This window comes from Pseudoalteromonas rhizosphaerae, from assembly GCF_902498845.1.
In the GTDB taxonomy this organism is placed as follows: Bacteria; Pseudomonadota; Gammaproteobacteria; order Enterobacterales; family Alteromonadaceae; genus Pseudoalteromonas; species Pseudoalteromonas rhizosphaerae.
In genome coordinates, this window is record NZ_CABVLM010000001.1 from 57,672 (window position 1) to 115,342 (window position 57,671).

Consider the following 57,671-nt stretch of genomic DNA (forward strand, 5'->3'; position numbering starts at 1 on the left):
GCAGGGAATGGCGCATTATTTAGAACACATGCTATTTTTAGGCACAGATCGTTACCCAGATACCAAGGGTTACTCTGATTTTATGACTAAAAACGGCGGCGCCCACAATGCTTATACATGGTTAGATATTACTAATTACATGTTTGAAGTAAATAACGATGCTTACGATGAAGCATTGGATCGTTTTGCTGACTTTTTTAAATCCCCTAAGCTTTACCCAGAATACACCGATAAAGAAAAAAACGCAGTAAACGCCGAATGGTCAATGCGTCGCGAGATGGATTTTTTTGGTCAGTTTAAGCTTGCCCGACAAATGATGGGCGATCATCCTGCTAATCGTTTTTTAATCGGTAATCTTGAAACATTAGGTGATAAAGAAGGTAGCTCTCTACATAAAGAAACCGTTGATTTTTATAACAAATACTACTCTTCTAACATTATGAAAGTAGCAATGATTTCCAATCTACCACTTGCGGAAATGGAAGCGAAAGCACAAAAATACTTCGCTGATATTGAAGATAAAAAGATCGACAAACCAACTGTTACCACAAAGCTAGATTTTGATAACGTAGGTGGAAAACGCGTTCACTACGCGCCAAATGAAGACGTAAAAGAGTTACAACTTGATTTTACTATTACCGATAACAGCAATGAGTTTGCCGTTAAACCTAACCGTTTTGTAGCATACTTATTAAGCAATGAAATGCAAGGTAGCCCGGCGCAAATTTTGCGTGATAAAGGCTGGGTTTCACAACTTTCAGCCGGGGCAGCACCAACCCAATATGGTAATTACGGTGCGCTGACGGTTAATGTGCAATTAACCGATGAAGGCATGAAAAACCGTGAAACGATCGTTGCAACAATAATGCAATATATTGATTTGATCAAAAAAGAAGGTGTAGATAGTAAATACTTTAATGAAATTCGCACTTCACTTAATAATGAATTTCAATTTTTAGAAAAAGGCGATGAATTTGGCTATGTCAGTAATTTAACTGGTAGCATGCAAGATTATCCACTAAACCACGTTATTAATGCGCCTTTTTATTATGCTAAGTTTGATGCCGCTGCGATCAACAACGTACTTGCGCAACTCAATGCTGATACTCTACGTATTTGGTATACCTCACAGCAAGAAGAAACCGATTCACAATTGCATTTTTACGATGGTAAATACCGCATTGAAGATATCAGTGATGCTGAAATTGCCAGCTGGAGTAAGCCTAGTCAGTTTGCCTTAGCATTACCTACGGTAAATCGTTTATTACCTGAGAGTTTTGCGATTAAAACAGCACAATTTGCAGAGCAAAAACACCCTAAGCTGGTATATGATAAAAATGGCGTAAAAGTATGGCGTCAAGCGAGTCAAAACTTTGCCGAGCAACCGAAAGGTTTGGTCGAAGTTTACTTAAATACCCCAGATGCTCTGACGGATATCAAAGCTAAAGTACTTTATTCAGTATGGTCTGACTTATTTAACTTACAACAAAGCAAGCTAAGTACCGAAGCTGCCGTGGCAGGTATGAGTGTTGGCCTTGAAGCAAGTAACGGACTTATCCTTTCAATGAGTGGTTTTACCGATAAACAAAATGTTTTACTCGCGCAAGCACTGACAAATATTGATGTGCAAGTAACTGAGCAAGGTTTTGCTCAAGCGCTTGATCGTTACCAACGTGATTTATTAAACGCCCAAAAACAATTCCCTTATTATCAAGCGTTTGGTGAGTATTCTAAATTAATACGAACTGGCAGCTTTGACACCGATGCACTGATCAATACGGCAAAAGCATTAAGCATTGCAGATTTTGAGCAGCTTAAACAGCATACCTTTGCTAATAACGAAATGCGGGTGTTCACTTATGGTAACTATAACCAATCAGATGTTGAAGCGATAGCTAAAGAGTTAACGGCAGTTTTACCAGCGGCGCATAAAAGCACTGAATTTGCGCGCAGTAAAGCGTGGTTACCGCAACCAGGCGAAACGATTGTATTGCAAAAAGATATTGATGTGGCTGATGTAGCTATCATTGATATGACCGTACACCCGATTGCAGGCTATAAGCAAAAAGCGCAAGCGCAAGTCTTACAAGGTCACTTTAGCACCGTCGCGTTTGACAAGTTACGTACTGAAGAGCAATTAGCATATGCGGTTGGTGGTTTAGCACGGCCTATTGAAGATTACTCAGCGATTGGCTTGTTTATTCAAACCCCAGTAAAAGATGTAAAAACCATGCAAGCGCGTTTTGAAGAGTTCAAAATGCAATATGCAGTAGAGCTTGATAACATGAGTGAAGAAACCTTCGAGCAGCTTAAAAATGCCGTATTAGTGTCGCTTAAACAGCAGCCTAAAAATCTTAGCGATGAAATGGGCCCACTGATTGGCGATTGGTATCGTGAAAACTTTGATTTTGATTCAAAGGATAAGTTAATCGCTGAAGTTGAAAAAGTCACGCTTGCAGATATTAAAGACTACTACCAGCAAACTATGTTAAACCCACAAGCTGCGCGTTTAAACGTACAGCTTCGTGGTAGCAAATTTGCCGACAAACCGTTTGCAGATTTACCAAAACAAACATTGGTAACAGACTTACAAGCGCACTTTAATGGCATTAAATTGCAAAAGTAATTTAGCACATTGAAGCGTTGAAAAAGATTAAAGCCCAAGCGATTTGCTTGGGCTTTTTTATGAATCATTATCTTTTAAATAATTTACAAAATGTACGTACAGTGTAACTATATAAAAAAGGAACAGCTCAAACCGCTAGGATTTTGATGAATAAAATAGTGTGCATATTGCTACTGCTAAGCCCTTTTTATAGCTTAGCCAACTCATTTGCTGTTGATTTTGTAAACGCTGCAAATGATAGAACAACACAAAGCGTGCGCTATGACGGCGCTTATCACCGCATTGCCTATCCAAATGGCGATGTACCTGCCAATATTGGCGTATGCACAGATGTGATTATTCGCAGCTACCGAGCACTGGGTATCGATTTACAAAAGTTAGTTCATGAAGATATGCGCGATAATTTTTCAGTCTATCCATCAACAAGAATATGGGGGCTAACTAAACCCGATAGTAATATTGATCATCGTCGCGTGCCTAATTTACAGGCTTTTTTTAAACGCCACGCTACAGTACTGCCCATAACTAATAATGCTCAGACCTATAAAGCAGGCGATATTGTCACGTGGATGCTGCCGGGCAATTTGCCGCATATCGGTATCGTGGTAGATACATACACTGCAGATAACAAAACCCCATTAATAGTGCATAACATAGGCGCAGGGCCGCAACTTGAGGATGTACTGTTTCGTTATAAGATCACCGGCCATTATCGGTATGAGCCAGCCGTTAATTGATTGCGGGTATCTGGAAACATTCAGAAAAGCCGGCATGGTTAGCTAAAAAGCCGAAGTGGCAGGGCAAAATTTACTCAGCACAGATAAACAAAGTAAAAATACTTGAGTTAACGAAATAGCCTAATTTTACGACTCTTTAAGGAGCGTTAAATGCATCAGAGTGTTAAACAAAAATTTACGACGTACCCTGAAAATATCGCGGTTGTATTACATGAGATCAGAAGTCTGATTTTGCAGGTAGCTGTGCAGGATGGCATCACTGAACTTGAAGAAACACTCAAGTGGGGAGAGCCGAGTTATATTTCAAAAATAGGCACTACCATTCGTTTTGATCACAAACCAAAATCAGCTGAGCAATTTTGTATTTACTTTAACTGTAAAACTAAACTTATTGAAACCTTCAAAGAGCTTTATGGTGATACGTTTAGCTATGAAGGTAACCGTGCTTTGGTGTTTAAGCTTAATCAAACCGTGCCAGTTAAAGAGCTAGCCCATTGTATATCGTTGGCTTTGCGCTATAAAAAAATAAAGCACCTGCCATTGCTAGGTGCTTAAATTTAAGAAGTTATTGTCCGGCAGAAAGAGCAACAGCGCGATATAAACTCCCGCCTCCGCAAATCTCGCGCTGACAATAGTTATTTGGCTCTTGCAGCGCGAGCACCATGCAGTTTTTTATAGCTGTCGATCAAACGCTGATGACGATCTAACCCTTCAAGTTGCATATTGGTTGGAGTTAAACCGTAGAACATCACATCACCATTGATAGAGCCGACGACTGCATCCATTACTTCTTGGCCAAACATGCGGGTGAAGCTGTGAATGTAGTCTTCAATTTCTAAGTCATCATTTAGCGCAACTTCTAAAGTCGCGTGCATTGCTTGGTAGAATAACCCGCGTTCAACAGTGTTATCGTTAAACTGTAAGAAGGTTTCAACCAGTTCCATGGTCGCTTCTAAATCGCCTAATGCTAAATAAATTAGCAGCTTAAGCTCAAGAATAGTTAACTGACCCCACACGGTGTTTTCGTCAAACTCAACGCCAATTAAGGTGATGATATCGATGTAATTATCAAGCTGGCTGTCTTCTAAGCGCTCAACTAAGTCGGCAAGTTGGTCTTCATCTAAACTGTGCAGATTTAAAATATCTTCACGGTATTTAAGGGCTTTATTGGTGTTATCCCAAATTAAGTCTTCGACAGGGTAAACTTCTGAATAATCAGGCACTAAAATACGGCATGCGATGCCAAGGTCTGAAAATTCAGCAATATAAGCTTCTTTACCTAAGGCTTTTAAAATACCAAATAAGCTAGCTGTTTCTTCTTCGTTAGTACCTGAAAAATCCCATTCCACAAAGTCATAATCGTGTTTAGCACTGAAAAAGCGCCATGAGATCTTACCGGTTGAATCAATAAAGTGTTCAACAAAGTTTTCAGGTTCAGATACTGCCATGCTGTTGAATGTTGGTTTAGGTACGTCGTTTAAACCTTCAAAGCTGCGACCTTGTAATAGCTCTGTTAAGCTACGTTCAAGGGCGACTTCAAAACTTGGGTGTGCACCAAATGAAGCAAATACGCCACCGGTTTTCGGGTTCATTAACGTTACGCACATGACAGGGAATTGCCCGCCTAGAGATGCGTCTTTTACAACAACCGGAAAGCCTTGCTCTTCTAAGCCTTTAATACCGGCAACAATACTAGGATATTTAGCAAGTATAGCTTCTGGTACGTCTGGCAATACCAGTTCTTGCTCGATGATTTGGCGTTTAACAGCACGTTCAAAAATCTCAGATAAACATTGTACTTTGGCTTCGGCAAAGTTATTACCCGCACTCATGCCGTTACTTAAAAACAAGTTTTCAATCAAGTTTGATGGAAAGTATACAGTTTCGCCGTCAGAGTGACGCACATATGGAATCGAGCAAATACCTCGCTCAACATTACCAGAGTTAGTGTCGATAAGGTGCGAGCCACACAGCTCATCTTCAGGGTTGTAAATGCTCAAGGTATAGTCGTCTAAAATACCTTCTGGTAGTGAGTCATCATCAGTGAGCTGAAACCATTTTTCGTTCGGGTAATGAACAAATTCGCTGTTGGCAATTTCTTCACCAAGGAACTGGTCATTGTAAAAAAAGTTACAGTTTAAACGTTCAATAAACTCGCCAAGGGCTGAACATAATGCGCTTTCTTTGCTGGCGCCTTTACCATTGGTAAAACACATCGGTGATGCAGCATCACGAATATGCAATGACCAGACGTTTGGTACAATATTACGCCATGATGAAATTTCAATCTTCATGCCTAAGTCAGCCAAAATCGCAGTCATATCAGCAATGGTTTGCTCAAGCGGTAAATCTTTACCTAAAATAAAGGTGTTTTCGCTGCCTGCTGATTTTGCCATTAACATGGCTTGCGCGTCGTTATCTAAGCTCTCTACGGCATCAATTTTAAATTCAGGTATGGTTTGAATTACACGCTTTACGGTACAACGATCAATAGAGCGTAAAATGCCGGTGCGGTCTTTTTCAGAAATACTTTCAGGGAGTTCAACCTGGATTTGGAAGATTTGGTTATAGCGATCTTCAGGATCAACAATGTTGTTTTGCGCAACACGAATACCGTCAGTCGAGATATCACGGGCATTACAATACACTTTAATAAAGTACGCAGCACATAAAGCCGAAGATGCTAAAAAGTAGTCAAACGGACTTGGCGCAGAGCCATCGCCTTTATAACGGATTGGTTGATCCGCAATGACTGAGAAATCGTCAAACTTAGCTTCTAATCTAAGATTATCGAGAAAATTAACTTTAATTTCCATTGAGTTGGTCCACCTTCGTGCGCACTAATAAGTAAGGCCAATAGGTGTTTGCGCCAGACTTTGTCAGTGTATTTTCATTTAGCTGCAATTATCCGCTTTTTAAGGGAGCACATACAAGTAATAGTCGAGGTTAATTAAAATAAATGCTATTTGCAGCGCATAAATTGGTAAAAGTCACGTGGTTCGCTGGTTTTGAACTCTTTATGAGGCTGTAAACTTTATACTCAGAGTAAGCCTAAAGTTTTTACAGTAAGAGGTAGAAAAGGTCGTGAACTCCAAATAATTTAGTACTAATTAATTAAATCGATTATCACTGATGTTTTAATTTTGTTGTTGTTTTGTAATTAATTTGGGGCGGAAGCTTAGGTGTAGTAGGCAAAATTTTCATCTGTGGTCTAACTTTAATAATGCATATTGCAAAAGACTAATATCATAAGGTAACGCAGATGATGAAAAAGCTGTATTGGTTATTAACTGTAAATTGCATCCTGTTTACAGGTGCTTCTTATGGCGAGATCAACTTATCAGGGTTTACTAGTATTAATGCTGGTAAAGTTTTATCTGGAAGTGGGGTCCCGCAGTACGATATACCACCTACTTTTTTGGCCGATTATCCAATAGTATCGTCTTACGACGAAGATGTTTCGTTTAAACCAGAGAGCTTATTTGGGCTACAAATTAGCGCTGATTTAGCTGATGGACTATCGGTGACAGGCCAACTAGTTGCTCGAGGCGCTAATGATTTTGATGCAAAAATTGAATGGGCTTATCTCTCATATGAGATTAATGAAAATTGGACTGTTCAAGCAGGTAAAAAACGATTGCCCCTGTTTTATTATTCGGATTTTTATGATGTAGGTTACGCCTATGTATGGATGCGTCCGCCTGCGGATAATTATACGTGGCAAATATTTAACTACAACGGCGTAAATGCACTATACAGCGGTGAAATTGGTGATTGGTCTGTAATGGGCAACCTTTATTATGGAGAAGAGGATGATACAGAAAATAAGCTCCTTAGTGAGTTTTTTTTCAAAGAGCCAACACGTGAAATTTGGCGTGATATGTTAGGTGGGGTATTGCAATTAAATAAAGAGTGGTTCGAAGTTAGATTAACCCATATGACTTACAAAAATGAGCGCTACCGTAGTGGTGAGCGAGTATTATTTGACGGTGAAACTAGCCGTACAGGTAAGTTTTATGGTGTTGCAGTTAACTTAGACTTTGAAAGTTTATTTATATTAACAGAGTTAAACCGGTTGGATTTGAATGGCAACCTTGACACTTCAATGATTACGCTAGGTTACCGTTTAGACACAATTACTCCTTATGTTTCTTACTCTCAATTTAAAGAAGATGCCGATGATGGTGAACAGCACAATACAACGTCAGTCGGAATACGCTGGGATTTTCATTCTTCAGCGGCTTTTAAAGTCCAGTTTGATAAAGTGAATGATAAATCATTTGATTTAGCTGTTGCAGGTGATAGTGAGTCGATCACACTTGGCATTGACTTGGTATTTTAAGGAATACGCTATGATGTTGTTAAAAAAGATACTTTTACCACTTTTATTGCTTAGTTGTTATTCAGTAAACGCGGAAGTAGTTGTTGTTGTTCATCCTACAAATAATAGTAGTTTTGATCAATCTGAGATTTCAAAGCTCTTTTTAGGCAAGGCCAAATCATTTTCTGATGGCAATCAAGCTGTTCCATTGAATCAAGAGGAAGCCTCTACAGCACGCCAAGAGTTTGATGCGAATGTTTTATCAAAATCAGGTAGCCAGTTAAAAGCATACTGGTCAAAGCTTATTTTTACAGGTAAAGGCTCGCCTCCTAAAGAAGTGACTAATGATGCAGAGGTAATTGATTTAGTAGGTAAAAATCCAAGTATGATTGGTTACATTAATGCTGCATCGCTAACCGATTCAGTGAAATCGGTTGGGAAGTTTTAGTAATAATTTAGATAAAAACGCAAAACGTTAAAATCGATTACAGAAAACTGTAATCGATTTTTTTTAGATTTATGCACCTTAAGCAATCACTAAAAACCCGACAAATGCACAGGCAGCTGCGATGAGTGTATAGGGCAATTGAGTAATTGCGTGACTCATTAAGTTACAGCCTGAACCTTGGGCTGCAAGGACAGTTGAATCTGAGTAAAAACATGCTTGGCTACCAAATGATGAGGCAGATAACAGCGCACCAATCACCAGCGGTATATTTGCATCAACCGCGACTGCCAGAGGCATCACAATAGGAATTGTTACCGCAAAAATACCCCAGCTTGAGCCTGTAGCAAACGCCAAAATTGCCATTGCTAAAAACACCACTGCAGGTAAATAGCCTGCGGTCATGAATGGGCTTAAGGAATCAATTACAAACTGTGGTAATAGTAGTTGGTCGCACACATCTTTAAAAATAAATGCGGCGATCACAGTTCCTATTGCTGGCAACATGCTTTTAAAACCATCGAGCATTTTTTCAATCATTTCGGCAAATGGCATTAGCTTTTGCAGCATATAAAATGGAAGCGTCACGGCGAATGTCGCTAATAACCCTTTGTATACATCAATGTCAAAATACACAGTGAACGCAACGAGCAATAAAATAGGCAGTAAAAAGTTGTACAGTTTGCCGTGGCTGTCTGCGCTTTCAAAGCTTTCTTCAACGGCTTTTACTGCGTATTCATCGGCAGTTTGCACTTCGTTGTACTGTGCAGGATCTACTTGCGGTTGTTCTTGAATTGCCTGTAATTGGGCTTTTTTCATCGGCCCAAATAAAGGGATAACACCAAGTACCACTAATGGCACAAGTAACACGGCAAACCATGCATACAGCATATAGGGGATTGCTTGAATATACACGGCAATACCTTGGCCTTCGACGGCGATGTTGTTATCAACCAATAAGCCACCAAAAAATACTGCCCATGTAGACAGTGGTACTAATACGCAAATTGGCGCTGCGGTAGAGTCAACTACGTAAGCAAGCATCTCACGGCTAATTTTGAATTTATCGGTAATGCGTTTCATGGTTTCACCCACGGTAAGCGCATTGAGGTAGTCATCAATAAAAATAACGATACCAAGTAAAAAGGTCATGAGTAAAGATGAGCGTGGGCCTTTACAAAAACGCAGCGCAAAACTACCAAATGCTGCTGCACCACCGGTTCGCACTAGTAATGCGATTAACGCACCAAAGCCACCACACACTAAAATAAGCCAGCCGATTGTTTCATCTACCATTACTTTTAACGATGCCGCAGCAAAGTTGCTAAGCATTTCAACAGGATTTAGCATAGCAAGGCCAACAAGGGCACCGATCAGCAAAGATAAAATAGGACGACGTAGCACGATCGCCAAAACCACCACTACAACTGGCGGCACAAGACTTAACGCAGAAGGTTCGAGCATTTAAGTATTCACAAAATAAAAAGCATTTGAGTAATTGGCTCAAACTGCTTAACAAAAACAAAGAATGTTAGCCCAACGGCTGATATTCCAAGTCACTGCTTTTGCACGCAGAAGTCACTGTTAGGTTTCGCGGTGGGTTTAGCACAATTGCGACACAGTAAAATGCGTTGGCTTGGCGCCAGACGGTGCAGGGGATGCATGCCGCTATTGTTATGCCGATAAAAACATCAGCGGGAAAATAATCTGCAATTGCGTTCGAGTCAATAAAAACTTTTAATTTAGTTAAAAATTCTTAATAGATGAATATTAATGCTTGCATTGTTTAGGTGAAACACCAAATTTTTGCTTAAACAAACGGCTAAAATGACTGGGGTTGGTAAAGCCAAGATCGTAGCAAACTTGACTTATTTGTTGTCCTGATTGTAGAAGTTGGCGAGATTTCTTTAATCTTAGCTGTTGTTGCCACATGGCCGGACTTTGCCCAAAGGCGAGCTTGAATTGCTGGTAAAATTTACTACGGCTCATGCAGGCTATTTTACATAGAGTATCGATATCTAAAGTTTGATTAAGATGTTCTTTAATAAAATGCAGGGCATCGGTTAATGGGCATGCAATAGTTTGTTGGCAATTGGCGAGCATTAAATCGCGGCTTTGTTGTTGTAATAATCGAGTGATTAACTCATTTACTGATAGATCAATTAGATAATGACGATCTTGCTCGTTTTCGCTAAATAACCCAATCATCCGTTCAAGTAATTGTTGGGTGTGTTGATTGTGTTGGGTATGCACCAGCTTTGGAATGTAATGAAAAAAATCATCGCTGCTTATTTGCTGCTGCATATTTAGCGCGTCAGCTACTTGGCTGATTTTATCGCGGCTAATTTCGATAGCCAAACAGGTGGTAGGTTGCTGCATTGATGCTTCTGGGAAGTCGATTAAAACCCCTTGTTCGGGTGCTAATACAAATGATTGCTGGGGTAAAAACTCTTCATGGTAGTTACTGTCGGCAACGTGCATCACTTTTTTACCGCTGATCATGCCGCAAAACAGCAGTTCGCTGGAATGCAGTGCTACTTTTTGTGCGTCTTGGTAGGTGTCGTAAATGCTCAGCTCGGCGTTGTCTGAGGCAAAAGTAATTTTATTTTCGATCAGTACATCAACCGCTTGGCGCTTTTTAGTCAGTTTTTCAGTCAATAACGTGGTATTCATTTTATTTCCTTTAAACACGACCAACAGAGTTTGGACGCACAGACATGTTTTTTGGACAGCTAATCAAGTTTTTATGCTTCTTATAAGCTAATGTCAACAGGTGACGGATAAATAAACAACAATCTCCCGTCAAACTTAGTCAATTTGATTAAATTTAAAAAGCAACATTTTGAATAAAGGACACACACAATGATCTATGCAAATCCTGGCAGCGACGGCGCACTTATTAACTTTAAATCCCAGTATGGTAATTACATTGGCGGACAGTGGGTCGAGCCTGTAAATGGTCAGTACTTTGATAATATTAGTCCCGTTAACGGTAAAGTATTTTGTAAAGTACCACGCTCTGATAAAGCGGATATTGAACTTGCCCTTGATAAAGCCCACGCTGCAAAAGCTGCTTGGGGTACAACTTCAGTAACGGCTCGTAGCAATATATTATTAAAAATTGCTGATCGGATAGAGCAAAACCTTGAGCTACTTGCTGTTGCCGAAACGTGGGATAACGGTAAAGCCATTCGCGAAACATTGGCGGCAGATATCCCACTGGCGGCAGATCATTTTCGTTATTTTGCCGGTTGTATTCGCGCCCAAGAGGGCAGTATTGGCGAGATAGACGAAACCACAGTCGCGTATCATTTTCATGAGCCACTGGGCGTTGTTGGACAAATCATTCCGTGGAACTTCCCAATTCTAATGGCCGCATGGAAACTCGCACCAGCGCTTGCCGCAGGTAACTGTGTGATACTCAAACCGGCTGAACAAACACCAGTATCTATTTTAGTGTTGATGGAAATTATTGGTGATTTATTGCCTGCAGGCGTGCTTAATGTAGTAAATGGCTACGGTAAAGAAGCGGGCGAAGCGCTGGCAACCAGCACGCGTATAGCTAAAATTGCTTTTACTGGCTCAACTCCTGTTGGCTCACACATTTTAAAATGTGCCGCTGATAACATTATTCCATCAACGGTTGAGCTCGGTGGTAAATCATCGAATATTTTCTTTAACGATGTAATGGAAAAAGACGATTCCTTCCTAAGTAAAGCCATTGAAGGCGCAGTACTTGCGTACTTTAACCAAGGTGAAGTGTGTACTTGCCCATCGCGACTATTTATTCAAGAAGATATTTACGAGCAGTTTATTGAGCGTATTTTAGAGCGCACATTAAAAATTAAACGCGGTAACCCGCTTGATAGTGAAACCATGGTAGGCGCACAAGCGTCTAAAGCACAGTTTGATAAGATTCTCAGCTATATTGAAATTGGCAAAAAAGAAGGCGCACAAGTACTTACTGGCGGCAATGTAGAGCAACTAACAGATGAGCTAAATGGCGGTTATTACATTCAGCCAACGCTGTTAAAAGGCACTAACGATATGCGGGTATTCCAAGAAGAAATTTTTGGCCCGGTGATTTCAATGTCGACCTTTAAAGACGAAGCCGAAGCACTCGAACTGGCTAATAGCTCTGAATTTGGTCTAGGCGCAGGGGTATGGAGCCGCAACATGAACCGTGCTTATCACTTTGGCCGCAAAATAGAAGCAGGCCGTGTATGGACCAACTGTTACCATATGTATCCTGCACACGCTGCGTTTGGTGGTTATAAAAAATCAGGCATCGGCCGCGAAACCCACAAGCTTGCGCTTGACCATTACCAACAAACTAAAAATTTATTAGTAAGCTACAGCGAAGATCCGCTCGGCTTCTTTTAAATAAAGCGGTTAAGCTTAAACAAATAATTTTTATGAGTAATGAAAGCGCTGTATTGTTGCAGCGCTTTTTTACTTTTCTAAAGCACTGCGCTTTATATCCTCAAACACCTGTAATAACTTCCAAAATGCCAATTAAAACAACACCAAGTCCTCTTTTTATATTTTTCGTGAAATAGAAGTAACCGATTGAATCAAAATAGGAATTCGACTGTGGTTAGTACATCAATAAAAAATAAATTAAAAACGAATTATTCTTCAGGCTCGTTAGGTTTTTATAGAGGCTGGAGTGCAATCTAAGCTGCTAAAAATTAAATCCCAATTCCTTGAAGTCATTTAGATATTTTGAGCTCTTATATGCGCAAAAATATTGAGTTTGCAAAAAGCGAGGCGGAGCAAAAGGATCCCTTTGTGATGTCGTATTTTATGAAAAAGATGATGAATTTGAATATATTTATGCAAATATCTTTTAATGTCCTAAATTTTGTGAGGCTAGATATGCACTATCTTAGGCAAAGATATTTATGCCTGTTGCTTTTTCGTTTTACCCAACACCCTTAAATTTAATGAGTTTAATATAGCAATAAATAAAGTTGTTTGTTAAAACACTTTGAGTGTAAGTATGTTATCGGCAGTACTATGAGTGAGTATAGTATGCTGATTGCCCCAGCAAAGAAATTCAACAAAGAGCCTGCACAAAGAAATGCACCTTGATACTATATGTCTAATGATAATGGGTATAGCAAGTAATATGTGAGGTTATAGCAATGAATCAATTAACTGAAAAAACGATAGCATGTCCTTATTGTGGTGAGAATATTGACGTGCTGCTCGATCCGGCAGATGTTGATCAACAATATATTGAGGACTGCCAAGTCTGTTGTAAGCCTATTAATTTTTTGGTTTTTGAAAATATAGATGAAGAGCTTTCAGTGACGGTTTTTAGTGATGACGAAGCTTATTGACTATCTTTATAGGCACTTACACTCAGCAAGGTTTGGGCAGTATGTTTAGCTGCAAAGCAATGCAGTAATATATAAAAGAGTATGATTAACCAACATAAAAAGCGCTGCAATTAATTGCAGCGCTATGGTTGCATTACTTAATGGTTATTAACGGTCTAAGTTCATTACTTTAGTCCATGCCGCAACAAAGTCTTCTACAAACTTTTGCTTTGATGTATCAAAGGCATATACTTCTGCAACTGCACGCAGCTCTGAATTTGAACCAAAGATAAGGTCAACTGAAGTGGCTGTGTACTTTTGCTCACCTGATTGACGATCAAAGCCTTGATAAATCCCCGCATCTGATGACTTTTTCCAAACCGTAGACATATCCAATAAATTAACAAAGAAATCGTTATTTAGAGTGCCTGGCTTGTCAGTAAATACGCCGTAGTCAGTGCCTTTATAGTTCGCATCAAGCGAACGCAAGCCGCCTACTAATACCGTCATTTCAGGCACTGTTAGATCAAGTTGATCTGCTTTATCTATTAGCATTTCAGTTGGCGATTTGTAGCTTTTTTCAGCATCGAAGTAGTTTCTAAAGCCATCGGCAGGCAGCTCTAATAAACTAAATGCATTAACGTCAGTTTGCGCTTGCGTAGCATCGCCACGGCCAGCATTAAACGGTACGTCTACTGTGTAGCCTGCATCTTTCGCTGCTTTTTCAATCGCTGCATTACCAGCTAACACAATCAGGTCGGCCAGTGACACTTGGCTTTTGCTAAAGAAACTATCATTAAAGTCGGCTTGAATCGCTTTTAATACTTTTAGTACTTTTGCAGTTTCGACCGGATTATTTACCGCCCAATCCTTTTGTGGAGCAAGCGCAATGCGTGCACCGTTGGCACCACCGCGCATATCGGAATGACGGTAGCTTGCAGCAGATGCCCATGCAACACGTACTAGCTCTGATACGCTAAGACCTGAATCTAAAATACTGGCTTTAAGCTCTTTTACTGCGCCAGCATCAATGTTTGATTGAGTCTCTGCTGAAATAGGATCTTGCCAAATTAAGTCTTCTTTAGGAACTTCTTTACCTAAGAAATTACGTGGTGGCCCCATATCTCGGTGAGTCAATTTGTACCATGCTTTAGCAAATGCCAGTTGATACTCTTTAGGGTCGTTTAAAAAGCGTTCAGCAATTTTGCGGTATTCTGGATCGAATTTAAGTGCTAAATCTGCAGTCGTCATGACTGGTGAATTAAACTTACCTTTCACATGAGCATCAGGCACGGTTTTGTGCATAGATTCGTCGGTTGGGATCCACTGAATGGCACCCGCTGGGCTGCGAGTTTGTTTCCACTCAAAGTTAAGTAGATTGCTAAGGTACAGTGATGACCAGCGAGTAGGAGCTTGTGTCCATGCGCCTTCTAAACCACTTGATACGGTATCTTCAGAGTGGCCTTTACCACATTTGTTTTTCCAGCCTAACCCTTGTTCTTCAATGCCTGCTGCTGCGGGCTCTGCACCCACACAATCTTTCGGTTTGTGCGCACCATGCATTTTACCAAAGGTGTGGCCACCTGCGATAAGTGCAAGAGTTTCCTCGTCGTTCATGGCCATGCGAGAAAACGCCACACGAATATTTTTAGCTGAACCGATTGGATCAGGAACCCCTTTAGGGCCTTCAGGATTTACGTAAATTAAACCCATGTGAGTTGCACCCAATGGGCGTTCTAATTTGCCGCTGGCATCTTCACGGTCGCTGGCAAGCATTTCTACTTCTGGACCCCAGTAAACCATGTCTGGTTCCCAGTCGTCAGTTCGGCCGCCGGCAAAACCATAGGTTTCAAATCCCATGTTTTCTAGAGCAACGTTACCGGCTAATACGATTAAGTCTGACCATGAAAGTGCTTCTCCGTATTTTTGTTTAATAGGCCAAAGTAGGCGACGCGCTTTATCTAGGCTTACGTTGTCTGGCCAACTGTTGAGTGGTTCAAAACGTTGTTGACCGCCACCAGCACCACCGCGGCCATCAAGCGTACGGTAAGTGCCTGCGCTGTGCCATGTCATACGGATAAAAAATGGCCCATAGTTACCAAAATCCGCCGGCCACCAATCTTGAGATTGTGTTAGTAGGGCATCAATATCACTTTTTACTGTGTCTAAATCTAGGCTATTAAATGCCTTGGCATAATTAAAGTCGGCACCGTAAGGGTTTGAGCGTTCATCATGATCACGCAGAGGTGAAAGGTTAAGTTGATCTGGCCACCAAAACTGGTTTGTTCTGGTTGCGCCCATTTTAGCTTCACCCATGCCAACAGCACCTTGTGGCTTTGACATTTGTGGTTTTTCTTGGCTAACAGCGGTGCCAGATATAAGTGCCATACTTATAAATCCAACAAGCGCTTTTTTATTGAATGAACGGTTTTTCATTGTCAGCTTCCTTAAAGTTAACGAATTTCGTTATACAAAGCGTATTACTACTTTAAACAGAGATCTCAATCGCTTTAAAAATTATTGAGTTGTAAATTTGTTTGCTCAAGTGAGGCTTAATCAAGCCTGAATAACAAAGCAATGAAAAGAATATAGCATCGGGCTGAAATGTGTGTGCGAAATAAAGCGATTACTACAATCTATAAATGTGATTGATTTTGTTGTAGTGATTAGATAAATGGATTGTTTTTACTTAAGGCGGAGAGAGTAATACAGATAAAAAAGCCCAGCCAAAGCTGGGCGACTACAAAAAATCTAGTGCACTTTAATTAATTTACTCGTTATAACACCTGAGGTCATTGACCCTGATACGTTTAATGCGGTGCGTGCCATGTCTATTAATGGCTCAATTGAGATCAGTAACGCGACTATCTCAACTGGTAAGCCCATGGTCGGTAATACAACCAATGCAGCAAACGTTGCGCCACCACCTACTCCGGCAATACCAAAAGAGCTTATAACAACAATGCCAATTAACGGTAAAATAAATTCGAATGTCAGCGGATCAATTCCTACGCTGGGTGCTACCATCATTGCCAGCATGGCTGGGTAAATACCGGCACAGCCATTTTGGCCAATAGTGGCGCCAAAAGAAGCCGATAAGTTAGCTATAGCAGGCGGCACTTTTAGCTGGTTAATTTGTACATCCACATTCATAGGAATAGAGGCTGCTGAACTACGCGAGCTAAATGCAAAGGTCAGTACTGGCCAAATTTTTTCAAAGTAACTCTTAGGGTTCACACCAACTAGGCTAAGTAATAAACCATGAGCAATAAACATTAATAATATAGCGACATAGGAAGCCACAATAAACGCCAGTAAATTAACAATATCATTGCTACTTGAGTTTGCCACAACGCTTGCCATTAACCCTGCGACGCCATAAGGCGTTAGCGCTATCACCATTCTTACTAAGTTCATTACTATGGCTTGTAAGGCGTTAACACCGTTGCGAATTGGATCTGCTAGTTCGCTACGTTCAAGCATCACCTTGCGTGCGGCAATCCCTACAAGGACACCAAAAATAACGACGGCAATTATAGAGGTTGAGCGTTGGTTACTTAAATCAGCAAATGGATTTTCTGGAATAAAGCTCAATAGCATTTGTGGCACACTTAAATCAGCTACATTGGCTGCTTTACCCTCTAGCGTGCTCATTTTTGCTGCCTCACGGGTTCCCGAAACTAAGCCTTCAATACTTAAATTAAAGCCATAGGTTACGGCAATACCAATTAAGGCTGCAATTGCCGTAGTAAAGAGTAAAACAGCAATACTAATGAACGATATTTTGCCCAAAGAGCCTTGGTTTTCTAGTTTCACCACGGCGGCAATCATAAACACCAATACCAATGGCATGATGATCATTTTTAATAGCCCAACATAGCCTTTACCAACAACACTTACCCAACTTAAAACGTCATTAATAGACTCTGGGGAGTGGGAAAATAAAAATTGTAAGGCTAAACCAAAAGCACTACCAACAACTAAGCCAAATAAAACAGTGCGAGATAAGGTTTTACTTTTTTGCGAAAAAAGATAAATCGCAAACAGCAAACCGACAAATAATGCCAGCATTAATAAAACAGCAAGCGACATAGCATCCTCTTTAAAGCTGTGAATAAGCGCGGCACTTTAGCGTTTTGTATCGGTTTACGAAAATACACTTTTGATATGCTATAGAACAAATTGATATGTGCTAATAATATTTGAGTATAAAAAATACGATTGCACACAAATATAACCGTTAAGCTTCTATTTAAAGGTGCTAATAATGAATGCTAAATTAAGCAATGATAAAAACAGTATGAATGGACTTCTTTGGTTGTTATTTAGATCTTAATAGCGTGTTTATTCGTATCAAAAATTTGTATTCAAAAGAATTTTTCCTAATCGTTTATTAATTAATAGTGAGAACAGAGATGTTGCGATCAGTTGTTGGTTTAATGTTTTTTATTTTTTTAAGTGGGTGTTCGAGTCAATACCCAAATCAGAACTTAGTCGGTAAACAGTTTCCAACTATCAGTGGTGAAAGCTTGGAGCAACAGCAATTTACTATCCCTACAGACTTTAACAACGCACAGACATTACTGTTAATTGGGTATAAACAAGATAGTCAATTTGATATTGATCGCTGGCTTATTGGCTTGGATATGAGTGGCATAAACGTCACCGCTTATGAGTTACCCACAATTCAAGGCATGGTGCCGCGTATGTTTAGTACTTTTATTGATAGCGGTATGAGAAAAGGCATTCCTAAAGAACTGTGGGGCGGGGTGATCACTATTTATAAAGACGGTGATGCAGTACAAGCGTTCACTGGTAATGAAAATCCGAATAATAGCCGCATCGTATTAATTGATGGTAGCGGTAAGATTATTTACTTTTATGATCGGGGTTTTTCGGTTGCTGCATTAAATGAACTAAAAATGGTGATAGATAAAAAGCAGTAATACCCTGTAATGACCCAAACATGGGCTGCATGTTTGGGTCATTTATTTTTAACTTAAGCTGCCTCTTACTCCGTTATTTTTATCAATCATTTTTATAGCAAGGATAGTCACTGTAACCTTGCTCAGTGCCGCCATACATGGTGGCTGCATCGGCTTCATTTAATGGCCATTGATTTTTTATGCGCGCTGGTAAATCAGGGTTTGCGATAAAAGGGCGACCAAAAGCAAATAAATCACCGTAGCCCTTAGCTAACATCGCCACCGCTTTTTCAACGGTGTACTTACCAGCGTAAATAATACGCCCAGAAAATTCAGCTCTGGCTGCTTGATAAAATTGCTCTGGTAAATCAGGGGCATTGTCCCAATCAGCTTCTGCAATTGAAAGGTAGGCAATACCGGCTTGTTCAAGTACTTTAATTGCTTCAATGTAGGTATGATGCGGGTTTGATTCGACTAAGCCTAAATAAACACGGGTTTCATCAGTACTGCTAAATAAGGGCGCAAATCTAACCCCTAAGCGCTCCGGGCCTACTACGTCACTTACTGCCGCGACAATTTCTTTTAAAAAGCGCAGGCGATTAGTAAGAGAGCCGCCGTATTCATCATCTCGTTTATTGGTGTGCTCAGAAATAAACTGATTTACTAAATACCCATTAGCACAATGCAGTTCTACGCCATCAAACCCCGCTTCTAGCGCATTACGGGCAGCTTGTGCATACATGCCAACAAGCTCTTTTACTTCATCGGTTGTTAAAGCTTGTGGTTCACTTGGGTTGGCTAAAGCGCCTTGAGCCGGTCCTGTTTCAATAAAGACTTTAACGCTATCAGCTATTAGAGCTGAGGGGGCAATAGGTTTGGCTTCATTAGGCTGTAAGCTAGTATGTGAAACGCGGCCAACGTGCCAAAGTTGGGCAAAAATAATTCCACCTTCTGCATGTACTGCATCAGTTACTTTTTTCCAACCAGCTATTTGTTGATTAGAATGAATGCCCGGCGTCCAAGCATACCCTTGTCCTCTTGGTTCAATTTGAGTGCCTTCGGTAACCATAAACCCAGCACTAGCACGCTGTGCATAATATGTGGCCATCACCTCGTTGGGGATATTGCCAGGAACCGTGCTGCGTGAACGAGTAAGTGGCGGCATTACAATACGGTTTTTAAGCGTGTGTGGGCCTAAATTGATTGATGAAAATAGACTGTCGATATTTTTACTTGGTTGACTCATTTTAATACCTTTTAAATTAATAATGCTGTTTAGCGCCAATTACAATGCTGGTGAGCATAGGGATTAAAAGGTACAATTTGAAACAATGCTTTTTTGTTTAAGATACAATTATGAATGGTATATCTCGGCTTGATATAAAACAATTACGAATATTGAGTGCATTACTTAAACTAAAAAATGTGTCGGATGTGGCGCGCAAAATGGGCTTAACCCAGCAGGCTATTAGTGAGCAGCTGCGAAAATTGCGTGACTTATTTGACGATCGGCTTTTTATTCGCCAAGGCAATACAATGGTTGCAACACCTAAAGCAATTGCACTAGAGAAGCCCGTTAATCAAATATTAACTCAGGTAGAAGCGTTATTAATACCTAAACAATTTACCCCAAGTAGCTACAAGGGCGTATTTACAATAAGTGCGACTGATTACGCTATAGCAGCTCTTTTGCCACAATTATTAGAAATAACAAGACGCGAAGCGCCAGGATTAAAGCTGATTATTCGTGACTTTGCCTCTGATAATGTTAATCAATTAATAAGTGCAGGAGAGCTGGATTTATTAATTAGTTTTCCTGAATTTATCCCTGCAAACTTAATCTATGACACATTATTTGAAGAACAACATATTTGTATTGCAGGGAAAGACACGGTGTTTTCTTCATCGACATTGAATCTTGCTGAAGTGGCGGCACACCCTCAATTAGTGGTTTCGGCGTCCCGCGCTAACTTACGAGGCTCTCACGACCAATGGTTTGCTGATAAGGGCTATGCGCGCAATATTGTAATGTCAGTGCCTGGCTTTTCATTTGTCCCCGATTTGCTTTGCAGTACTGACTTAATTGCTTTTTACCCATCGCGTTTACTGCCAAACGCCAAAGTGAAACAGCTTGAAGTTGAATTATTACCACCGCCATTTAAGGTGATTGCTGCATGGCATCCACGTTCAAATAACAGCGATATTCACCAGTGGTTAATAGCACAATTAAAACGGATTTAGTGATTATTTAATTAGTTGACGAATATCGTTCCCTGTTGGTGCCTCATGGGCACGTAACGAAAAGGCGGGTAATATCGCTAATATATGGTCAAATATATCTGACTGAATATTTTCATACTCACCCCAATTAGTTGTATTGGTAAATGCATAAATCTCAATGGGTAAGCCATTTTTAGTTGGCTCTAGCTGCCTTACCATCAGTGTCATTCCCTGATGAATATGTGGGTGATGTTTTAATAGCGCGACTAAGTAATGACGAAATGTGCCAACATTAGTGAGCCGACGACCATTTAACGTACAGCTCATATCTATTTTTTTTGTGGTATTTTGCTCGTTGATAACCGGTAGGGTAATTTCGAGGTAGTGACTTAATAAATCTGCTTTTTTCAGCGCGGTGATCTCTTGCTCATCTAAAAAGCGCACACTGCTCATTTCTATATGGATACTCCGTTTTATGCGCCGCCCACCGGATTCTGACATACCGCGCCAGTTTTTAAATGAGTCAGAAATTAGCGCATAGGTTGGAATAGTGGTAATGGTTTTATCCCAATTTCTTACTTTAACTGTGGTCAAGGCTATATCAATCACATCACCATCTGCGCCGTATTTGGGCATTTCTAACCAATCACCAACCGCAAGCATATTGTTTGCTGAGAGCTGAATACCGGCCACCAGCCCTAAAATAGCGTCCTTAAACACCAGTAGCAGTACAGCCGATAGCGCACCTAAACCACTGAGTAATATTAACGGGGATTTATTCATTAATAATGAAATCGCTAAAATACCGGTTAATACGCTGGCGATCAGTTTAATTGTTTGTAAAAAACCACGTAATGGAAAGTGAGCTGCAATGGGTTGCCTGTCAGATATTGCTTGAAAAATATTGAGCAAAGAGAACAGCGAGAGCAGTGCAAATAAAATGATCCACTGATCAGTAAACATCTCAATGATATGTAAAAAAGCCGTTCCTTCGGGAACCCAGAGCCTTGCTTGTATAACAACCACAGCACCTTGTAAAACAAAGGAAATATTACGTGTTAATTTAAGCGCTAAGTCGGCAGGCGTGTGGGTATCGGTTTGAACAACTTTATCACTAAAGCGGCCTTTAAGTAGTCGTTTTGAAACTGACCTTAAGATGAGGTGCAATATGAGCGCAAATAAGCCAACCCAGCACAGTACTAATATGTCGTACCATAAATACGCACTCCCAGGAAAATAAAGACTAAACCATTGCAGTAAAAATTCTCGCAGCTGCGATCGTATTTCAGTCATTTATATTCCCAAGAGATTTATTTGCGTGAGTTTCATCTATTTAATGAAATCTAGTTAAGCAGATGGGGCGTGAAAAGTCTATTTAAGCCGCGCTTAAATAGACGTTTTAGAAATAATATTTATATTTTATTTTCAGCAAGTTGCAGAGTTAATTCCTCAAAAATACTCGGATCGTCAATGGTTGATGGAATTTGCAGTTCTTCACCATCAATAAGTTGACGTAAGTTTTTGCGTAAAATTTTACCTGAGCGTGTTTTTGGTAAGCGCTCTACACACATAATATTTTTCAGACACGCAATAGCGCCGATTTGATTACGCACGGTTTGCACCAATTGCTGCTCTACTTCTTTATGCGAGCCATGAAAATCATTTTTTAACACCACCATGGCCATGGGGTTTTGACCCTTGAGCGCATCATTAACACCAAATACGGCACACTCAGCAACTGCTGGGTGAGCGGCTACAATTTCTTCCATTTCACCGGTTGATAAACGATGCCCCGCGACATTAATCACATCATCGGTGCGGCCCATAATAAATAGGTAGCCATCATCATCAATATAACCGCCGTCGCCAGAAAGATAATAGCCTTCATATTCACTAAAATAACCGGCTTTAAAGCGTTCGGTATTTTGCCAAATAGTGGGTAAACATCCTGGTGGTAAAGGCAGCTTAATAACGACTGCACCTTGTTCATTGGGGGCGCATTCATCACCATTCATATCTAAAATACGTACGTCAAACCCAGGAGTCGCAACCGTTGAACTGCCAGCTTTTGTAGGTAGGTGCTCAATGCCGACAGGATTACAGGCTATCGCCCAGCCAGTTTCGGTTTGCCACCAATGATCAAGTACTGGTAGGCCTGTTTTTTCTTTGAGCCAATCGTAGGTGGGGGGATCTAAACGCTCGCCTGCTAAAAACAAGCGTTTCAGACTTGAAGTATCGTACTGTTTAAACCCATCGGCATTGGGGTCTTCTTTTTTTATCGCTCTAAAGGCCGTTGGTGCGCTAAATAAAGCCGTTACTTTATACTGTTCAACCACTCGCCAAAATGCACTGGCATCTGGGGTTCTAACCGGTTTACCTTCAAATAAAATAGTGGCACAGCGGTACATAAGCGGGGCATACACAATGTACGAATGGCCTACAACCCAACCAATATCCGAAGCGGCCCAAAACACGTCACCGGGTTTCATCCCGTATACGGTTTCCATGCTGTAATGCATGGCAACAGCATGGCCGCCATTTTCACGAACAACCCCCTTGGGAGTACCGGTTGTGCCTGACGTGTATAAAATATAAAGCGGGTGTTCGCCACTTACCGGAACAGGATCAACGCCAGTAGCTGTTTGCATTGCAATAGCCCAGTCAATATCACGCTCAGGCATAAGTGGTGCAGTTACTTGCTCACGCTGATAAATAATACAATTTTCTACTTTATAAGAGGCTGATTCGAGGGCGTTATCAAGTAACTCTTTGTATTCAATTACGGTATTCACTTCCACACCGCAAGAGGCACTGAGTACTAACTTAGGCTTGGCGTCATCAATTCTTACGGCAAGCTCATGTGCTGCAAACCCGCCAAATACGACCGAATGAATAGCGCCGATGCGGGCGCAGGCTAACATACCAATTACGGCCTCGGGGATCATGGGCATATAAATAACCACGCGGTCGCCTTTTGTTACGCCTAAAGACTGCATTACTCCTGCGAATTTAGCGACCTCTTGTTGTAGTTCAAAGTAGCTGTAGCTGCGCGCGGTATGGGTTACGGGTGAGTCATAAATTAACGCTGTTTCATCACCATGGCCGGCAATAACATGCTGATCTACCGCTAAAAAGCAGCTATTAAGTTGGCCGTCCGCAAACCAGTGATATAAACCGTTTTCATCTTGTGTGTAAGCTGTTTCGGGAGCCTGGTACCAAGGGAGGCGTTTACTTTGCGATAACCAAAACGCTGCCGGGTTTTGTTTAAACTCGTTGTAGTGTTGTTTGTATTCACCTGACATAAAGGCTCCTGAGCAAAATTTAATATAACTTTATTTAAAACTAAGCGCTTTTTATCAGGAGTGATATTCGACTATGGTCGGTTAAATAATGAACGGATTGTGTGGTTTTTAGCTAACGCTATGGTTTATAACGAACTAACGACTAGTTTGATGATTTAAATGAGGTAACATATAAAAATGATGAACTATTTAATGTGGTAATAATGAGTCAAGTTGTCAGAGTAGGCGTTGCAGTGATAGTAATGCATGATAATAAAATTTTACTCGGTGAGCGAATAGGCGCACATGGTGCAAATACCTGGGCAACCCCTGGGGGGCATTTAGAATGTGGTGAAACGGTTGAGCAATGTGCAGTGCGCGAAGTAGCAGAAGAGACAGGGCTTACTGTTACTAATATTCGTAAACTCGATTTTACCAACGATATTTTTAGCGCCGAGAACAAGCACTATATTACTTTATATGTACGGGCAAAGTATGAAGGTGGCGAGCCTGTGAATAAAGAGCCTAACAAATGTTTACAGTGGCGTTGGTGCGATATTAATAACTTACCTTCACCTTTATTTACTTCATTGAAAAATTACTTAACGCAAGGCGTTTTACCTACTCAATACTAAAGGCGCGTTGGAATAGGGAGTTGCCATTTATTTAAAATTTGTTGGTATTCACCGCTTTCTTTTATAGCGTTTAATCTATCAGTAATAATTTTCGCTGTTTGCGGGTTAAGCTGCTTACTTGCTGCAAAGTGAAGAGAAGAAGGTAGCTCATCTAAATGTATACGCTTAGTAATTAAGCTTGGGTCGAGCCCTGCTCGCTTTAACTCGTTTTCAAGGGTGAGGGTGTTAGTCACCACAAAATCGATACGATTTTTATACAGCATTCTCCATAGCTGCTGGTAGTAACTCACTAAGACTAGATTCTCACTTTCAGTAAAGCCTTGAGCTTCTAAATAAGCCTGCGCAGAATAACCGCGAATAGTGGCTACTTTATATTCTTTGGCAAAGTTTAAGTGAATCACTTCATCGTTATGACTGCGTAAACTTACTAGGTATGCATCTGCAAAATACACTTTTCCCAGCCACTTAAACTGGCTGTTTCTGTTTGGCGTTTTTAACAGTGACAGCATGATGGCATTAGGATTGGCTTGTTGTTGTTGAAACATACGCGCCATCGGCATTATTTCAAACGTTGCTGTTAAAGCCGTGCCTTTTAATACTGCTTTAGCGATATCTACTAAGGCACCCTGCGCTTCACCTTGAGGGTTTTTAAAATGATAAGGGGGCAAATCTTCAGCGATGAAGGTAACCGGGTTTGCGTGACAGACCGCACTATAAAAAACCAATACAAAAACAGTTAACATCATACGCAAACGCATAAATAATTGTCTTTAAAGCAATACATGAGGCTAGTGTAAATAAAATCAATAAAAAGGTACACGTTAAATGTGTGTTTTAGGTAATCAAATTGTTTGATTATTGTTTTTTATAAATTGACGAGGTGAGCATTGATACCAGCGCTTAAAGGCGCGATTAAAAGAGCTTTGATCATTAAACCCCAACATAGTTGCAATACTGCTTAGCGGATAATGAGGAATATAAGTTAACAAACGGCGTTTTTGCTCTTGCTCAAGAAGAGCGGCAAAATTGGTGTTTTCTTGCTTTAGATGACGTTGCACTGTGCGCGGGGTCATATTTAAAGCACTAGCCGTTCTGATCAGTGAGCAGTCCTGCAAATCGTATTTAGCCATTAAAATATGATTAACTTTTTCTGTTAATAATTGCTGACTTTTAAACTGGGATAGCTGTTGCTCTGACATTTGCTTTAGCACAGCGTTAATCTGGGAGTTATCGGTTTTAAAAGGAAGGGTTAAGTAACTACTTGGAAACTCTACTTGATTAAAGTTAGCGCCAGCTTTTACTGGGCAATTAAACCATTGCGCTAATTGTTGTAACTCACTGTCTGAAAAACGTGCTGTAAAATAAACGCAACTAGGCGAAAGCTGAGGATTAAGCAGTTGGCGTATAACACTTACCCACGCGGTCATATTTCGTAATACGGCCTGTGGACTGCACTGTGGGTCTGCTAACCAAGTTACCTTGCAAAGTGTTTGTTGCTGTTCAAACTCAGCACGCCCTATGTTAGCCACTAGGCTGTCGTAACTCAGTAGTGCAGTAATGGCACTGGCTAGGTTAGTACTCGATTCAATTAAATACCCAAGTACACCAAAATCAGCGGTACGTATTTGTTTTCCTAATTCAAACCCGAATAAGGAGTCATTTAGCGTTTGCTGTGCATAACTAAGCAGCGCATTATAGCTTTTTAAGCTAATACGAGGCGCTAATTGTTGTGTTTGCTTATTTGTATATTCATCAAATTCAATGGCAGTTAGTATCTCTTGGCTATCTAATCCTGTGCTTTGAAGATAATCCAAACAGCTAGAAAAGTAATGATCGGCTAAGGTTTTCATTTGTCGCCTAAAGCTAAAAAATAGTCATCTAATCGCAAGTTTGCCATGCAATATTTTTATATGCTAGAGATCTATAAAAATAATATGGGGCACACAATGATTGAGATAAACGTTAAACATAGTGTGGCAGCAACGCCTGAACAATTACGCACCTTATTATTAGCGCATGCTGATTTGGGGCGCTTTTTTAATGCGCAGTTTGAAGTGTTAACACCGCAAGACTTTGGTGAAATAAGTGGTGGAAAAGGCACCATTAGACAAATAAAAATGCAAGGTACAACATTTAAAGAGCAAATAATAACGGCCGATAATAGCCACATTTGTTACCGCATTTTAGGGGATAAACCCGTTGCACAGCACCGTGGTGATATTTACTTAAAAGCCAATAATACTCAGCCATCACTCACCGAGATCAGCTACCATATTCGTTGTATTGCGCCTTTGTGGTTACCCGACTTTATACTGGCTTTTTTTATAAAAAAAGATGTTAGCCAAGCACTTAAAAAAATAGCCAGCTATTTTCAGGAGCAAACGTCATGAGCATTGAAATTATTTTATTGGCACTGAGCCCTATTTTTTTGCTGTTTGTAGGGGTTGAGTTTATAAAATTTAGACGTTACTACGATATAAAAGACAGCTTAGCCAACGCGTTACTTGCTTTATTACATCAAGGAGCTGATGCCATTGCGTTATTATTATTAATGCCGTTTTTTTATTGGTTGTATCAGTTTCGGCTATTTGATATTGAATTGACGCTATTTACTGTATTAGGCGCTTTTTTACTGCAAGACTTTTTATACTATTGGTTTCATCGTGCATCACACCATATTCATTGGTTATGGGCCGCTCATGTAGTGCATCATAGTTCTACTAAAATGAACTTTACCACGGCATTTAGGCAAAGTTTAATGTATCCGCTGGCGGGAATGTGGCTATTTTGGTTGCCGATGATATTAATAGGCTTTGAGCCTGTGATTGTTTTTGCGGTGGTGGCACTTAATTTGGCTTATCAATTTTTTGTACACACGCAAGTGGTAAAAAAGCTCGGTTGGTTTGAAGCATTATTTAATACCCCATCGCATCATCGGGTGCACCACGCTATAAATAATGGCTACTTAGATAAAAACTTCGCTGGCGTTTTCATTATTTGGGATAAATTATTTGGCACTTATGTAGAAGAGGATGAAAACAAGCCCTGTAAATACGGCATTATTGGCCAACTAAACAGTAATAACCCAATCAAAATCACCTTTCATCAGTGGCAGTATTTATTTAAAAGTACCTACCAAGCTAAAGGGTTAAAAGCCAAGTTAAACGTGCTGTTTGGTTACCCAACAAGCTCCGTAAAACCCAGTGATTAAAAGTAATATTGAATGGCTAGTTTAGCCGACGTACTGCTTGTATACCATCGCTGGTTTTTTAGCTCTGTGCGTATAGATAAATTTCGTGACAAAGCGTAATTCCATTTTAATGTTAGATCAGCGTGATTATCTACGTCTGCATCGACAAGCCACATTATATTTGTTGTAAGGGCAAGCTTATGACTATTATTGATTTGCCAAATAACACCAGCTTCTGTGCCAAACCCCGTTGTTAACTTATCCGTTATATCGCCATTGTTAAACTCAACTTGTGCTAATAAATAGCCATGAAGGGTGTTTGGGTTGCCGATTGATTTTCCATAGCCACCTTTAGTAAACCAGCGGCCTTGTTGAAAGTCATTATTTGGCTGTCGATCAAAGCCCATTTTAAGGTTCCATGACCAGCTATCAAAAATCCGGTTATCGGGTGCAAGTGACATTGCATCTAATAGATAAAAATGTTCTAGCTGAGTGTTACCGTTATCTTTTATAGCGCCTTCAATATCAAAAAAGCTAATTTGAGCACCAGGAATAAACCCAGCAGAGGTGTCTAGTAAGTCATGGTATGCGAGGCGATATGCAAAACTTGTTAAATCACTTTGTTGATTATAATGGGTTCTTGCTAGCGTTATTTTAGAAGAACCATGACCTTGCTCTGGAGAGGCTGCAGGTCGATTTGGTTTGGTAAATGGCGAAGCTATTTTATATTTGCTACGCATGAGGAGTAACTTAGCAAGTCGTGGGGCAATTTCTTCACGGTTTAAATTTTTATCGTAAAACTCAAAATTTAACCACTCATAGGCCATTTCTAATATAGCGACCAATTGTGATTCGGAGTAGTTTCGGGTATTGAGTGATCCACCTTGCATAAGCGCTCTTGCGTCATTAAGTTGCTCGTCAGTCATTTGAGTAGAATAATGATACAGTTTAGTACCAAACGCAGGACGATAATTAGGTGTTTGTAACAAGTTATTATTTCTAAGTACCGCAACGGTATCAGATGGAATGGCTTGTAAGTCAAATGAGGATGTTAAATTGAGATCGTTTTTTGCCAGTTGTAATAATGCGAGCAGCTGATAAGAGCAGTTTTCATCTATAAAAAAGTAATCAAAAGTGGCTAATTGTAGCTCCCATAGATGTAATAAAATAAGCTTAACTTGCTCCTCGGATAAATTAAGTTTGTATTCCCAAATATCACGAGATTCTAAATCATTATACTCGCGTACTTTTTTATAATACGGCATCAGTGAAAATTTGCCCGGATAGCTACCAATTAAGCCTTTTAATGCATACATTGCAGCATTATCAGAACCATCTGGCTCTGCTGCAAAATTAACGGCAAATGCGAGTAATTCTTTATGCCGAGTTTGATCCTTTGCATCAATACGTAACAAGGTATGGCCAAACATTGATGATGGACTATTCATAAATGCAGTTGGAAAGACTAAAGTAACGCCCTTAGGGTTTATAATTTTTTGCCAAGTTTGTAGATCTGGGCAATTAAGTTCTGGCCAGTTATTTTTTATTTTTGTTTTAAGCCACGTGTAACGTGCAGGAAATTGGCACCGAGTTTGTTGTGTTTGTTGAGGGAGGCTATTATCGCCATTAAATGCGTTAATAGTGGTGTTGAGCTCATCCCTTGGGCTTACCTTTCCTTTAGGGGATAAAAAAAACTTAACACTGTCTACTTCACTTTTCCAACCACCTAGCGTCGTCGGACGATAGTGACCCAGTTTAAGCCAGTATGGATCTGTTGCTAATGTATTAATTTCAATACTTTTAGCGTTTGAGTAAGTACTGATCAGTACAATTAGTAAAACAAATAATATTTTTTTCATAATCACTAATAAAAGCCGCTAGAGATAAACCCCAGCGGCTTTATTTATACGTATAAAAACCGGCTAATTTAGCTGATTAAGAAAGAGTATAAGAAGCAAGTTTTGCATCACTTGCAATTACAGTGTTTAGGTTTTCTAAAACTGTTTGTGAAGTCACATTTTCAGAAGTGAATACTGAAGAATACTGTGCTTGAGCTAGCGCATTAAACGCTGCTTTATCTTGATCTGCAACGCCCCAAGCTTCAGCTAGAGTAGCTAAAGTTTCGCCTTCACCTTTTGACATATCACGAGCAAGTTGCTCCATGTTACCGTCGATGAATAAAGCAATTTTTTCTGAAGAGGTTACTGTACCAGTACCATCACAACCTAGAGTACCAAAAGTGATACCAAAAGTTTGGTTACCTGATGTACCGTTAGTTGTAGCACCTAAAATTTTCACGCCTTTACCTTGCTGACCAGCAAATAACATTGAACCTAGACCACAACCAATATCTTGGTCAGCCATTGCATTTGAGAAAGGAAGTAAAGATAGAGCTGCTACTGCGATTAGTTTTTTCATGTTCATAAATCCGTATATGATTATTCTTTATTTAGGGCAAATAAAGTTCGCGGAGGATATTAACAGATATACGTAAAAAATAACAAGGCTAGATATGAAATTATTATAGCGTAGGCGGTTTAGGGTCATTAATAGTTTTATATTTATATTTATATTTATATTTATATTAGTTATTAAACGACAAAGAGCGAACGGATTACTCTTTATTAGAATGCTTTTATTTAGCGGTTGTGAGCGCAGCGCCAGTTGCAGAAATAATAGCAATTTTCCAGTAGTTGCTAATTAAAACGGTGAAACACATACTGGCAAAACTACGTGTATAAATAGATGCATAAGAATGTTTTTTATAATCTGCAGGATATGGAATGAACCAATGAGGCCAGTTAAAGCCGCAGACACAACAATAGATAATGCCAATGTTGTACGCGTTTACAAAAGCGATGAACTTCAAGGAGATGGATTTAGGCATAGCACACACATCATAAAGTATTAGTTTTAGCTTTGGTGGTATGCAATTAATTACTAAAAGTAATGCTGTTAATGTTATATAAATTGCAGTTTATGTATAATGCAGCATATTTCATATGTTAAAAGTTATTAATAAAGGTAATTTATGTCCAACTGTTTGCACCTAGCAATTCCTGCCGGTGATCTCGAAAAAGCGAAAACATTTTATTGTGACGTACTTGGCTGTAAAACGGGCAATAGTGAAGCAGGGCGATGGGTAGACATTGATTTTTGGGGTAACGAGTTAACGCTTCATCAAAGTGTTGAGCGCTTACCAACGGTACGTCATGATGTTGATATGGGCGCGGTGGCAGTCCCTCACTTTGGCATTCACTTATCAGAAGATCAATTTCAAGCATTAAAAAAGCGTATTGCAGACGCAGGTCTTGAATATTTAGATAAGCCATACCGTCGTTTTGTTGGCAATGAATTTGAACAAGAGACGTTTTTTATTGAAGATCCAAACGGTAATGTATTAGAAATGAAAACAATGGTTAATCCACAGGTGTTATTTAAAAAGGATTAATATAGCTGAGTTAGCCATGTTTGCTAGCTCATACTTATCAAACTCACCTAGCATTAGCTAATAATTTTGCACTGCATGATTCGTTTTTAAGGGGGTCTTTGATACGCCATCTTGTTGCCACGGAAAACTCTTAAGTGCAGGACGAGTAAAAGTGAATACACCACTTTGGCTTAGGGTACATACTAATTCAAATTTGTTAACCCCTTTTTCTAGTCTTATGCAACGCCTTGCAATAACGGGGTTGATACATTGTTTGCTATAGATGTTAAAGAACAGTTATCTTCAGCGAAAGCTGCGCAGCTCAATAGCAGAGTAATAAAAGCTAATGGGCAAACTTACAGTAAAACCCTTGATTGGTCTGTTCAGCCACAGAGCGTAAGTAAGCATTTAACACATGCCTATAATGGGGATGAGCTTGCAACCGACTTAACTTGGCCTGCGCAAAACATAGCGTGGATTGCTATGCCCAGTTTTGCAAATAACGATAAGCAAACTAAGGATTACAATAACCTGTATAAGTAAGTGGCGAGTCAACGTACTAAGTTACTCAGTGCAAAAACGGTGGTTTTATATCTTCGTCATAACCAAGGTGGCTCGTCGTATTGGAGCTTAAAGCTTGCAAAAGCGTTGTGGGGTGAGCAAGTTGTTGAACAAAAAATGGCTAACTACTCACAAAATAGCCGGGTTTGGTGGAGAGCGTCAAAAGATAATACTAACTATGTTAAATCGTTAATTGAAGTGGTGAAAGATCAACCTGAAGTCCATAAAGAGATTAAAGAAATAGCTGCAGGTATGGCAAAGTCACTTGAAAACAATAAGCCATTTTATATAGAAGCAAAGCAAAGCAAAGCAAATCAAAGCGAAAATACATCGCTAGTGAGTGACTTTAAAACACAGGTTTTTGTTATTGTGCCACCACAGTGTGCAAGTGCCTGTCTTGGCGCCATTGATGTATTTAAACAGTTTTCAAACACTCAGTTATTTGGCGCGCCAAGCAGTGCTGATTCATTGTATATGGATGTTCGATTAGCCGAGTTACCTTCAGGTTTAGGTAAAGTGATTATCCCTAATAAAGTGTATGTTGATAGAGCAAGAGGAAAGGGCGATTACTATAAGCCCGATATTGCCTATAACGATATTGATTGGACAACCGATTTACTACTAGAAAAAATTAACCACTTATAAAAATAAAAAGCCGCTCATTGAGCGGCTGGACTGTTTAATTACTTAGGTTTATTAAAAGGTATAGCGTGCACCAATTGCGTAGCGTGGACCATACTGGCGAGCAAATAAGAACTGCTCTTCGTAACGGCCATAGCCTTGCTCGGTTTCATTATTGAGGTTTATACCTTCAAAGAATACCGTCACATTCTCGTTAACGTCATAATTTACGCTCATATCCCACTGGCCATATGTTTTAGCATATTGTGGTGGTGCATCAGCAGAACCTTGTGCTTGGCCTACACCAATAAGGTATGAATCGCGCCATGCGTAAGTCAGTTTTACTGATAAGCCATCTTTTTCGTAAAACGCTTGGAAGTTAGCTGAATCACTTAAGCCCGTTAACGGAGCTTGTTGGTCTAAGCTGTCTGTATCAAATTCAACATCTCCGTCGACAAATGTAGCATTAACACCGACACCAAAGCCTGTTTCGCCAATTAAGTGCTGTACTGCCACTTCAAAACCATCGACTGATTTGCTATCGGTATTTTGTGGTTGGCTAATGTTCCAAGTAATAAGCGGATCGTTACTATTTGGTTCAATTTGACCATTGACATTACCATCACCATTAGCAAGCATTTGTGCAAAAATGGCATCGGTTGTTGCTTGCTCACCACGTGCCTCAATATCACTCACAGCTTGTAAATAGCGCGGGCCATTTAAAATATCATATAAGCCTTCAATGGTGGTTGGGGTAATGGTGGTTTGAATAAAGTTATCAACGTCCTTTTTAAAGTAACCTACAGATGCATAACTGCCTTCTGCGTAGTAATACTCTAAAGATAAATCAAGATTTGTTGATTCAAACGGTAATAGCCCCGTGTTACCTTGACTACCTACGCGTGATCCCGGTTTTGGACTGCCTGTTAGTGAACGACCGCCAGCTAAATCGCCCAAAGGTGCACGCGACATTGTTTTGCCCCACGATGCGCGAGCAACCACGTCATCAGTTAGGTCAACACTTAAGTCAATTGATGGCAGTAAAATATCATAACTGCCTTCTTGCACTAAGAAGTTATCATCGCCACCTGCTGAATATTGAGTGATCCACTCTGAAGCGCTGATCCAATTAACTTGTTGTTCAACACGCTGACGAACAGAGCTGGTTACATCGGTTTCTTCGTAGCGAAGACCTGCGTTTACTTTAACGTAGTAATTACTAACGTCAAACTCCCAACGTGATTGAACATAAATACTGTTGGTAATTTCCTCAACCGAGCTTTGACTGTCAATGCCATCAAGATAGGCATTAGGTGCATAAGCATCGCCGCCTGTTACATCAGCGGTTAAGTATGCCATTTGTCTTGCTACGGCTTCGTCAAAATCATAGCTGTAGTAATAGTTTGGTTGTAAATTGCTACCGCCACCGGCAAATTGATCTAATAATCCGGAGGTATCATGAAGTGTAAACATACCATCTGGGAAAATTTCAGTGTAAGAAGGGTTAAAACCAGGGCCACCAACTAAGCCACTCCATGCCTCATAACCACCGGTGTTTTGCTCTGTGCGCGAACCACCAAACTTAACTTCAATTAAACCAATGTCAAAACTTTCATTTATCCAACTTGCATGTAGTTGAAGTTGTTCAATATTTGATTCCCCCGGTGAATGAATAAACTGACTAAAGTTTGAATCAATCTCACCTGGGCTTAATACATTCGTGCCGTTTTTCCAATTAACTTGCGTATGCGGAACTTCGCCAGTGCGGTAATCATAAATTTTATTAACAAGCTGATCAGAACCTAAAATAACTTGCCCATCACTACCTAGACCATTGTCTGCGCCATTGTCGGTTTCGTTTTTAGAATCATGGTAGTCAAGCTCAATTTGCCATGTATCATTAATTTGCCAATCTAAATTTAAACCGATAGAACGAGCTTTTACTTCAGTGGTGTTTTTACTCGAGGTAAATGACGCATCGTTACCACTTATATCTGCATAAATAGCGGTGCCATTTTCATCTAGCTCGTAACCGTTAATATTACTGCCAAAGTCGTTCCAAATACCCCAGCCGAGAGTTTTTGACCCTGTTGTAGCCTCACTTGCTGTGTAATCAAGGGTGGCCACAAAATTATCAGTGGGTGCAAATTGCAGTGTTACTTGCCCATTGGTACGCTCACGTTGTAAATCTTCAATAGCGTAGTTCATGTCTTTTGCAAAAAAATGATTACCTACGCGATTACCGTCTGCATCAACTGGGCGAGCATCAATAAATTTATCTTCTGAAAGAGTCGGTAAATCTACATTAGCTTGCCAACCTTGAATATTAGCACTTTGTTTTTGAAAGTCGCGCTGTTGATGCGAGAATGAAAAGCCAATACCAAACATTTCATCATTAAAGGTATTGCTGTAAATAGCTGATATTTCAGGTGTTACATCGCTACCAACTTCATTTGATGAGTCATGAATTGCTTTTGCTGTTGCTGAAAAGTGCTGCCCAGGTCTTTGCAGAGGGCGCGATGTTGAAATATTAACTGTCGCACCTAAACCACCGCTAGGCACATCAGCACGGGCAGTTTTAAATACTTCTAAGGCACTTACACCTTCTGAGGCGATGTTTTCAAGATTATACGAACGAGAGTTACCCGTTCCAGGCATTTGGCGACCGTTAAGTGTTACCAAATTAAATGAAGGGCCAAAGCCACGGACTGTAATTTGGCTACCTTCGCCGTTTGCACGACTCACCGATACACCCGTAATGCGTTGTAGTGATTCAGCTAAGTTGGTATCTGGGAATTTCCCCATTTCTTCGGCAGAAATTGCATCGACTACCCCAGATGCATCGCGTTTCATGTCCATAGAGCGGATCAGTGAACCACGTATACCTTTAATTTGTATTACTTCGATTTCAGGTTCGGCAGTACTTTCTTGCGCAGCGTTAGCGAAGTTAAATGTGCTTGCAGCGATGATAAGTGACACAGAAGCCGCTATTTGGCTTTTTTTAAACTTATTTGTGTTCATAATTGCTCTGCTTTTTACTAAATTTTTTACGGTAAGTAGGTGCTTATACGCACCTACCATAAAGTGATTCTTAGTTATGGAATGCCAATGAATGCGTTATCTACACGATAAACAGCGCCTTCACCTGTGTCCCAAGTTGGATAAATCATCACCACATCTAATGCACTAACATCTAAACCTGCACCCGCTAAATCAGCAAGGGTAAAGGTATATGTTTGCCATTCACCAATAGTAGGTTCTACACTTTCGACGCTGTCAGTTAATGGAATTTCGACAGCAGAGCTACCGTTATCAGACTCAACTTTGAAATTCCAAACTGAATCAAGATTATTTGGTTTTGAGATCACCTTTAACTCAAACGCTATTACACCGTTTTCTAATATCGAAGTAGCATCGAATGCTTCACCGCTTCCGCCTGCAGCTGTGCGGCTATTAAAGCCCATTACTGTTGCTGTTGCGCCAATAGTAAACTCAGCCGTTAAACCGTGTTCTTCATCATCCATTACTTCAACCGGTTTTGAACCACCACAACAATCCCACATTGGCCAATCTAGGTTTTGTTCATCACTGAAAAGATCGACTTTTGGTAAGTCACCTTCAATAGTTACATTGGTAATTAAGTACTCGGCACCGCCACCTGTTTGCCATGTAGGAAATACCATTAATACATCAATAGCACTTATATCGAGGCCTCTTTCTTGTAGTAAAGAAAGTGGAAACGTATAGGTCTGCCATTGGCCAGTAACAGGTGTTACACCTTCATTACTTTCGCTAAGTGGGACGTCGCCCGTATTAGGGCCGCCATCACCGGCTTCAGCCTTTAATAACCAAGTAGTTGAAGATGTTGGAGGAGTCACTACTTTCATATCAAATGATACACGACCATTTAAATCAAGCAGTAAAGAAGTATCAAATGGAGACGATGACCCTGCAAAGCCATCAGGGAAGTGACCGCCACGGGTTGAAAAACCTAATACTGTACCGTTATTATCGTTGATATTAAATTTAACTACGTCGCCTTTGTCAGCGTCGGTAATGGTTTCTGGTGTGGTTCCGCCACAACAATCCCAAGCGATCCAGTTTGCGTCTAAGCTACCATTAAAAATATCAAGGTTTTTTGCAACACCATCACTTGGTGGAGCAGGTACAGGCGCTTTACCTTCAACAAGTGCATCTTCTAAGTTGTCGTAACCTGGGCGTACTGTCTCACAGCCTTTACCTGTGTCAGTATTAGCTGCACATTGATAAACGCGTACGTAATCAATCTCAAAGCTTTGACCCTCTGCAAATGCTGCAGCGTCAACGCCTAAGTTATTTACGTTTTCCGGCCAATCACCACCAACGGCGTTATTTAAAATAAGGTAAAAGTCTTTATCAAAGGGGGCATTATCCCAATGTGTTGTAAGCTCGCCATTACCTTGTTCAAAGTATTCAGCAAACCAGCCTTTATGTTTTAGGCCAACAGCTTCGTCTTTTGAGTTATAACGAACTTCAGAACGACGTTGTGTGGCATATAAGTAGTCATCTACGTACCAACGAATTTCGCCCTCTTGCCATTCAATAGCGTAAGTATGAAAATCGTCAGCAGGGTTCATCCCCTCTGCAAATGTGTACGCTTTACCAGAGTTCGAGTTGTTAGGCCATTCACGACCATAGTGAAGTGTGCCATGAATATTAGCTTCAACGGTGCCATCTTCAGCAACTGTTTTTAAATTTACCGCTTCTAAAATATCAATTTCGCCAGAGCGCGGCCATGTACCATATACTTCATTAGTTGGCATCATCCAAAAAGCAGGCCAGCTACCTTGCCCTGAAGGCAACTTTGCACGCATTTCAAAACGACCATAAGTAAAATCAGCGTTGTAGCGGGTGTTCAAACGTGCCGATGTATAAGGCTTTTCGGCACCTTCATCGGCCGGTAAAGCAACTAAATTTAATATGCCATCTTTGATAAACGCATTTTGCTCGTTATCGGTGTAACATTGTTTTTCGTTGTTACCACCACCGGCACAACTTAATTCAAAATTCCATTTGTTAGAATCAATACTTGCGCCATCAAATTCGTCACTCCAAACCATTTGCCAATCAGAAACCGGCTTTTGTGGATCGACTTTTGTGAAGTCAGATTTTGTCTCAGCACTTCCACCACAGCCAAATAGCATGGTCATGGATATTGCCGCTACAAGGCGGCTTACTTTGGTTGTTGTCATGTTCATTAGTTGAACCCCAGTATCGACAAAAATTTAAAAGTACTTCGTTGTGGTTGTTATTGTGTCTACGAACGAAGTTGTAAGCGCTTACATTTATCAATGTGCGTGTTGTAAGCGCTTACATAGAGTAAGCTAAGGTTGTAATTTGGTCAACAACAGACTGCTTGTTTTTTTAACTTTAAGTTTACATTACCTGCTTTTTTAGTTTTAAACTGAAAAGTTATTTAATTTTTAAATAACTTCAGAATAGTAATATATTAATGGAGATAGGGTTTTAGTCTAATTATATCAGTGAGTTGTTATTTTTTAGTGCCATCAAAATATTAAAAGTGAATCCACATGCTAATTAACAATATTTTTCTGTTATCGCTAAAAGGTATCTAATAGTAGGCATTTATGTTTATTAATTGGTTTTCAAAGGTCAGCGTTGAGTAATCAAATCAGCTGTTAATAACTTTAACAGCTGAACTGCCTAAATATTACTCTAGTGGCTTTGAGCCTGCTTCTAAGACTTTTAACAATACAGCTTTAAAGCGCTTAAAATCTTCAATATGGGGTAAATGACCTAAATCAGTCAGTTCAAATAGTTGGCTGTGAGGAATTAATGCCGCGGCTGATTTACCTAATTGATCGTAGCGGCCAAGTTCATAATCTACTCCTTGTTTCTTCCAGTTACGGCCAGGTCCTGTTCTGTCTCTTGTACCTATAATTAGTGAAACAGGCATGGTGAAGTTTTTAAACTCGGTGATAACGGGTTGAGTAAAAATCATGTCGTATGTTTTTGCGTTAACCCACGCTACTAGCTCTTTATCTGGGCCTTGAATTTGTCCGGTGATAAAATTCGTCAGAGCAGCAAATTGGTTATTCCATTTTCCGTCATAGTAATTTTTTTGCTGGTATGCTTTTACCCCGGCAGGTGTTTTAGCTAACTCATTTTTATAAAAAAAGTTAGTGTCTTTGTAATCAACATATTGCAGGTAATTTTCAAGGCCAATAGGGTTGAGTAAAATTAATTGTTGGGTTGTTTGTGGATACATAAGCGCAAAGCGACTTGCCAGCATACCGCCCATAGAATGACCCAATACAATTGATTTATTTATATTAAGTTGGCTCATTAAAGCATGGGTGTGACTAGCTAAGGCTGCAAAAGAGAACTGATAATCTCGTGGTTTAGATGATTTTCCAAAACCAATTTGGTCAGGTATCAGCACGCCATAACCGAGTTTTTGTAGCAATAGTGCAGTTTCAGTCCAGTAATGAGCGTTAAAGTTTTTACCGTGCATTAAAGTCACAACGGGCTTACCAGCCTTTGCAGGTAAGTAAATATACGCCATTTTTAACGACAGCCCTTGTGAGTCAAGGTTAAAATAGTTAACGTCAAAATCGTAATTATAGTTGCTTAATAATACGTCATAACTCAGTGGTTGCGGCGTTTGTGCATTTGCAACACCGAAGACAAAACATAAACTTAATAGCCATATTCTATACATAAGATCCCTCAATGATTTAAATTAAATCTTTCAGAACATATCTTTACATACTAAGCGAATAAACTCTAAAATTTAATACTATAAGTTAAGGCTTCCTTTGCTTATTCATCGGTAACCCTTATTGAGTATACGCTTTAATCTGCGTAGGCCACGAATCTGTGTTGGGTGATGAAGTATAAAAGGCACGATTAAATCGTAATAATAAAAAGCCCAGCATTATTGCTGGGCTTTATTTTTATAGCTTTTTATTCTAGAAACTGTAACTCATTGATACCCACAAGCTGCGTGCTTTTTGGGTGGTATTGTAATCAGATGTACATTCGTACTCTTCCTCTGAGGTTGCTAATAAGCAAGTACGGCTTGATAAGTCGTCATCTAACAGATTATTAATACGGGCATTTAATGCTAGGCTATCATTAATTTTATAACTTGCTGCTAAATGATATAAATCATAGGCTTTGTAGTAGAGCTTTTGTGTTTCAGGGCCCTGTGGACCAGACACATTTGCCGTACCACGGTAACGATCGCTGCGGATTTCAGAAATAAGTGAAATACTCAAATCATCCAATGGTTGCCATGCAAGCGTTAAGTTATACATATTTTTAGGTGTATTAACTAAAGGTAGTCCTTCATCACGGCCACTTTTTACTTCACTATCGGTGTAAGTAAAGTTACCACGTAGTGACAACTGTTCAATAATCTGCCAATTAGCAGCAATTTCAACACCACGAGTAGCTGATTTATCTACGTTAGCAGCTTGCGTAAAGGTGGTGCTACCGATGCCTGCCCAACCTGCGCCAATTTCAACACAAGGTTCATCAGCTATGGCCACTTCACAGTTTGGTAAGTTATCTTGGTTAATGATTTTGTCTTTAAAATCATTGTAAAACACCGTTACGTTACCACTAAAACTATCACTGCCATTAAAGTAAGCAGCCATTTCGTAGTTTACACTGGTTTCTGGTTGTAAGTCTGGCGTGCCAACAAAAGGTTTAGTACCTTGGCCACCAAAACCTGTAATACCAGAGAACAATTGGTTTGGCTCTGGGGTTTTATAACCTGTGCTGATACCACCTTTGAAAGTCCATTCATCAGCAGGAGAGTAGGCTAAATAAGCGCGAGGACTAACTTGTGAGCCAAAGATATTATGATGATCATAACGAGCGCCGAAAGTTGCAGTTAGATTTGTGGTAATTTCCCAGTTATCTTCAGCAAATACAGCTGTTTGACGATGATCTTGAGTCGTACCTTCACGGAAGCCATCCCCGTACATACCAAATACACCATCTTCCATTTCGGCATCAAAATATTGTGCGCCTACTACAAAATAGTGGTTATCTATATTTGATTCAAACTTAGTATCAATAATTAAGTTATCAAGTTTTAGTGTACGCATTGGGCGTGGTAAAAAAGTCTCATCAAGTTGAGCGTAAATTGCATCCGTTAGTTCTGGCTTGTCGATGCCTTGATCCTGTACTGCTTGGTCCCAAATGGCCTGCACACCTAAACGCTCTTGTACATTAAGAGGTAATGAGCGACCAAAGTTTTCACTGCTGCTTTGGGTAATGCTGCTGGTAAGCGTACCAACATCGTATCGACCAACATGTGCAAATACAAATTGCTCACGTTCAACACGTTGATATGGAGTATAACCAACGCGTGGCTGTACAATGCCTTTGCTAACACGCCATAAACTGACTGGGCTATCTAACGTACCCGTTTGACCTTCGGTGTTATCGTAACGCTGTTTGGCTATGTCGTACTCAAAGGTAATTTCATTCTGATTATTGATCAGGTAGTTTATTGTTGCGCCGGCATTCCAGTTACGTGCTGCAACGATTTTTTTATCGCCAAAGCTACCATCATCAACCCACATGCTGCCATCTGGAAGTGGTAAACTTTCGCTGTAAGTTGGCTCACTTTCTTGACGGTCATAAAAACTACCACGGATCCCGTAAGTTAATCCCTCAACGCCGCTTGGGCCGGTCAAATATATATCGACTTTATTATCGTTACCGTATTGATCGTCTTGTTGGATATTACTGCTTACCGTGACGCTACCATGGGTGCTATCAAGATTTTTACGAGTGATAATATTGATTACACCACCGATTGCATCAGCGCCATATAAAGTGGACATTGGGCCACGAACGACTTCAATTCGGTCGATAGCCTCAAGTGGCGGCATATACATAAATTGGCTGTTACCAAAGTTGTTTGGGCCTATATTACCTACGTCACTTTGACGGCGGCCATCAATAAGCACTAGAGTATAGCTTGCGGGTAAACCACGCATGGTAATACTAATATTACCGTTTTTATCTTGTCCGGCACCAACATCGATACCTTCGATATCACGAAGCGCATCAGCAAGGCTAGTAAATGGCTTATTTTGTAGATCTTCGCGAGAGACAACCGAGACACTTGCAGGTGCATCTATTAATTTTTGCTCATAACCAGAAGCGGTGACAACCATCACTTCCATATTTTCAGCTGTGTCATCATCAGCAATAAGTGTTGTTGATGTTAATAATGCACTGATCAGTGAGGCCAGATAAAGCGGGCGGGATTTCATTGTACTTCCTTCATGACAAGAATAAAGATTATTAATCTAATAAGCAACCAAGGTAGGTATGATAACAATTATCAGTTGTATGTTCAATTGCGAAATATTTACATTCAATGAATGATTTTCATATTAAATAAAGGTGGGGATGGAGCATGAGCATTAAAAAACCCAGCGTTTGATGCCGGGCTTAGTTAATTTAAGAGTGTTTGCTTAGCCAAGTATTGACCGTGTTAGAGGTGCCTAATAAATGCAAATGGTATAGAGTTGTTGCTATTTAGAGAGCTTTATAAATTAAAGCGGGCACATATAGCAGTTAACTCATCGCATCATTATACTTTTCGGCTAGACTTTCTTTTTGACTTTCGGTTAGCGCTTTACCGGCTAGTTGAAATACTTCATGCTCTTCTTCAGCCAGATGATGATGTACAAGATGATGTAATTTTTTAGCGGTCACAAGCCACACTGGTGAGCTCATATCAGTTTCTTCAAGTTGCTCAATCAATTCATCAAGTTCATGATGCTCTGCAATACTATGACGGGCTTTTTCATGGGTTAAATCATCAAACATCAAAGGATTATAGAAATAACGCTCTTCAAATTTAGCATGTTCTACTAACTCATGTTTTAAATTATCCATAAGAGACTGTCTATTCGGTGACTCCCCCTGGGTTTTTATCAGCGCATCGACAAGCGAACGTTGTTTGTCGTGATCATTACGAAGTGCTTCAAAAATATTCATGGGTTTTCCTTGCTTTACTCATTAATTACAATGAATATTGCAAGACAGAAGCCAACTTTTAAGTTGTTGTAATATATTGATTTAATTTTTTATATTTGAGCTTGTTAAGGTGTTTTCTTGTAAAAATTACCGAGTTAGGTCTTTATATTACATCCATATTCATTGTTATTTAAAAGCAAAAAGGCCAACACGAATGTTGGCCTAAAAGCGTATTTAACACAAAATAATAGGATTATTTATTGGCGTCTTTTACCGCTTTTAACTTGCCTGCATGGTCAATCTCGAATGCTGGCATGTCTTTTTTGCCGTCAATTAAATAGTTATCCATCCAACGCATTAAACGTAAACTGTAATCATATTGCGCGGCTACTTTACGGTTACCATGACCTTCGCCAGGATAGTATACAAGGCGTACATCTTTGCCTTGTACTTTCATATAACGGTACAGTTCCATTGATTGTGCAGGGTGTACGCGAGGATCATCTTTACCATGCATGATCAGTAATGGTGTTTTAGACTGGCCTGCCCAGTAAATAGGGCTGCGCTCTAAATACCACTGCCATTTATCCCATGGGTATGAACGTGCATGCACAAGATTCATTTCGTTAGAAATATCAGTAGTTCCAAATTTAGATAGTTGGTTGGTAACACCTACAAACATCACGCTCGCAGCAAAGTGTTCAGTCAATTTTGTTGCGGCCCATGCTGATGCATAACCACCATAAGAGCCACCCGTAATACCAACACGTTTAGTATCAACTAAGCCCATTTCAACAAGATGCTGTTTAAAGTCAATTAAATCGTCAAACTCTTTACCTGCATAGTCGTTTTGACCAAGCTTTGAATAATCAACGCCTTTACCTGTAGAGCCACGGTAATTTGGGTAAAATACTGCATAACCACGTGCTGCTCCCATTTGACCTGGACGCGAGTAGTTTGTTACCCAACCGTCTTTGTCATGGCTTTCAGGGCCACCGTGCACTGACATGATCAATGGATAGCGCGTGCCTTTTTCATAATCTAATGGGTAGACTAATACGCCATCAATCTCAACACCGTCGCGAGCCTTAAGTGAAATAGTTTCTTGCTTAGCAAAACGTTTGTCATTCAACCAGTTGTTTGAATCCGTTAAACGTTGTGCTTTAGAACCACGAATAATGAATACTTCATTTGGGTGCTTTGCAGTGTTTGCACGTAGCGCTAAGGTTTTATCTGAATCAGAAATACTCAGATTTGATGCAATAAATTGGCCTTCATTAATAATTTTTTTGTATTTATTAGAGCCGGTTTTAATGCTTGCGACAAAACTTTGTGTACCTACATTGGCAATAAAATTAAGCGTGTTGCGTTTATGTGACCATTCAAAATCAACGATATGACCCATGAAATTAGGTAACCAATCACTTACTTCACCTGTTTTTGTGTCAGCTAAAAATAAACGACCAGCGGCTGGATCATGCTTATCTTCGGCACCTAGAATTGCGATGTAACGACCATCATGAGACAGTTCAGCACCGTCTAATTTACCTTCAGTAGCAAACGACATCGTCACTTGATTAGTCGCAATATCAAATAAGTGCCATTGTGATTTAGTGTATTTGTCGTCAATTAGCGCTGTAGGCTGGGTTTTTACTAATAACTTATCGCCTTTTGCGGCCCAGTTTACATCACTTACATAGTTTGCAACGTTAAGCGCTGTTGGTGTAAGAGGTTTATCTGTTTTGGCTAAATCGACAATAAATAGTTGTTTATCTTTTAAGCCTAGCTCGTACACCTCAGCCATAAAGCCTAATTTTTTCAGCTCTTTTTCAGATTTATCAGCCGCTGGCATAGCTAAAATAGCGAGTTGTTTGTTATTCGGGCTTAACTGATAGCTAGAAATTGATGTGTCTTTAAGCGATAGTACTTTTTGCGCTTGACCACCATCCACTGGAATTTGATATAACGCGGTAAACTTGTCGTCTTTAAGTTTTGCTAAAAAGTAGATCGTTTTGCTATCGTTTGACCATTGAATACTCTTGATACTTACAGAGCCGGTAATGAAAGGACGCTCGACACCTTCATCATCGACGACATAGAGTTCGCTATAATTGGCACCATTCTCGTCGACGTATAATTCACGTGGCACTGAGCGGGTAAATGCAACATTGTCACCATTTGGACTAATGCTGGTTTGAATAACTGACTGAATTTTAGGGATATCTTCTACAGTAAGCGATGTGGCTGCAAATGCCAGTGAGCTTGAGAGTCCAAGAGCCAGTGCTAGGCTAGTTTTTATCATGAATTTTCCTTCGCATGTTTTAATTATCGAAGGATTATAACAAGGTGTACCTTAAATGCTAAAATATGCGATTAATACGCACAAGTAGGCGTTTAATGAAGAGATTAAAGTGATAAGGTTTAAGCGCGATAGTGACTACCGCACTTAATTGCTTTATAAACTCTTTTTCGGTGGGAGTGCAACGTTGGCAAAGATTAATCCAGCCACCAATGACATAAATATTAGGAAGGTTTGTTGGCCGATGTGCTCCGCATACACAAAGTCTTGCCCTTCAATTAATGAGTTTAGACCTATGTAAGTTTTGCTACCTGGAACTAATACAATCAAGCCTTGCATGGCAACAATTGAGGCAGGAGCGTTTGCTACGCGGTTAAATAGGTTACTAAATACACCCACCGCAAATGCACCTACAAATGTTCCTAAGGTGTAATCTAAATACATCGCAGAGCCAATACTGCTGCCATAAGCGATAAAGCCAGAGGCGATAGACCATGTAGCATGTTTTAGTTTGGTTCTAAAAATAACGATTAAGCTGCTACAGAGTAAAAAGATTGCCAACCAAGCCGTCCATTTAGGCAAAGGGTCAGGTTGTACGAAATCGGCTTGGCCAAATAGTGCAAAACCAATCGCAATGCCGATGAATGCACCAAAATACAGTTTAAACAACAGCATAAAAGCATCCATCACACGCGCTGTACCAGAAACTAAATGCCGCGCTGCAAGTTCTGCTAGGCCCAGTGCTAATGCAAGCCCGGGTATAAACACAATAATCGCAGACAATACCACTAAACGAATATTAATCCCGACGTCTAAATGCACGCTTACAGCGCAGGCCAAAATAGCCGAGACTATCGCCACTAATGGCTCTAACATATGGCCCACGCGTTTTGAACGCGCTGACCACAGTACAAATAAGTAAACGACAGAGGTAAGTAGCGCTGACCAAAATACGTCATTCCAGCTGGTGCCCATCAGCATTGCAAATGCGCCGCCTGAGGTGGCAAAGGCAACCCCTGTGGTAAAGCGATTATACGGATTTGGCATAATAAAAATGGCGTCGAGTTGAACGTCAACTTCTTGTAGCGTGAGTTCGCCATTGAGCATTTTATTAACCAGATCATCGGTATCGGCTAACGAACCTAAATCGTGATCGCCAGGATCAACACGGGCAACGTGAGTATATTCATCTTCATGGCCATCGGTCCAAATTACAAAAGTAACGGAAGTGGGTGACATGACAAATGAAGATTTAAGATCAAGGTAAGTAGCCACTTCCATTAAGTGAGCTTCGAGTCGATAAGCTGGGGTGCCATACTTATGAAGCATCTTACCCAGTTTAACGATAAATTTGCGCTTTTCTGTGAACGTTGCGGTTTTCAAATTTGTATTGAGCCAAAATTTAAATTATTCAGTTAAAAAATATAGACAATACATCTAAATTTGCCTAGCTAGTTTGGCGGGAATTTTAAACACTAATCACCGCCTGTCTAGTTTTTTTTATTTGTTTTTAGCCTCAATCCACTGCGCCATATATTGAGTGCTACGCATTGTGTGGTGTTTGAGCATTTGGCCTGTAAAATTTGCTTCGCGGTGAGCTTGTAATTTCTCTTTAATCAATTGAATTTTAATGATTAAATTATTAGATAAAAGCTGTTTGTCGTAGTGCGTTTTTAATATCGTATTACCGGCTGTTTGTGCCTGCGTAAATAAACTTTTATTTTGATACAGAGCCACAGCGGCATCGGCAAATTGCTGCGGCTCATTTTCAACCACACCACTCCAAGGTAAATCATGGTGCATGCCCTCACTACCAATTGTCGTTGTAACACTGGGTGTTTGCATGATCATCGCCTCTAACAGCTTTCCTTTAATGCCAGCACCAAAACGCAGTGGTGAGATGCACACACGCGCACTTTCCATTACTTGATAAGCATCAGCGGCCCAGCCTTTAATTAAAAAGCCAGTTTTAGGGTTATTGAGTGCCGTGGCTTTTGGCGGTGGGTAAGAGCCATAAATATGTAACTCAGCCTGCGGTAATTGTTTACGGATCAGCGGCCAAATTTGCTGTAAGTACAACACTGCATCCCAGTTTGGGGCGTGGCGAAAATTACCTATGGTCATAAAGTGTTGGCGTTGCTCAAACGATTTAGTTTGCTCAGGGAGTGAGCTTAAATCGACCATAAAAGGCAGATGATGCAATAAGTTACTGTCGACTTTAAATACATCAGCAAGTAATTGCATTTCAAAACTTGAGATAATTAAACTTAAATCACAGCGTAAAATAGCGGCTATTTCTCGTTTGGCGATGTCAGAGTGTAAATCACTATGGTTAAATGCTCGGTTGCCTTTATGCGCTTCATGGCGGGCATTGCGTAAGCATTGTAAATCTTCAGTATCAAGGATTTTTACTGCGTTAGGGCAATGTTTATCTACTCGCCAGCCAAATTGTTCTTCCATCATAAAACGGTCAAACATGACGATATCAGGGGCGTAGTTGATAACATATTCATCAAAACTTGCACAATTAAGGGCAATAGTTGCGCTGCTGATCCCGTAGTCATCCAGATTAACCATATGCTCGGTTTTCTGAGCGGGACTGGCAAATTCAACCGCCCAATTTTCATTTTTAAACGCTTTTAATAGCGACATCATATGAGTGCCGGCCGCTGATGAATTTGGTTCTGGCCATACATAGCCAATTACTAAGACTTTTTTCATTGACTTGAATCTCTTACTTGCAGATGAACATCGACTAAGGTACGCACCGCAGGAGTGCCTTGATTAAGTAATTCTTGCAGTACTTGGCAAGTATGCTTACCAATATCGTCCGCATTGATGGTGACACTGCTTAACGAGGGAGACATTAAACATGAATCAGCTAAATCATCAAAACCGACTACTTTTATATCCTTACCGGGTATCAAATCATGTTGGCGAATGGCTTCTATGACACCGTATGCAATAACATCATTAAAACAAATAATCGCTTTAGTCGCAGGGTATTGCGCATACAACGTAGCAAAGGCATCGCGCCCGCCTTGACGGTTCGTGGCGGCGGTGATCGTTGGTTTGTGTTGATGGATATTAAACTGCTTTAAGGCACTGTGAAAACCACTTAAACGTTCATGATGATCAGAAATATCATCAGTTCCACCTACAAAAGCAATATCCTCAATACCTTGTTGTAAAATATGGCTAGTGGCTAGATGAGTGCCTTTTTTATTGTCCGGTAATATTGTCGGGGCGGCACAAAAAGCCACTTCGCGCATAATGTGAATGACCGGGAAACCACTATTGATAAGTTCATCAACCCACTGCTGGGTAGTTCCTGGGGCAGGGCACATGATAAATGCGGCAACATTATATTCTTTGAGTGTTTTAACAACTTGTGTTTGGCGCTCCACACTTTCGGCGGTGTTCACTAACATCGGCAGCATGCCAAGGGTATGAATATGGTTTTCAAGTCCTACCGCTATTTGCGCAGAGTAAGGGTTAGTTAAGTCATTAATAACTAACGCCACTAAATTAGAACGGCGACTTCTCAGTGCTGCCGCATCTCTATTATATACATAGCCAAGCTTATCAATGGCATGCAATACTTTTTCTTTGCTTTTATCACTGACTTTGTCACTGTGTGTAAGCACTAACGACACCGTTGACTTAGAAACTTGTGCTTCTCTGGCAACGTCAAAAATAGTTATTTTATCGGTTTTTTTTTTCATTTTAATGTATGCGTCAGCAATTGCTTGAACGAAGGCGCCAGTTTAACGTAGTTTGAGCTAATAAGTCATCTATCGGCGTTATTGAAGCGAGAATCGCAAAAACTTTATGAATGTTGCAAAACATGCTTAGATACAGCTATTAATAATAAAAAATCAAGGATACACCATGAAAGGCATCAGGCTGTTATTAGCGTTAGTGCTGAGCGTAAGTGTTTCAGGCTCGGTACTTGCTGCACAAGGCTATCAAACCCCTTCAAGTGATTTAGCCGCGCTGGTTGATGCTAAATTAGCACCGAGTAGCTACCTATCGGCTGATGGTCAATGGTTAGCGCTGTTTGAGCGTAAACGTGTTGAAACATTAGATGATTTAGCAAAAGAAGAATTGAAATTGGCGGGTATAAAGTTAAACCCGGCAAACTTTTCACGCTCACGTCCTCGCACTAAATTTAGTGCGTTACAAGTTAAACATATTGCGACTGGGGCTGTGATTACCGTTAATAATTTACCTCAAGGGGTGATCCGCTCACCTAAATGGTCAAGTAATAGCGAATATTTAGCGTTTATTGTTGAGCAACCAACTCAGGCGCAATTGTGGGTGTATAACGCCGAAACTAAACAAGCACGTCAGTTGTCAACAGTGGCTCTTAATTCAGTGCTAACAGCTACCCCTTATCAATGGTTACCAGATAGCACGGCAATTGTTGCTAACCAAGCGGTTAACCTTGGCAAGCCAAAATTAGTTAGTGATGCAAATAGCGTTGTGCCGGTTATTCAACAAAGTAGCGGTCAAAAAGCGCCAGCACGGACTTACCAAAATTTATTAACCAGCCCGTTTGATGAGTTGCAGTTTAAGTTTTACGGCCAAGGTCAATTAACTTATATTCCTCTGAGCGGTGTTGCGTTATCGATTGGCAAACCAGCATTATTTAAATCATTTTCGATCTCGCCTGATTCAACCAATATTTTAGTAGCCACTATCGACGAACCATTTTCGTATCAAGTACCCTATAGCCGCTTTGCGACAACGTGGCAGGTGCTTGGCATGCGTGGTTATACGTTAGCGCAATTGTCTAAACAGCCACTGGCCGACAACATTCCACAAGGTTATGACAGTGTGCGAACGGGTCGTCGTGATTTTCAGTGGCGTGATGACCAAGGTGCCGAACTCATTTGGGCGCAGGCGCAAGATGGCGGCGATATGAAAACCGATGTGCCGTATCATGATCATCTATATAGTTTACGCTCACCTTTTAAACGTGAACCAAAACTATTTGCTAAACTAGAACGACGTTTTTCACGTATTGAGTGGGCGAATGAAAACGTTGCGTTTTTAACCGAGTGGCGTTTTAGTGATCGCCAGTTACGTACCTATGTGATCCAACCACGCGATGCGGATAATAACCGCGTATTGTTTTCACAGCGCAGCTATAACGATGCTTATAAAGATCCGGGCGACGCTATTTATGAGCGAAATGATCTCGGTGTAAACGTTATTAAAGTGGTTGGTGGACGTTATATATTTTTGCGCGGTGATGGTGCGTCAGAGCAAGGGAATGTGCCATTTTTAGATCAGTACGACATTAAGACCAATACAACCAAGCGTTTATGGCAATCAAAAGCGCCATATTACGAGCGAGTTCGCGCCATGCTTGATGATGAAGGTGAGCGACTAATTACTATTCGTGAATCTAAGACCGAACAACCTAACTTCTTTATTCGCGATTTAGATGCCGACACTCTGACTCAGCTCACTACCTTTGAGCATCCATACCCGGCGTTTAAAGGGGTGACTAAAGAACTTGTGCGTTACCAACGTGATGACGGTGTTGAACTCTCTGGTACGCTATATTTACCTCCAGGTTACGATAAAACGCAAGGTCCATTACCTGTATTAATGTGGGCATACCCACTGGAATATAAAGATAAAGCAGTTGCATCGCAAGTACGTGAATCGCCGTACGAATTTACCTACATAGGTTATTGGGGGCCAATGCCTTACCTCGCAAAAGGCATTGCTGTATTTGATGATCCGAAGATGCCAATCGTCGGTGTTGATGGTAAAGAGCCAAATGATTTATTTAGAAAGCAGTTAGTTGCAAGTGCCAAAGCTGCGGTAGATGTGCTGGTCGAAAAAGGCATTGCAGATAAAGATAAAATCGCCATTGCAGGCCACTCATATGGCGCCTTTATGGTAGCAAACTTATTAGCTCACAGTGATTTATTCAAAACCGGTATTGCCCGCAGTGGCGCCTATAACAGGACCTTGACACCGTTTGGGTTTCAAGGAGAAGAACGTGATTTTTGGCAAGCACAGGATGTATACGCCAATATGTCACCGTTTTTTCATGCTGAAAAAATTAACGAGCCGATGTTAATGATCCACGGCCAAGAAGACCCGAATTCTGGCACCTTCCCAATGCAAAGCGAGCGTATGTACGCTGCGCTCAAAGGTTTAGGTAAAGAAGCGCGTTTAGTGATGTTACCTTACGAAGCTCACGGCTACCGTGCTCGCAAGAGTTTACTGCATGTGCTTTGGGAGCAAGAGCAATGGCTCGAAAAGTACTTGTTAACTGACGAAGCTCCTGTAAGCGATGCTCAAGCAAATACTGAACCTTCTGTTTCAGAGTAAATTGAAAGCGCGGTTTATGCCGCGCTTGTTAATTTAATTATATGGGGATGAAGACCCACCCTTAATCTCACGGCACCTTCCCGATGCAAAGCGAGCGTATGTACGCTGCGCTCAAAGGTTTAGGTAAAGAAGCGCGTTTAGTGATGCTACCTTACGAAGCCCATGGTTATCGTGCCCGTAAAAGCTTATTACATGTTTTATGGGAACAAGAGCAGTGGCTCGAAAAGTACTTGTTAAGTGACGAAGCTCCTGTAAGCGATGCTCAAGCAAATACTGAACCTTCTGTTTCAGAGTAAATTGAAAGCGCGGTTTATGCCGCACTTGTTAATTTAATTATATGGGGAAGAAGACCTAAAGTATTCCCAGAATTAGCCTTTATATATCAATAAACTAACAGTATTAAAAAATGTGGGAAGCGAGGGAACATTCATGGTGTTTTGTGATCTTATGAATCGTCAAAAACAACAGAGCTAAACACCATGAATGCTTTTACTATTTTGCACAATATGCTCCGCGCTGTCACCCCTAAATCAATTCATAAAGCCAGATTTAATACCTTAGTCGCTGCCGTTAAATCTCTATTGCACTGTCAGCAATGCACCTTGACGTCTATCGGTCGCAATTTGAATTCAAAAACAACTGAAAAACATGATATTAAACGTATTGATCGACTGCTCAGTAACCACGAGCTTTTGCTTGAATCAACAACGGTTTATGTTCACTTAAGCCGTTTTGTGGTCACTGAAAAGCATCCCGTCATTTTGGTTGATTGGAGTCATGCAGATACACAAACCAAATATTGTATTCTGCGTGCCAGCATTGTCAGTGAAGGTCGCTCTTTAACCCTGTATCAGGAAAGTGCATTCAGCTTTCAATATCATTGCCCAAAAGTACAAAAACGGTTCTTGAAGATGCTCAAACTGATCTTGCCGAGTGATTGTCGGCCCGTTATTGTGACGGATGCGGGCTTTAAAGTTCCTTGGCTCAAAGCCGTGCGAAACAATGACTGGCATTATATTAGCCGAGTTCGAGGTACGGCACACTTGAAAACGCAGGGCAGCGATGAGTTTGTTCCATGCCAGTCACTATTCAAGAGCAATCAACGTAAGAGCCAGTATCTTGGCGCGACCGAGTTGACCAAAAGTGCAAAATATCAAACGCATGCAGTGCTGGTTGGTAAGGGGCATAAGTTATTAAAAAGAGATAAAAAACGTGGTTATAAGGAGCCTTGGCTACTCGTTTCTTCACTTCCAAAAAGGCACCACTTTCTCGAAAAAGTGCTCAAATTATATGGCATGAGAATGCAGATAGAAGCCGGATTTCGAGATCAAAAAAGTGTTAGGTTCGGCTTAGGCTCAGATCTGCACAGAACGAACAAACTCTACCGATTAGACATACTTTTACTGCTCGCAACACTGGTGCATTGGTTCTCAATGATGCTGGGTGCAGTGATAGACAAAGCAGGAAAGACAGGATCTTTTCAAGCTAACTCAAGCAAAAGCAGGCGAGTAGTGTCATGGGCATTTGTTGGGCTGCGATACTTCAAAAAACAGTCCATTAAACTGTACCGGCGAGATTATTTGGAAGGGCTAGCCTATTTCGTGCAAGTGGTAGTGAAACTCGATTGGAAAAATATGGATGTGAGTGATGCGATTGAAAATTAAAGATTATTTTTGGGGATCTCTTAGGAGTTTAATGGTGCTAGTGGGGGTTTGGTTAATACTAGGGTAATTAATTGTAGTTATTTAATTAATATAACAACCCTAACTTATATTAGGGCTGTTATAAAACGCTTATTTATCTAGCGCTTTAAGCTCATCAGTTGTTGTTTTTAATTTGAATTCACGGTAAAGCATATCTTCATCATTAGGGCTTAAATTCTTTCCTGACGTTTCGATTAATTTATCAAATAAAGGCTTAGTATTTTCCATAGTTACAAGCGCACATAACTGTTTCTTTCCATCTAAGCGAGCAAAACCAATTTCTTTAGCAATAGCCCCTACTAAGCTTTGCTCAGCTACCTGTTTACTTATTTGCGTAAATGATGAATTAGTCGTCGTTGAGTCTTGCTGTTGGGTTTGTTTGTTTATTAGTGTATCCATTACTTGCGCTTTAGCACTAATTTGAGTTACTAGATCGGCACGTGCATTGGCAATAGCTTGTGCTCTACTTGCAGCCATATTGCCCGTCCATACTACACAGCTAGATGAAGCCAAACCGCCCTCGGGTGCTGTAGGTTGTAAAACCCAGCTTGGAACAGAATCGTTTTCAGCAAGAGGTTGAGACTTTTGTGGTGTTGTACCACATGCTGTAATAACTCCAGCAACTGCCAATATTAAAAGTTTATTTCGCATGATTTACTTCCTTATTGTTAAGGTTCCATTGTTCTAAGTTTTTTTGATATTGAATATCTAATTTACTTACCTTTTGTAAGTACTTTTTTGTTTCGTCGTACGGTAAATTATTTATAAGTTGTGCGTATACACCTTCGCTATCTAATTGGTTTATTAAGGCTACCGCTTTATTTATATTCGTACTTCTATTTAAGTTAAATGCTTTAGCTACGTTACCAGCGCCAGTATTATAAGCTGCAATGGCACAATATCTTCGGCTTATGGGATTATTAATTTTGCGCAAATATCGAGTCGTTAAAATGTCTAAGTACCCAGCACCGTAAGTTATATTAGTTTTTGGGTCGAATAATTCTTTAGCTGTAGGAGCTATATCCTTTTTAAATTGTCTGCGAGCAACATCTAAGCCTGCTGAGTTTGGCACTATTTGCATTAATCCAAATGCTGGAATATGCGATTTTGCATTAGGATCAAATGACGACTCAGCATGTGAAATAGCTAATAGTAAAGATAATTGATCTTTAGAAAACTGGCTATAATAAGTAACAAAAGGCGCTACTTTTTTTTGTAAATAAGTATCGGGTAGAGCGAAAGTATGCGACTTAATGCGTTTGTAGGTAAGGTTTTGCTCTTTTGTTTTTTTTAGCGCATTATTTAAATTACTAATACGTTGTTCTTTTTCTTTGGTAAGCTGCTCTTTTTGGATATCAATTTGTGCTTTAGGTAATTGCTCGTTTTTATCTAAACTACTCAATGATTGCTCGTGTTGAGAAGTAATTTCATTAATTAATGCGACTTCGCTTTCATGTTTGTCTGGCTGTGCTTTTATATCAACTTTTGCTGTTTTTACTGCTTTATCGAGTAAGCTATGGTCTTTAAAAATATCAGTTAAAACCGGCGATAATTTAACATTATTTAACAATTGATTTGTTGTTAATGCTTCTTCTTGAGAAGTCGCTTTTAGTCCTGTTTCATTTGAGCCTTCAAGTGTTTGTACAGTCACGGTCGAATTTTGTTCATCAATAATAATACGTGTTTTTTTATCCGCACTATATTCAACACGTTCTAATAATGAGCTTTGTACAGGTCTTGACCAGTTTTGCAATAATCTATCTCTAAATTTATCGTATTCCTCGAGATATGCTTGTCTGAATGCTTGATATTCCAACTGATGATCGTTTTTAAAAGTGGTTTGTTTTGCAAGTTGCTGTTTTTTAAATTCTTCGAACGTCGGCGTGGTAGCCCCGCTGTAAGCACTAAATAAAGCAAAAAATAATAAAGTGTGACGCATTTTTTATCCTTAAAAATAAGCGTTAAATTCATACGTTGTCAGTAATGAATCAGAGATGTATTCACTAGATAGCTCAGATACTGCATAAAATGTAGCCGCAGTGTTAGCAAGTATCTCGGTTGTTTTAGCTAAGGCTTTTTCGTCATCTTGAGTAAGCATTAACTCATCAAGTTTAAATAAAGCTTTTTGCGTTTCATCAAGTAATGGTGCGTAGTTACTAAAGCCAACGCTAAGGTTCAAAAACATACCTTGAGCATTTAACTGTTTTGACTGCATATAATATTTAATATTATGAGAATCAAAATAAAATTCGTTACTTGATTTTATAACATCGCTTAGACTATTAACTCTGAGCATTTTTTTATTAAAAGGTATTAAGGGTGTAAATTCCGGTACCATAGCTTTATCGTATTTTAAACTATGTACGGCGATGCCGACTATACGAGTATTTTTATTAATAAGTGTGAGTAAATATTTCGTATTTTTGTAATACCTATATTCGTAATCAGTATTCAAAGATGATGTTTTAATTACTTGCGGAATACCAATTTTTTTTTCAGCGTAAGGTAAGTAGTTGCCAATATCTAGCGCAGTAATCTTTTTTTCTTCGATTTGGTTCGTAAAGTGAGTAATGAATCCGTTGTACCCTTCAATTATGAGTGCTTTACTATCGGCCCAATTTCCAAGACCCATTAAAGTAACCATAAGTAAAATAAAGTAACCTTTCAATTTAGCTAACAAAGATTTATTTTCTTCAGTGTTAGCCTCAGGCTCTAAGTTATTTCCTACAGACATTTTCATCCTTAAAATATAGTTTATCAGTGTTAAATATAACTGTTTAAAATATGGCTTAATATAATCGCTAATAAGAATTGATAGCAGTATTTTTTAACTTTACAATGCTATTTATTAAATTAGTTGTGCTGTCTTGATTGGCTAAATGAATTAACTCGGTTTTTGAGCGTTTAGAGTAGCTCAAACCTTTTCCTTCAAAACGTTGTTGCCAAATAGACTTTTTGCTTTGTGTATCTATTTGAAGTTTTAACTGTGTAATTACAAGTTTACTTTGTGCTTTTATTATCGAGTTTTTAACTAAATAGGTCACTTCGCAAGCCGAGTTTGTTAATTTATATCCATGCTGTAAAAGTTGCTCAGTGAGTAACTCTGTAAGTTGAGAGCTATTTTCGCCCGTTACTTTTAAGCAACTATTTTTTGCGCCTAGCATTGCTTGTTGTTGTTTTATTTTTTCTTGTTGGCCTTCTTCAAGATCGGCTTTACTAATTGAAATAGCTGCATATACAGTACAGTTAATAGGGTCTACATAACGATCATATACTTTTGCGCTTTTTAATAGCTGATTGGTTTGAGACTCAATCACCGATTTGTAATCAGAATGGCTTACTGTGCTTGACGAGGTGTTTTTAATTATTTCTTTCACTGAAATATCAGTATTTAGTAATTTTGCGAGCTCTTCACGCGCATTTTTAGCTGACCGACGTTCATCAATTGTTTTTAAACCAGAGCATTGTGAAGAGCCTGAACTAGCTAATTTTTCATCATCAACAATATCTATTCCTACCCACTTAGGCTGGGCATTCTTTGCATAGTATGAGCTGCAACTACAATGTGATGCTGCATTAGTAAGGAAAGGACTTAGCGCTATTGCCGCTAATAGTAGTGAGGATGTTCTAGTAGTCATAGTTTTACCAACAGCAATAAGGCCTAACACAAAAGTGGTAGGCCTTAACTTAAATTACAAACGGTTTGAAGTTGTTGCTAGAGTTAGCTTTGCGTTATCCGATTCACGCTCGACAAGCCGTGTTTGGCCTTCAATAACAAACTTAAGTTCGTCAACGTCTAATGTTAAGTTGCTCGCTTTTTCATAATATGCTTTTGCTAATTCTAAATCATTCGCTCTTTCTGCACACACACCATTGTTGTAGTTTATAGCCAGTGACTCTGAATACTGACTTTGAGCTTTTGCAAAGGTTTTGCAGGCGTGGTCAGGCATGTCTTTTTCTGCAAATTCAACAGCGAGGTCTAATAACTCTTCTGCTTTATCAGTTAAATCTGAATCATCAGATTCCATCAACTTTACATTTTTAGTCACTTGGTGTGGTGCAACATCTTGTTTTAATTCTTCTATTACAGCGGCAAGTGCTCTGCCTCGTAATACAGAGTCAGATGGATGAGGGTCGTCACCTTTACATACTTTACTACTTGATAGGCGTGAATATTGTTTAGTAAAAACAATTTGCCCTGTTTCTACAGATACAGCCTTAGGTTTAAAATTTACTTTCGCAATTTTTTCTGAGCACTTAATGGTTATTTCTCTAGACTTCTCACACTTGTACCATTTATCACCTTTTTGTATACATTCACTGTCTTTTTCGTAGTAAGTAGAGGTATCTACATCAGCAGTGTAGTCAGCAGTGATAAGTGTATCTGCGCCTGTAAGTTTACCTAGGCGGGTTCTGTTTTTTGAGTTACTGATATCACTTTCATTAAACCGTTGTTGTTCTATAATTTTACTAAGAGAAGCTTTATCAACAAAGGTAAAGTAAGGTTGGCCATTCACACGAATATTTGAAAGGTTTGTTTCAATTATACCTGTAGATGCGTTTCTGTTATTTGAAATAACTGCAAGACGCTTCATTTTCTCAGTGCCACTTTCTTTAGCCGCTTTTGTGTATGTAATAGGTAATTCAGCAGTTGTGAAAGAGTTATTTAAACTAGCAATACCTCCATTAATAGTTTCAGTAACTACACAGCCAGAGAGCATTACACTTGATACTAAAGCGATTTTTATTCCCTTTATCATACAATTATTCCTTTATTAAGTTAGTGTTCATTTTCACTTTTTAACACTTGTAACTAGATGGGTCAACCTTATAGCTAAAACTCTCATTAAAACGGTTCTTTTTTCTTATTTTAAAAAAGGTACAAGGGGGGAATACCTTTACAATTTAAAAAGATGCATGAATTTTATAACTATAATCGAATCCATCTTTACCTAATTTCATGTAAGAAAAACGACTAAAGTGGCTGTTAT

The 57,671-nt window shown here is 39.9% G+C and carries 41 protein-coding genes and 3 pseudogenes (1 of these 44 only partly in view); 17 read left to right on the forward strand and 27 right to left on the reverse strand.

The annotated features are described in order from the left end of the window. From PSR9079_RS00250 to PSR9079_RS00260, 3 genes are all read left to right on the forward strand, one after another. A protein-coding gene (locus PSR9079_RS00250; protein WP_149979990.1) for an insulinase family protein crosses the window boundary here: on the forward strand, positions 1-2,626 show its 3' portion. 254 nt of this gene lie to the left of the window's left edge; 2,626 of the gene's 2,880 nt are visible here — the last part of the coding sequence; its start codon lies beyond the left edge, outside the window; it ends in the stop codon at positions 2,624-2,626. Between the two features lie 146 nt (positions 2,627-2,772). Then, complete coding sequence (locus PSR9079_RS00255) at positions 2,773-3,363, forward strand: DUF1287 domain-containing protein (RefSeq protein ID WP_149979991.1); 591 nt, start codon at positions 2,773-2,775, stop codon at positions 3,361-3,363. 150 nt (positions 3,364-3,513) lie between these two features. Next, on the forward strand, positions 3,514-3,918 hold the full coding sequence (locus PSR9079_RS00260) for a DUF1801 domain-containing protein (RefSeq protein WP_149979992.1): 405 nt from the start codon (positions 3,514-3,516) through the stop codon (positions 3,916-3,918). Positions 3,919-3,998: 80 nt separating this feature from the next. Here PSR9079_RS00260 and PSR9079_RS00265 read toward each other — a convergent pair whose 3' ends face one another. Continuing rightward, positions 3,999-6,179 (reverse strand): OsmC domain/YcaO domain-containing protein, encoded by a 2,181-nt coding sequence (locus tag PSR9079_RS00265; protein ID WP_145234339.1) that lies wholly within the window; start codon positions 6,177-6,179, stop codon positions 3,999-4,001. Positions 6,180-6,625: 446 nt separating this feature from the next. On the opposite strand from PSR9079_RS00265, the gene PSR9079_RS00270 reads away from it, so the two are divergent. Together PSR9079_RS00270 and PSR9079_RS00275 are read left to right on the forward strand one after the other, a co-directional pair. After that, positions 6,626-7,705: a porin gene (locus PSR9079_RS00270; RefSeq protein WP_392352553.1), complete on the forward strand. Its 1,080-nt coding sequence runs from the start codon at positions 6,626-6,628 to the stop codon at positions 7,703-7,705. 10 nt (positions 7,706-7,715) lie between these two features. Continuing rightward, positions 7,716-8,132 (forward strand): type 2 periplasmic-binding domain-containing protein, encoded by a 417-nt coding sequence (locus PSR9079_RS00275; protein ID WP_310736407.1) that lies wholly within the window; start codon positions 7,716-7,718, stop codon positions 8,130-8,132. A 78-nt stretch (positions 8,133-8,210) separates the two neighbouring features. On the opposite strand, the gene PSR9079_RS00280 is transcribed toward PSR9079_RS00275, so the two are convergent. Both PSR9079_RS00280 and PSR9079_RS00285 read right to left on the reverse strand, forming a co-directional pair. Further along, entirely contained in the window at positions 8,211-9,593 is a 1,383-nt protein-coding gene (locus PSR9079_RS00280; protein WP_149979993.1) for a Na+/H+ antiporter NhaC family protein, read from the reverse strand. A 306-nt stretch (positions 9,594-9,899) separates the two neighbouring features. Next, on the reverse strand, positions 9,900-10,802 hold the full coding sequence (locus tag PSR9079_RS00285) for an AraC family transcriptional regulator (RefSeq protein WP_149979994.1): 903 nt from the start codon (positions 10,800-10,802) through the stop codon (positions 9,900-9,902). A 189-nt stretch (positions 10,803-10,991) separates the two neighbouring features. Here PSR9079_RS00285 and exaC point away from each other — a divergent pair, with 189 nt between their 5' ends. Continuing rightward, positions 10,992-12,512 carry an acetaldehyde dehydrogenase ExaC gene (gene exaC, locus PSR9079_RS00290; protein ID WP_149979995.1) on the forward strand — a complete coding sequence of 507 codons (1,521 nt, stop codon included), beginning with the start codon at positions 10,992-10,994 and terminating at the stop codon, positions 12,510-12,512. A 764-nt stretch (positions 12,513-13,276) separates the two neighbouring features. Continuing rightward, positions 13,277-13,474, forward strand: a complete 198-nt coding sequence (locus tag PSR9079_RS00295; protein ID WP_145234329.1) for a CPXCG motif-containing cysteine-rich protein — start codon at positions 13,277-13,279, stop codon at positions 13,472-13,474. 147 nt (positions 13,475-13,621) lie between these two features. Here PSR9079_RS00295 and katG read toward each other — a convergent pair whose 3' ends face one another. Then, positions 13,622-15,889, reverse strand: a complete 2,268-nt coding sequence (gene katG, locus PSR9079_RS00300) for a catalase/peroxidase HPI (RefSeq protein ID WP_149979996.1) — start codon at positions 15,887-15,889, stop codon at positions 13,622-13,624. A 315-nt stretch (positions 15,890-16,204) separates the two neighbouring features. Further along, entirely contained in the window at positions 16,205-17,545 is a 1,341-nt protein-coding gene (locus PSR9079_RS00305; RefSeq protein WP_149979997.1) for an L-cystine transporter, read from the reverse strand. A gap of 323 nt (positions 17,546-17,868) precedes the next feature. Here PSR9079_RS00305 and PSR9079_RS00310 point away from each other — a divergent pair, with 323 nt between their 5' ends. Further along, positions 17,869-18,399, forward strand: a complete 531-nt coding sequence (locus PSR9079_RS00310) for a hypothetical protein (RefSeq protein WP_145234322.1) — start codon at positions 17,869-17,871, stop codon at positions 18,397-18,399. A gap of 82 nt (positions 18,400-18,481) precedes the next feature. Here PSR9079_RS00310 and PSR9079_RS00315 read toward each other — a convergent pair whose 3' ends face one another. Beyond that, complete coding sequence (locus PSR9079_RS00315; protein ID WP_179959129.1) at positions 18,482-19,624, reverse strand: alkene reductase; 1,143 nt, start codon at positions 19,622-19,624, stop codon at positions 18,482-18,484. Between the two features lie 110 nt (positions 19,625-19,734). Between PSR9079_RS00315 and PSR9079_RS00320 the strand changes: the two genes are divergently transcribed. Next, positions 19,735-20,619 carry a LysR family transcriptional regulator gene (locus PSR9079_RS00320; RefSeq protein WP_149979999.1) on the forward strand — a complete coding sequence of 295 codons (885 nt, stop codon included), beginning with the start codon at positions 19,735-19,737 and terminating at the stop codon, positions 20,617-20,619. 3 nt (positions 20,620-20,622) lie between these two features. Here PSR9079_RS00320 and PSR9079_RS00325 read toward each other — a convergent pair whose 3' ends face one another. Together PSR9079_RS00325 and PSR9079_RS00330 are read right to left on the reverse strand one after the other, a co-directional pair. Continuing rightward, complete coding sequence (locus PSR9079_RS00325; RefSeq protein ID WP_149980000.1) at positions 20,623-21,891, reverse strand: mechanosensitive ion channel family protein; 1,269 nt, start codon at positions 21,889-21,891, stop codon at positions 20,623-20,625. A 119-nt stretch (positions 21,892-22,010) separates the two neighbouring features. Then, a complete protein-coding gene (locus PSR9079_RS00330; RefSeq protein ID WP_149980001.1) occupies positions 22,011-23,900 on the reverse strand; it encodes an acetate--CoA ligase in 1,890 nt (629 codons plus the stop codon). A 203-nt stretch (positions 23,901-24,103) separates the two neighbouring features. On the opposite strand from PSR9079_RS00330, the gene PSR9079_RS00335 reads away from it, so the two are divergent. Further along, positions 24,104-24,514, forward strand: coding sequence for a nucleotide triphosphate diphosphatase NUDT15 (locus tag PSR9079_RS00335; protein WP_149980002.1), 411 nt, complete (start codon positions 24,104-24,106; stop codon positions 24,512-24,514). Here PSR9079_RS00335 and PSR9079_RS00340 read toward each other — a convergent pair. Beyond that, on the reverse strand, positions 24,511-25,272 hold the full coding sequence (locus PSR9079_RS00340; RefSeq protein ID WP_149980003.1) for a substrate-binding periplasmic protein: 762 nt from the start codon (positions 25,270-25,272) through the stop codon (positions 24,511-24,513). The genes PSR9079_RS00335 and PSR9079_RS00340 overlap by 4 nt on opposite strands. 84 nt (positions 25,273-25,356) lie before the next feature. Continuing rightward, a complete protein-coding gene (locus tag PSR9079_RS00345) occupies positions 25,357-26,364 on the reverse strand; it encodes an AraC family transcriptional regulator (protein WP_149980004.1) in 1,008 nt (335 codons plus the stop codon). A gap of 96 nt (positions 26,365-26,460) precedes the next feature. On the opposite strand from PSR9079_RS00345, the gene PSR9079_RS00350 reads away from it, so the two are divergent. Both PSR9079_RS00350 and PSR9079_RS00355 read left to right on the forward strand, forming a co-directional pair. Then, complete coding sequence (locus tag PSR9079_RS00350; RefSeq protein ID WP_149980005.1) at positions 26,461-26,904, forward strand: SRPBCC family protein; 444 nt, start codon at positions 26,461-26,463, stop codon at positions 26,902-26,904. Then, entirely contained in the window at positions 26,901-27,725 is an 825-nt protein-coding gene (locus PSR9079_RS00355) for a sterol desaturase family protein (protein WP_149980006.1), read from the forward strand. The genes PSR9079_RS00350 and PSR9079_RS00355 overlap by 4 nt, the downstream gene beginning before the upstream one ends. On the opposite strand, the gene PSR9079_RS00360 is transcribed toward PSR9079_RS00355, so the two are convergent. From PSR9079_RS00360 to PSR9079_RS24220, 3 genes and pseudogenes are all read right to left on the reverse strand, one after another. Then, the gene (locus PSR9079_RS00360) at positions 27,722-29,563 is read right to left on the reverse strand and encodes an Lnb N-terminal periplasmic domain-containing protein (protein ID WP_149980007.1); all 1,842 of its coding nucleotides are present in this window, start codon (positions 29,561-29,563) and stop codon (positions 27,722-27,724) included. The genes PSR9079_RS00355 and PSR9079_RS00360 overlap by 4 nt on opposite strands. A 76-nt stretch (positions 29,564-29,639) precedes the next feature. Further along, positions 29,640-30,122, reverse strand: a complete 483-nt coding sequence (locus PSR9079_RS00365) for a DUF3015 domain-containing protein (protein WP_149980008.1) — start codon at positions 30,120-30,122, stop codon at positions 29,640-29,642. Positions 30,123-30,348: 226 nt separating this feature from the next. Beyond that, a pseudogene (locus tag PSR9079_RS24220) lies at positions 30,349-30,539 on the reverse strand (hypothetical protein); the annotation flags it as partial. 196 nt (positions 30,540-30,735) lie between these two features. On the opposite strand from PSR9079_RS24220, the gene PSR9079_RS00375 reads away from it, so the two are divergent. Further along, positions 30,736-31,155: a VOC family protein gene (locus PSR9079_RS00375; protein WP_149980009.1), complete on the forward strand. Its 420-nt coding sequence runs from the start codon at positions 30,736-30,738 to the stop codon at positions 31,153-31,155. Between the two features lie 315 nt (positions 31,156-31,470). Then, a pseudogene (locus PSR9079_RS00385) lies at positions 31,471-32,340 on the forward strand (S41 family peptidase); the annotation flags it as partial. Positions 32,341-32,391: 51 nt separating this feature from the next. On the opposite strand, the gene PSR9079_RS00390 reads toward PSR9079_RS00385, so the two are convergent. The 9 genes from PSR9079_RS00390 to PSR9079_RS00430 form a co-directional block, all read right to left on the reverse strand. Beyond that, positions 32,392-35,337 (reverse strand): TonB-dependent receptor, encoded by a 2,946-nt coding sequence (locus PSR9079_RS00390; protein ID WP_149980010.1) that lies wholly within the window; start codon positions 35,335-35,337, stop codon positions 32,392-32,394. Positions 35,338-35,411: 74 nt separating this feature from the next. Beyond that, positions 35,412-37,553 carry a glycoside hydrolase family 16 protein gene (locus PSR9079_RS00395; RefSeq protein WP_149980011.1) on the reverse strand — a complete coding sequence of 714 codons (2,142 nt, stop codon included), beginning with the start codon at positions 37,551-37,553 and terminating at the stop codon, positions 35,412-35,414. A gap of 473 nt (positions 37,554-38,026) precedes the next feature. Then, positions 38,027-39,037 carry an alpha/beta fold hydrolase gene (locus PSR9079_RS00400; protein ID WP_149980012.1) on the reverse strand — a complete coding sequence of 337 codons (1,011 nt, stop codon included), beginning with the start codon at positions 39,035-39,037 and terminating at the stop codon, positions 38,027-38,029. 250 nt (positions 39,038-39,287) lie between these two features. After that, entirely contained in the window at positions 39,288-41,612 is a 2,325-nt protein-coding gene (locus PSR9079_RS00405) for a TonB-dependent receptor domain-containing protein (protein ID WP_149980013.1), read from the reverse strand. Between the two features lie 307 nt (positions 41,613-41,919). Continuing rightward, the gene (locus tag PSR9079_RS00410) at positions 41,920-42,345 is read right to left on the reverse strand and encodes a hemerythrin domain-containing protein (RefSeq protein ID WP_149980014.1); all 426 of its coding nucleotides are present in this window, start codon (positions 42,343-42,345) and stop codon (positions 41,920-41,922) included. A 232-nt stretch (positions 42,346-42,577) separates the two neighbouring features. Continuing rightward, positions 42,578-44,626 (reverse strand): alpha/beta hydrolase family protein, encoded by a 2,049-nt coding sequence (locus tag PSR9079_RS00415; RefSeq protein WP_149980015.1) that lies wholly within the window; start codon positions 44,624-44,626, stop codon positions 42,578-42,580. Between the two features lie 153 nt (positions 44,627-44,779). Continuing rightward, positions 44,780-46,006, reverse strand: a complete 1,227-nt coding sequence (locus tag PSR9079_RS00420; RefSeq protein ID WP_149980016.1) for a threonine/serine exporter family protein — start codon at positions 46,004-46,006, stop codon at positions 44,780-44,782. Positions 46,007-46,123: 117 nt separating this feature from the next. Then, on the reverse strand, positions 46,124-47,344 hold the full coding sequence (locus tag PSR9079_RS00425; protein ID WP_149980017.1) for a glycosyltransferase: 1,221 nt from the start codon (positions 47,342-47,344) through the stop codon (positions 46,124-46,126). Continuing rightward, complete coding sequence (locus PSR9079_RS00430) at positions 47,341-48,348, reverse strand: LacI family DNA-binding transcriptional regulator (RefSeq protein WP_149980018.1); 1,008 nt, start codon at positions 48,346-48,348, stop codon at positions 47,341-47,343. The genes PSR9079_RS00425 and PSR9079_RS00430 overlap by 4 nt, the downstream gene beginning before the upstream one ends. 166 nt (positions 48,349-48,514) lie before the next feature. Here PSR9079_RS00430 and PSR9079_RS00435 point away from each other — a divergent pair, with 166 nt between their 5' ends. The 3 genes and pseudogenes from PSR9079_RS00435 to PSR9079_RS00445 all read left to right on the forward strand — a co-directional run bounded on the left by PSR9079_RS00435 (position 48,515) and on the right by PSR9079_RS00445 (position 52,641). After that, entirely contained in the window at positions 48,515-50,977 is a 2,463-nt protein-coding gene (locus PSR9079_RS00435) for a S9 family peptidase (protein ID WP_149980019.1), read from the forward strand. Between the two features lie 71 nt (positions 50,978-51,048). After that, positions 51,049-51,273 (forward strand): annotated as a pseudogene (locus tag PSR9079_RS00440) (alpha/beta hydrolase family protein); the annotation flags it as partial. Between the two features lie 183 nt (positions 51,274-51,456). Next, complete coding sequence (locus PSR9079_RS00445) at positions 51,457-52,641, forward strand: IS4 family transposase (protein ID WP_149980020.1); 1,185 nt, start codon at positions 51,457-51,459, stop codon at positions 52,639-52,641. A gap of 129 nt (positions 52,642-52,770) precedes the next feature. Here the strand turns inward: PSR9079_RS00445 and PSR9079_RS00450 are convergent, their stop codons facing one another. From PSR9079_RS00450 to PSR9079_RS00470, 5 genes are all read right to left on the reverse strand, one after another. Then, positions 52,771-53,331: an LPP20 family lipoprotein gene (locus PSR9079_RS00450; RefSeq protein WP_145234255.1), complete on the reverse strand. Its 561-nt coding sequence runs from the start codon at positions 53,329-53,331 to the stop codon at positions 52,771-52,773. Next, positions 53,321-54,619, reverse strand: coding sequence for a transglycosylase SLT domain-containing protein (locus PSR9079_RS00455; protein ID WP_149980021.1), 1,299 nt, complete (start codon positions 54,617-54,619; stop codon positions 53,321-53,323). Before PSR9079_RS00455 ends, PSR9079_RS00450 begins: the two co-directional genes overlap by 11 nt. A 9-nt stretch (positions 54,620-54,628) precedes the next feature. Further along, complete coding sequence (locus PSR9079_RS00460; protein WP_145234572.1) at positions 54,629-55,414, reverse strand: ETEC_3214 domain-containing protein; 786 nt, start codon at positions 55,412-55,414, stop codon at positions 54,629-54,631. 67 nt (positions 55,415-55,481) lie between these two features. Continuing rightward, on the reverse strand, positions 55,482-56,318 hold the full coding sequence (locus PSR9079_RS00465) for a TonB-dependent receptor (protein ID WP_220493323.1): 837 nt from the start codon (positions 56,316-56,318) through the stop codon (positions 55,482-55,484). A gap of 54 nt (positions 56,319-56,372) precedes the next feature. Next, positions 56,373-57,440, reverse strand: a complete 1,068-nt coding sequence (locus PSR9079_RS00470; protein ID WP_145234248.1) for a hypothetical protein — start codon at positions 57,438-57,440, stop codon at positions 56,373-56,375. Positions 57,441-57,671: the final 231 nt, after the last annotated feature.

Bases quoted from the DNA above. Each gene is read 5' to 3' on its own strand.
- PSR9079_RS00390 (WP_149980010.1), bottom strand. From the start codon at position 35,337: ATGAACACAAATAAGTTTAAAAAAAGCCAAATAGCGGCTTCTGTGTCA.
- PSR9079_RS00460 (WP_145234572.1), bottom strand. From the start codon at position 55,414: ATGTCTGTAGGAAATAACTTAGAGCCTGAGGCTAACACTGAAGAAAAT.
- PSR9079_RS00435 (WP_149980019.1), top strand. From the start codon at position 48,515: ATGAAAGGCATCAGGCTGTTATTAGCGTTAGTGCTGAGCGTAAGTGTT.
- PSR9079_RS00360 (WP_149980007.1), bottom strand. From the start codon at position 29,563: ATGAAAAAAATATTATTTGTTTTACTAATTGTACTGATCAGTACTTAC.
- PSR9079_RS00400 (WP_149980012.1), bottom strand. From the start codon at position 39,037: ATGTATAGAATATGGCTATTAAGTTTATGTTTTGTCTTCGGTGTTGCA.
- katG (WP_149979996.1), bottom strand. From the start codon at position 15,889: ATGAAAAACCGTTCATTCAATAAAAAAGCGCTTGTTGGATTTATAAGT.
- PSR9079_RS00285 (WP_149979994.1), bottom strand. From the start codon at position 10,802: ATGAATACCACGTTATTGACTGAAAAACTGACTAAAAAGCGCCAAGCG.
- PSR9079_RS00455 (WP_149980021.1), bottom strand. From the start codon at position 54,619: ATGCGTCACACTTTATTATTTTTTGCTTTATTTAGTGCTTACAGCGGG.
- PSR9079_RS00445 (WP_149980020.1), top strand. From the start codon at position 51,457: ATGAATGCTTTTACTATTTTGCACAATATGCTCCGCGCTGTCACCCCT.
- PSR9079_RS00355 (WP_149980006.1), top strand. From the start codon at position 26,901: ATGAGCATTGAAATTATTTTATTGGCACTGAGCCCTATTTTTTTGCTG.
- PSR9079_RS00325 (WP_149980000.1), bottom strand. From the start codon at position 21,891: ATGACTGAAATACGATCGCAGCTGCGAGAATTTTTACTGCAATGGTTT.
- PSR9079_RS00470 (WP_145234248.1), bottom strand. From the start codon at position 57,440: ATGATAAAGGGAATAAAAATCGCTTTAGTATCAAGTGTAATGCTCTCT.
- PSR9079_RS00305 (WP_149979997.1), bottom strand. From the start codon at position 17,545: ATGTCGCTTGCTGTTTTATTAATGCTGGCATTATTTGTCGGTTTGCTG.
- PSR9079_RS00340 (WP_149980003.1), bottom strand. From the start codon at position 25,272: ATGCGTTTGCGTATGATGTTAACTGTTTTTGTATTGGTTTTTTATAGT.
- PSR9079_RS00425 (WP_149980017.1), bottom strand. From the start codon at position 47,344: ATGAAAAAAGTCTTAGTAATTGGCTATGTATGGCCAGAACCAAATTCA.
- PSR9079_RS00265 (WP_145234339.1), bottom strand. From the start codon at position 6,179: ATGGAAATTAAAGTTAATTTTCTCGATAATCTTAGATTAGAAGCTAAG.
- PSR9079_RS00280 (WP_149979993.1), bottom strand. From the start codon at position 9,593: ATGCTCGAACCTTCTGCGTTAAGTCTTGTGCCGCCAGTTGTAGTGGTG.
- PSR9079_RS00430 (WP_149980018.1), bottom strand. From the start codon at position 48,348: ATGAAAAAAAAAACCGATAAAATAACTATTTTTGACGTTGCCAGAGAA.
- PSR9079_RS00310 (WP_145234322.1), top strand. From the start codon at position 17,869: ATGTTGCGATCAGTTGTTGGTTTAATGTTTTTTATTTTTTTAAGTGGG.
- PSR9079_RS00350 (WP_149980005.1), top strand. From the start codon at position 26,461: ATGATTGAGATAAACGTTAAACATAGTGTGGCAGCAACGCCTGAACAA.
- PSR9079_RS00315 (WP_179959129.1), bottom strand. From the start codon at position 19,624: ATGAGTCAACCAAGTAAAAATATCGACAGTCTATTTTCATCAATCAAT.
- PSR9079_RS00275 (WP_310736407.1), top strand. From the start codon at position 7,716: ATGATGTTGTTAAAAAAGATACTTTTACCACTTTTATTGCTTAGTTGT.
- exaC (WP_149979995.1), top strand. From the start codon at position 10,992: ATGATCTATGCAAATCCTGGCAGCGACGGCGCACTTATTAACTTTAAA.
- PSR9079_RS00365 (WP_149980008.1), bottom strand. From the start codon at position 30,122: ATGAAAAAACTAATCGCAGTAGCAGCTCTATCTTTACTTCCTTTCTCA.
- PSR9079_RS00465 (WP_220493323.1), bottom strand. From the start codon at position 56,318: ATGACTACTAGAACATCCTCACTACTATTAGCGGCAATAGCGCTAAGT.
- PSR9079_RS00260 (WP_149979992.1), top strand. From the start codon at position 3,514: ATGCATCAGAGTGTTAAACAAAAATTTACGACGTACCCTGAAAATATC.
- PSR9079_RS00410 (WP_149980014.1), bottom strand. From the start codon at position 42,345: ATGAATATTTTTGAAGCACTTCGTAATGATCACGACAAACAACGTTCG.
- PSR9079_RS00450 (WP_145234255.1), bottom strand. From the start codon at position 53,331: ATGCGAAATAAACTTTTAATATTGGCAGTTGCTGGAGTTATTACAGCA.
- PSR9079_RS00255 (WP_149979991.1), top strand. From the start codon at position 2,773: ATGAATAAAATAGTGTGCATATTGCTACTGCTAAGCCCTTTTTATAGC.
- PSR9079_RS00330 (WP_149980001.1), bottom strand. From the start codon at position 23,900: ATGTCAGGTGAATACAAACAACACTACAACGAGTTTAAACAAAACCCG.
- PSR9079_RS00295 (WP_145234329.1), top strand. From the start codon at position 13,277: ATGAATCAATTAACTGAAAAAACGATAGCATGTCCTTATTGTGGTGAG.
- PSR9079_RS00270 (WP_392352553.1), top strand. From the start codon at position 6,626: ATGATGAAAAAGCTGTATTGGTTATTAACTGTAAATTGCATCCTGTTT.
- PSR9079_RS00415 (WP_149980015.1), bottom strand. From the start codon at position 44,626: ATGATAAAAACTAGCCTAGCACTGGCTCTTGGACTCTCAAGCTCACTG.
- PSR9079_RS00405 (WP_149980013.1), bottom strand. From the start codon at position 41,612: ATGAAATCCCGCCCGCTTTATCTGGCCTCACTGATCAGTGCATTATTA.
- PSR9079_RS00375 (WP_149980009.1), top strand. From the start codon at position 30,736: ATGTCCAACTGTTTGCACCTAGCAATTCCTGCCGGTGATCTCGAAAAA.
- PSR9079_RS00320 (WP_149979999.1), top strand. From the start codon at position 19,735: ATGAATGGTATATCTCGGCTTGATATAAAACAATTACGAATATTGAGT.
- PSR9079_RS00335 (WP_149980002.1), top strand. From the start codon at position 24,104: ATGAGTCAAGTTGTCAGAGTAGGCGTTGCAGTGATAGTAATGCATGAT.
- PSR9079_RS00345 (WP_149980004.1), bottom strand. From the start codon at position 26,364: ATGAAAACCTTAGCCGATCATTACTTTTCTAGCTGTTTGGATTATCTT.
- PSR9079_RS00395 (WP_149980011.1), bottom strand. From the start codon at position 37,553: ATGAACATGACAACAACCAAAGTAAGCCGCCTTGTAGCGGCAATATCC.